Annotated in this window: 35 protein-coding genes and 2 pseudogenes; 24 read left to right on the forward strand and 13 right to left on the reverse strand. The window is 46.4% G+C overall.

Features of this window, described 5'->3' with window-relative positions; genetic code table 11:
• On the reverse strand, positions 1-294 hold a 294-nt coding region (locus QUA38_RS03300; RefSeq protein ID WP_333159163.1), incomplete at its 3' end, for a hypothetical protein.
• Between QUA38_RS03300 and QUA38_RS03305 the strand changes: the two genes are divergently transcribed.
• Together QUA38_RS03305 and QUA38_RS03310 are read left to right on the forward strand one after the other, a co-directional pair.
• Complete coding sequence (locus tag QUA38_RS03305; protein ID WP_333159165.1) at positions 288-1,736, forward strand: CHAT domain-containing protein; 1,449 nt, start codon at positions 288-290, stop codon at positions 1,734-1,736. The two genes, QUA38_RS03300 and QUA38_RS03305, sit on opposite strands and share 7 nt — an antisense overlap.
• Positions 1,737-1,980: 244 nt before the next feature.
• Positions 1,981-6,204 (forward strand): DUF4347 domain-containing protein, encoded by a 4,224-nt coding sequence (locus QUA38_RS03310; RefSeq protein ID WP_333159167.1) that lies wholly within the window; start codon positions 1,981-1,983, stop codon positions 6,202-6,204.
• A gap of 128 nt (positions 6,205-6,332) precedes the next feature.
• Here QUA38_RS03310 and QUA38_RS03315 read toward each other — a convergent pair whose 3' ends face one another.
• The 3 genes from QUA38_RS03315 to yidD all read right to left on the reverse strand — a co-directional run bounded on the left by QUA38_RS03315 (position 6,333) and on the right by yidD (position 13,811).
• Positions 6,333-11,702: an AAA family ATPase gene (locus QUA38_RS03315; RefSeq protein ID WP_333159169.1), complete on the reverse strand. Its 5,370-nt coding sequence runs from the start codon at positions 11,700-11,702 to the stop codon at positions 6,333-6,335.
• A 1,091-nt stretch (positions 11,703-12,793) separates the two neighbouring features.
• Positions 12,794-13,186 carry a hypothetical protein gene (locus QUA38_RS03320; RefSeq protein WP_333159171.1) on the reverse strand — a complete coding sequence of 131 codons (393 nt, stop codon included), beginning with the start codon at positions 13,184-13,186 and terminating at the stop codon, positions 12,794-12,796.
• A gap of 151 nt (positions 13,187-13,337) precedes the next feature.
• Positions 13,338-13,811, reverse strand: coding sequence for a membrane protein insertion efficiency factor YidD (gene yidD, locus QUA38_RS03325; protein ID WP_333159174.1), 474 nt, complete (start codon positions 13,809-13,811; stop codon positions 13,338-13,340).
• A 223-nt stretch (positions 13,812-14,034) separates the two neighbouring features.
• Here yidD and chlP point away from each other — a divergent pair, with 223 nt between their 5' ends.
• Positions 14,035-15,255 carry a geranylgeranyl reductase gene (gene chlP, locus QUA38_RS03330; protein ID WP_172186475.1) on the forward strand — a complete coding sequence of 407 codons (1,221 nt, stop codon included), beginning with the start codon at positions 14,035-14,037 and terminating at the stop codon, positions 15,253-15,255.
• Positions 15,256-15,371: 116 nt separating this feature from the next.
• On the opposite strand, the gene QUA38_RS03335 is transcribed toward chlP, so the two are convergent.
• Positions 15,372-15,914 carry a Dps family protein gene (locus QUA38_RS03335; protein ID WP_333096123.1) on the reverse strand — a complete coding sequence of 181 codons (543 nt, stop codon included), beginning with the start codon at positions 15,912-15,914 and terminating at the stop codon, positions 15,372-15,374.
• 355 nt (positions 15,915-16,269) lie between these two features.
• On the opposite strand from QUA38_RS03335, the gene QUA38_RS03340 reads away from it, so the two are divergent.
• The 3 genes from QUA38_RS03340 to QUA38_RS03350 all read left to right on the forward strand — a co-directional run bounded on the left by QUA38_RS03340 (position 16,270) and on the right by QUA38_RS03350 (position 18,840).
• Positions 16,270-16,515, forward strand: a complete 246-nt coding sequence (locus QUA38_RS03340) for an Asr1405/Asl0597 family protein (protein WP_333066856.1) — start codon at positions 16,270-16,272, stop codon at positions 16,513-16,515.
• A gap of 73 nt (positions 16,516-16,588) precedes the next feature.
• Positions 16,589-17,251: a (2Fe-2S) ferredoxin domain-containing protein gene (locus QUA38_RS03345; protein WP_333096122.1), complete on the forward strand. Its 663-nt coding sequence runs from the start codon at positions 16,589-16,591 to the stop codon at positions 17,249-17,251.
• A gap of 257 nt (positions 17,252-17,508) precedes the next feature.
• Positions 17,509-18,840, forward strand: a complete 1,332-nt coding sequence (locus QUA38_RS03350; protein WP_333096121.1) for a hypothetical protein — start codon at positions 17,509-17,511, stop codon at positions 18,838-18,840.
• 38 nt (positions 18,841-18,878) lie between these two features.
• Here QUA38_RS03350 and QUA38_RS03355 read toward each other — a convergent pair whose 3' ends face one another.
• Complete coding sequence (locus QUA38_RS03355) at positions 18,879-20,999, reverse strand: flavin-dependent dehydrogenase (protein WP_333096120.1); 2,121 nt, start codon at positions 20,997-20,999, stop codon at positions 18,879-18,881.
• 193 nt (positions 21,000-21,192) lie between these two features.
• On the opposite strand from QUA38_RS03355, the gene QUA38_RS03360 reads away from it, so the two are divergent.
• Complete coding sequence (locus tag QUA38_RS03360; protein WP_333159177.1) at positions 21,193-21,426, forward strand: hypothetical protein; 234 nt, start codon at positions 21,193-21,195, stop codon at positions 21,424-21,426.
• A 46-nt stretch (positions 21,427-21,472) separates the two neighbouring features.
• Complete coding sequence (locus QUA38_RS03365; RefSeq protein ID WP_333159179.1) at positions 21,473-22,036, forward strand: Uma2 family endonuclease; 564 nt, start codon at positions 21,473-21,475, stop codon at positions 22,034-22,036.
• A 77-nt stretch (positions 22,037-22,113) separates the two neighbouring features.
• On the opposite strand, the gene QUA38_RS03370 is transcribed toward QUA38_RS03365, so the two are convergent.
• On the reverse strand, positions 22,114-23,193 hold the full coding sequence (locus QUA38_RS03370) for a M23 family metallopeptidase (protein ID WP_333159181.1): 1,080 nt from the start codon (positions 23,191-23,193) through the stop codon (positions 22,114-22,116).
• A gap of 161 nt (positions 23,194-23,354) precedes the next feature.
• Between QUA38_RS03370 and QUA38_RS03375 the strand changes: the two genes are divergently transcribed.
• Positions 23,355-24,056 carry a phosphatase PAP2 family protein gene (locus QUA38_RS03375; protein ID WP_333159183.1) on the forward strand — a complete coding sequence of 234 codons (702 nt, stop codon included), beginning with the start codon at positions 23,355-23,357 and terminating at the stop codon, positions 24,054-24,056.
• 11 nt (positions 24,057-24,067) lie between these two features.
• Here QUA38_RS03375 and QUA38_RS03380 read toward each other — a convergent pair whose 3' ends face one another.
• A complete protein-coding gene (locus QUA38_RS03380) occupies positions 24,068-24,952 on the reverse strand; it encodes an aspartoacylase (RefSeq protein ID WP_333159185.1) in 885 nt (294 codons plus the stop codon).
• 160 nt (positions 24,953-25,112) lie between these two features.
• Between QUA38_RS03380 and QUA38_RS03385 the strand changes: the two genes are divergently transcribed.
• From QUA38_RS03385 to QUA38_RS03400, 4 genes are all read left to right on the forward strand, one after another.
• Complete coding sequence (locus QUA38_RS03385) at positions 25,113-26,003, forward strand: LysR substrate-binding domain-containing protein (RefSeq protein ID WP_333159187.1); 891 nt, start codon at positions 25,113-25,115, stop codon at positions 26,001-26,003.
• A gap of 106 nt (positions 26,004-26,109) precedes the next feature.
• A complete protein-coding gene (locus QUA38_RS03390; RefSeq protein ID WP_333159189.1) occupies positions 26,110-26,622 on the forward strand; it encodes a dihydrofolate reductase family protein in 513 nt (170 codons plus the stop codon).
• Positions 26,623-26,740: 118 nt separating this feature from the next.
• Entirely contained in the window at positions 26,741-27,076 is a 336-nt protein-coding gene (locus QUA38_RS03395) for a XisI protein (RefSeq protein ID WP_333159222.1), read from the forward strand.
• Between the two features lie 18 nt (positions 27,077-27,094).
• Entirely contained in the window at positions 27,095-27,391 is a 297-nt protein-coding gene (locus QUA38_RS03400; RefSeq protein ID WP_333159191.1) for a hypothetical protein, read from the forward strand.
• Between the two features lie 83 nt (positions 27,392-27,474).
• Here the strand turns inward: QUA38_RS03400 and ileS are convergent, their stop codons facing one another.
• The 3 genes from ileS to QUA38_RS03415 all read right to left on the reverse strand — a co-directional run bounded on the left by ileS (position 27,475) and on the right by QUA38_RS03415 (position 31,927).
• On the reverse strand, positions 27,475-31,062 hold the full coding sequence (gene ileS / locus QUA38_RS03405) for an isoleucine--tRNA ligase (RefSeq protein ID WP_333159194.1): 3,588 nt from the start codon (positions 31,060-31,062) through the stop codon (positions 27,475-27,477).
• Between the two features lie 262 nt (positions 31,063-31,324).
• Positions 31,325-31,477, reverse strand: coding sequence for a hypothetical protein (locus QUA38_RS03410; protein WP_333159196.1), 153 nt, complete (start codon positions 31,475-31,477; stop codon positions 31,325-31,327).
• A gap of 39 nt (positions 31,478-31,516) precedes the next feature.
• Positions 31,517-31,927 carry an Npun_F0494 family protein gene (locus QUA38_RS03415; protein WP_333159198.1) on the reverse strand — a complete coding sequence of 137 codons (411 nt, stop codon included), beginning with the start codon at positions 31,925-31,927 and terminating at the stop codon, positions 31,517-31,519.
• Between the two features lie 242 nt (positions 31,928-32,169).
• On the opposite strand from QUA38_RS03415, the gene QUA38_RS03420 reads away from it, so the two are divergent.
• From QUA38_RS03420 to QUA38_RS03435, 4 genes are all read left to right on the forward strand, one after another.
• Positions 32,170-33,813: a tetratricopeptide repeat protein gene (locus QUA38_RS03420; RefSeq protein WP_333159199.1), complete on the forward strand. Its 1,644-nt coding sequence runs from the start codon at positions 32,170-32,172 to the stop codon at positions 33,811-33,813.
• Positions 33,814-34,498: 685 nt separating this feature from the next.
• Positions 34,499-35,989: a catalase gene (locus QUA38_RS03425; protein ID WP_333159202.1), complete on the forward strand. Its 1,491-nt coding sequence runs from the start codon at positions 34,499-34,501 to the stop codon at positions 35,987-35,989.
• 254 nt (positions 35,990-36,243) lie between these two features.
• The gene (locus QUA38_RS03430; protein ID WP_333159204.1) at positions 36,244-36,684 is read left to right on the forward strand and encodes a peroxiredoxin; all 441 of its coding nucleotides are present in this window, start codon (positions 36,244-36,246) and stop codon (positions 36,682-36,684) included.
• Positions 36,685-37,129: 445 nt separating this feature from the next.
• Positions 37,130-39,784 (forward strand): C39 family peptidase, encoded by a 2,655-nt coding sequence (locus tag QUA38_RS03435; protein WP_333159206.1) that lies wholly within the window; start codon positions 37,130-37,132, stop codon positions 39,782-39,784.
• A gap of 96 nt (positions 39,785-39,880) precedes the next feature.
• Here the strand turns inward: QUA38_RS03435 and QUA38_RS03440 are convergent, their stop codons facing one another.
• Entirely contained in the window at positions 39,881-40,768 is an 888-nt protein-coding gene (locus QUA38_RS03440) for a PEP-CTERM sorting domain-containing protein (RefSeq protein WP_333159208.1), read from the reverse strand.
• An 898-nt stretch (positions 40,769-41,666) separates the two neighbouring features.
• Positions 41,667-41,882 carry a hypothetical protein gene (locus QUA38_RS03445; protein ID WP_333159210.1) on the reverse strand — a complete coding sequence of 72 codons (216 nt, stop codon included), beginning with the start codon at positions 41,880-41,882 and terminating at the stop codon, positions 41,667-41,669.
• A 612-nt stretch (positions 41,883-42,494) separates the two neighbouring features.
• Between QUA38_RS03445 and QUA38_RS03450 the strand changes: the two are divergent.
• The 7 genes and pseudogenes from QUA38_RS03450 to QUA38_RS03480 all read left to right on the forward strand — a co-directional run.
• A pseudogene (locus tag QUA38_RS03450) lies at positions 42,495-44,030 on the forward strand (ferredoxin--nitrite reductase); the annotation flags it as partial.
• Positions 44,031-44,132: 102 nt separating this feature from the next.
• Positions 44,133-44,378, forward strand: a complete 246-nt coding sequence (locus QUA38_RS03455; protein ID WP_333159224.1) for a 2Fe-2S iron-sulfur cluster-binding protein — start codon at positions 44,133-44,135, stop codon at positions 44,376-44,378.
• Positions 44,379-44,469: 91 nt separating this feature from the next.
• Positions 44,470-45,792: an ABC transporter substrate-binding protein gene (locus QUA38_RS03460; protein ID WP_333159212.1), complete on the forward strand. Its 1,323-nt coding sequence runs from the start codon at positions 44,470-44,472 to the stop codon at positions 45,790-45,792.
• Between the two features lie 166 nt (positions 45,793-45,958).
• The gene (gene ntrB / locus QUA38_RS03465) at positions 45,959-46,828 is read left to right on the forward strand and encodes a nitrate ABC transporter permease (protein WP_333159214.1); all 870 of its coding nucleotides are present in this window, start codon (positions 45,959-45,961) and stop codon (positions 46,826-46,828) included.
• A gap of 153 nt (positions 46,829-46,981) precedes the next feature.
• Entirely contained in the window at positions 46,982-49,006 is a 2,025-nt protein-coding gene (locus QUA38_RS03470) for a nitrate ABC transporter ATP-binding protein (RefSeq protein ID WP_333159216.1), read from the forward strand.
• Positions 49,007-49,148: 142 nt separating this feature from the next.
• Positions 49,149-49,979, forward strand: a pseudogene (locus QUA38_RS29255) (ABC transporter ATP-binding protein); the annotation flags it as partial.
• A 1,284-nt stretch (positions 49,980-51,263) separates the two neighbouring features.
• On the forward strand, positions 51,264-52,075 hold an 812-nt coding region (locus QUA38_RS03480; RefSeq protein WP_333159220.1), incomplete at its 3' end, for a molybdopterin-dependent oxidoreductase.

Genomic DNA, 52,075 nt, shown 5'->3' on the forward strand with positions numbered 1-52,075 from the left:
CGCCATCTTTAATACCACAACCAACGCCATCACCTGCGCCATCTTTAATACCACAACCAACGCCATCACCTGCGCCATCTTTAATACCACAACCAACGCCATCACCTGCGCCATCTTTAATACCACAACCAACGCCATCACCTGCGCCATCTTTAATACCACAACCAACGCCATCACCTGCGCCATCTTTAATACCACAACCAACGCCATCACCTGCGCCAATTCCACAAGCAATACCGTCTCCGATATTGCTTGTGCCCTCCATTGCGCCTGAAGTGCTAGCCCCGATGCCATTACCTGCTCCGACACCAACTTTATCTCCGTCTCTTGATGCCACCTTCCCTTTACCGGATATTTCAATTACCAATGCGATCGCCCAATCTGGCAACCTGAATAGCATTAATAGAATTGAATCTCTTTTTAACTACAGATCCGATTGGGTAAGCGAAGTTGTCCAAACGGCATCGCCTATAAGTAGAATTAGCCCCAGCGATATCACACGCCTAATCGATAGAGGTGATATCCCACAAGCCAGTTTCTTTATTGATATCTTCTACAGTGAACAAGTTGGATCATACATTAACCAGCAAATCAGGCGGGATTTGCAATCTTTTACGGCCATACAGCAAAGAATTAGAGCGATCGCTAGCCAAACTGGTAAAAAACCAGCCATTATCTACACTTTAGCTCGCCCTGAACAATTAGACCTGATCATCGTTCCCCCTACAGGCATCCCAATTCACAAAAGCATCCCCGCCGCCCGGCGCGAAACTCTGATGCAAGTCGCCACCAATTTCAGATCGGAACTCCTTAATCCCAGAAACATCAATACTGAGAGATATTTGCCAGCATCCCAACAACTTTACCAGTGGATAATTGCTCCCTTGGAAGCTGATTTGAAAGCTGAGGGCATCGACACCCTAGTTTTTAGTATGGATGCGGGGTTGCGATCGCTCCCCTTAGCGGCCCTCAATGACGGTTCTCAATTTCTAGTAGAAAAATACAGCATCGGACTCATTCCCAGTGTCAACTTAACCGATACTAGCTATGAAAGTGTTAAAAATGCTGAAGTTTTAGCAATGGGAGCCTCACAATTTACGAATAACGAACCCTTGCTAGCAGTGCCTGCAGAACTTAATGCTATTGCCTCCGAATGGAAAGGCGAATCTTTCCTCAACCAAACCTTTACTCTCAATAATCTGAGGTCGCAACGCACCGCCCAAGCCTTTCGGATTATTCACCTCGCTACTCACGGATACTTTAAGTCAGGATCACCGAGCAATTCTTACATTCAGTTATCAGATAGCAGGCTAACACTCGATCGCGTGCGCGAACTAGGGTGGAATCAGCCACCTAAAGTTGAGCTATTGGTGTTGAGCGCTTGTAAAACTGCTGTGGGTGATGACGACACCGAATTAGGTTTTGCGGGGTTAGCTGTGCAAGCGGGGGTGAAGTCCGTTTTGGCGAGTCTTTGGTCTGTCAGCGATGAAGGTACTTTAGGGTTAATGGCTGAATTTTACCATCACTTGAAAGTTGCGCCGATTAAAGCTGAAGCTTTGCGACAGGCTCAAATTGCTATGATCAAAGGTCAAGTTCGCATTGAAAATGGTCGTTTAATTTTGTCAAACTCAAATAAGGATTTAGAATTGCCGCCAGAATTAGCTAAACTGGGTAATGAAAATCTCTCCCATCCTTATTATTGGTCGGGATTTACCATGATTGGGAGTCCTTGGTAATGTCATTTTGAGGGAAGCGAAGCAATCCCCACACCTGGCGATTGCTTCCTTCTTCGCAATGACATAAAATTGCTTTCTGCCTCCTAATGACATAGTAGTAAGTGCGTAAAAACTAACAAAGTCATTGCAAGAGAAGCGAAGCAATCGCAATGACTTTAGGCGTGACTCGTAATCAGATTCTAGTAACTGCATAAGTGCTATTTGACTGATACATATAAACTTTGAAAAGTAAAGATGTTGCATAATGATACAGCAAAAATTGGTTTCAAATCTAGTTTTTATTGACCCAAATATTGAAAATTACCAGAGTTTAATTAGCGGTCTTTCTCCAAATGTTGAAGTAATTATCCTAAATGAAACGCGGGATGGCATTGAGCAAATTACCGAAAGGCTATCAATTGAACAAAATATAGAAGCAATACATATTATCTCTCACGGTAGTCCAGGTGCGGTACAACTCTGTGCAAATACACTCAATAGCAGCAATATAGAAAGTTTCGCCCCTCAACTCAAACAGTGGCGCAAAGCATTAACAAATGGTGCTGATATTCTCCTTTATGGGTGTAATGTTGCCGCCGATGTATCGGTGAAAATTGACAGCCCCGACATCTCCCATATTCCCCACATCCGCCAGGGGTTAAAACCCCTGCCTCATAGCTTAAGTTGGTTGAAACCGACTGAAGACAATCAAGACAATTCATTTATTCAGTCCTCGATCGAGGACTTTCGCGATCGGACGTGGGTCTTAACCTCCGGGGAGACTGGTGTTAAACCGACTGGTGTTAAGCCCACAAAACCTAACCAATTCCTCCAACGCCTGAGTGAATTAACTGGTGCTGACATCGCCGCCTCTGCCAACCTTACTGGCAATGCCGCACTGGGTGGAAACTGGGAACTAGAAGTACAAATCGGTAAAATTGACGCGCCTCTAGCCTTCACTGAAGCTGCAAGACTTGATTACGCATCACTCTTGGCGGCGGGTGACTTAGATCCCACATTCGGGACTGGTGGTAAAGTCACGACTGATTTTAACGTAAACGAGGACGTTGGCTATGCCCTATTCATCCAGCCTGACGGCAAATTTGTTTTGGCAGGGCGTACTAACAATGGCAGCAATTATGACTTGGCCCTAGCCCGCTACAATACCAACGGCACACTTGATACCAACTTCAACGGCACTGGCAAAGTCACTACAGATTTTAATAGCAACTCAATAAACGACGAAGGCAAGGCCGTCTTTATCCAGAGTGATGGCAAAATTGTCGTGGCAGGGTCTGCCTATAATGGCAGCAACTTTGACTTTGCTGTAGTCCGCTACAACGCTGACGGCACACTCGATAACACCTTTGATAATGATGGCAAAGTCACTACTGATTTTAACGGAGGTCGTGACGAAGGTCAGGCCGTCTTCATCCAGAGTGACGGCAAAATTGTTGTGGCGGGGAATGCCATTAATGGCACTTATTATGACTTTGCCCTAGTCCGCTACAATGCTGACGGCACACTCGATAACACCTTTGATAATGATGGCAAAATCACTACTGATTTTAACGGCCAAAACGACTATGGGAATGCCGTATTCATCCAGCCTGACAACAAAATTGTCGTAGCAGGGTATGTCTTTAATGGCGTCGCCTATAGTGATTTTGCCCTAGCTCGCTACAACGCTGACGGCACACTCGATAACACCTTTGATAATGATGGCAAAGTCACTACTGATTTTAACGGCAATATCAACGATGGCAATGCCCTCTCGATCCAGAGTGACGGTAAAATTGTTGTGGCGGGGTCGTCTCCCATAGCCCGCTACAACGCTGACGGCACACTCGATATCAGCTTCGGTACTGGCGGCACTGCCACCTTCATCCAAAGCGATGGCAAAATAATCGTGGCCGGCGCCAATTTAGACTTTACCGTAACCCGCTACAATTCTAACGGCAGTTTCGATACGAGCTTCAACGGCACTGGCACAGTTACTACAGATTTTAATGGCTTCAGTGGCATAGGCTATGCCACCTCCATTCAGAGTGACGGCAAAATCGTTGTGGCGGGGGCTGCTTATAATGGCAGTGATTATGACTTTGCCCTAGCCCGCTACGGCGCTCCCGATATTGCCATCACTTCACCTACAATTGCCACCGCTAACATTGCCTCCGGTACTCTCAAGCAGCCGCTATATCAATTAAATTTAGCCGTAACGGGTGTTAATACCCAATTCACCGGTTTAACTGCTACCACTGGTGGTACTTATCAAACTTCTGACATTGCTACCAATGGCTTCAAACTCTGGTATTCCAGTGATAATCTCTTGGATGCCAGCGATACTGTTTTGAAAACTCTGCCACCTGTCGCTACTGGTAGCAACTTAGCTTTTACAGGACTTTCTCAACCTATCAATGCTGGCACAACAGGCTATTTATTCCTAACAGCCGACATAGCAACTGGTGCGACTGATGGAAATACAATTAACATTCTTCCACCCACTTTAGCCAACATTACTTTTACAGAGGGAAACAAAAGTGGAACGCCGACAGCTAGCGGGTTACAGACTATTGTTACTCCTCCTACGGTAACATCCATCGTTCGCGCTAACCCCAATCCCACTAATTTATCTAGCCTGAATTACACCGTAACTTTTAATAAGACTGTAACGGGAGTTGACAGCGGAGATTTTGCTCTTGTAGCTACAGGCATCACTGGTGCAAGCATAGCTGGAGTCACAGGTAGCGGCAATACTTATACTGTCAGCGTCAATGCGGGTACTGGCAGCGGTACTTTAGGGTTAAATTTAGTAGATGATGACAGCATTAATACCTCTGGCATACCGCTGGGCGGTACTGGTACTGCCAATGGCAATTTGACAGGAGAAGTTTACAGCATCGATCAAACATTGCCAACTGCTAGTGTCACTCCTATTGCTGATATTACGACAGCAGGCGGTACAACGCAGACTTTTACTGTTACTTTCAGCGACAATACTGCCATAGATGTTAGCAGTTTGGATAGTTCGGACTTTCTAGTAAATTGGTCAGGTGGTACAATTCCGGCTGCATTTGTCAGCGTCGATACTAACAGTAACGGTACCACTCGCACGGCAACTTATTCGCTGACTCCGCCTGGGGGAAGTTGGGATGATACAGATAATGGCAGTTACGCTGTTAATTTGCAAGCATCGCAAGTAAAAGATACTTTTGGCAATCAAGTTGTAGCTAGCAACTTAGGCAGTTTTACTGTTGACATTGCCACGCCCACGCCCACACCGACTCCAATACCGACTCCGACTCCAATACCAACTCCCACGCCCACACCGACTCCAATACCGACTCCGACTCCAATACCAACTCCAATACCGACTCCGACTCCAATACCGACTCCAATACCGACTCCGACTCCGACTCCAATACCGACTCCGACTCCAATACCGACTCCGACTCCGACTCCAATACCGACTCCGACTCCGACTCCAATACCGACTCCGACTCCAATACCGACTCCGACTCCAGGTACTCCCGCTGTCATTTTCATTCAATCACTTGGCAGTACCGACGTACTCGAAAGCTTGGGCAGCGATATATACAAAGTTCGACTAAATACTCAGCCAACTGCTAATGTCACCGTCGCCATTACCCCTGGAACTCAAGTTACTGTCAGCCTACGGGCCCTTACTTTTACTCCCGCCAATTGGAATGTCGCTCAAACGGTAACGGTGAAGGCTGTTGACGATGCGGTTGTTGAGGGCGATCGTCTAAGTTCAATTAGCCATGCCACTACCAGCCTTGACACACAGTATAATAATCTCGTCGCCCCTCTCACAGTCAATATCAGCGATAACGATAACTTAGGCGATGTCACAACCTTGTTGAAAAAGTCAGTAATCGGTTTGACACAGAAGGACGATCGCATCACAGGATCGGCATTAAACGACATTATCCACGCACGCCCCGGCAATGACTATCTTCATGGCAAAGCAGGAGATGACTTGCTTTACGGACAAAAAGGGGATGACGGTATCAGCGGCGGTGATGGCAATGACATTATTTTTGGCGGCCAAGGGATTGATTTTATTCAGGGTAACGGCGGTACTGACTTGATTTACTCAGGTAAGGAAAACGATCGCATTTACAGCGGCGATGGCGACGATATAGTATTTGGCGATGGGGGCAATGATTACTTATTTGGAGAAATGGGTGCCGACACTCTTACAGGCGGATTAGGTTTTGATGTGTTTGCGATCGCGATCGGCACTGGTGGAACAGACTTAGCCACCGCCGAAGTCATTAATGATTTCACCCTCAATCAAGACAAAATTGATTTAATTAGCCCCCTGGCTTTTAGCCAGTTAAATATTTTTCAAGGAACAGGCGCTTTTGTTAGCGATACTATAATTCAGTATCAGGTAACAGGGGAATATTTAGCTATATTGAAAGGAGTTACTGCCAGCAGTATAGTTGAGGGAGTAACTTTGTAGACTTCGTAGGTTGTTGCGCTTTAGCGCTTTAGCGCAACCACATACCTACCCGATTTCGATCGCCTAGTTTGTAGGGTGTCTCAGCAGTCGATCTTACTTTTACTTTTATTTTCAGGTATAGCAACCGCTTAATTTAAATTATGTAGCCTGTCTTTGATTTTGGTGCGAGTCACCAATGCAGACTCACAGCGTTCCCAGTAAATTTTAGCAACGCGATCGCCCGGATTCTGACGCCAACACTCGGAAAACAGCCGCGCCGCTTCAAATAACTTCCCTTCCGAGTAAAGTGCCCTAGCTTCTGCAAACAATTCCAGCGTAGCTAACTTGGTCTGTTTAATTTCTGGCGGATCTGCATCAAACACCTCATAAATCGTCACAGCTTCGGATTTTCCCTTGACTTTTACCGTATCTAGAGTGCGGATTGTGTACTGAGATGGATTGTTCAGGCGCGCATAAGTTGGCTGAGTAATTAACAGCGAAACCCCGTAATTTTTTGTCAAACTTTCTACGCGAGAAGCTAAATTCACCGCATCGCTAATGACTGTCCCGTCCATGCGATTGGGTCCTCCCACAGTTCCCAGCATCAAAGAACCCGTATTAATCCCAATCCCAATCTGAATCGGCGCACAGCCAGCGTTAGCGCAGTATTCATTGTATTCAGCGAGACGGTGCAGCATAGCAATTCCCGCTTTCACCGCATTATCCGCCTCGCCGCTAAAGAGTGCCATAATCGCATCGCCAATATATTTGTCAATAAACCCCTTATTTTCATTGATAACGGGTTCCATGCGAGAAAGATAGGAATTTATAAATTTGAAATTATCCTCCGGCGTCATAGTTTCCGAAAGCGTGGTGAAGTCGCGAATATCGGAAAATAGTACCGACATTTCTAACTGCACTTGGTCGCCCAATTCCACATCAATGATGCTTGATTTCTCTAGAAACTGGAGAAATTGATGGGGGATGAAGCGCTCGTAAGCTTTGTTGAGTTGAGCCAGCCTGCTTTCATTTTCGCGTACTTCTGTATAAAGCTTAGAATTTTGAATCGAGATCGCCGCTTGTCCAGATAAAACTTTTAATATTTCCACTCTTTCTGGGGTAAAAGCTCCCGCTGTCAAGTTATTTTCTAGGTAAACAATACTGACGATTTGAGATTGATTAATCAGCGGCACACATAAAATTGATTTGGGCTGATGCTTTCGGATGTGGCGGTCGTTGGTAAATTGTCCCGATCGAGCAGCATCATCTAGTACCACGCTTTCTTGAGTGCGGCTCACATAATTGACAATTGCGGAGGAAAGTTCTTGACAGGTTTCAACGGGAATTGACTGTAACACGGTGACGAGTTCGTCATCGATTGTTCCTTCAGCTTCAATGAACAGTTGTCCCTGGCTTAATAAAATCAGATAGCCTCGTTGCGCCCCTGCATTTTCTATCAAAATTTTCATCAAGCTAGACAGTAGCTTATCTAGCATAATTTCTCCAGAAATCGCATGAGAAGCCTTCATAACTGCACTGATATCTAAGTGATTCCCCGAACCAGTCGTTGTCATTGCTACGGTAGTTTGAGTGTTTTTCCTTCCCGGTTGAGTTACCGCGAATAATTGGGGATATCGCGTTTCTAAATCCGTTACTTTAGCCGTAGCTCCCCATTCAACATAACAATAATACGCCTCAAATATGTAGGATTGAGCAACTTTTGTTTTGCCCCATTCCGAGTAGAATTTGGCTGCTAGTTCGTTAGTTAGAGCTTCGTCATTAACATATTTGTTTTCTTTTGCTCCAGAAATTGCGCGATCGTACATTTCAATCGCCTCGGCTTTATTGCCCAACACCCGTTGCCGTTCTGCTTCCACTAAATACCATTTATGCAGATAATTCATGGGAGCATTTTGCGCCCACTGTTGCAGCGTGCTTTGATGGGTTTCCACTAAGGAAATAATTTCAGTTTGCTCAATTGCTGGCTGTGCGGGAAAAAGTGCCAGGTGCGTCAGGGCGGCATAAAAATGAAAAATTGGAACAAAAGCCGATCCAGATACTCCCATCAAATACTGTTTGACTTGGGAAATGTGGTCGAGGGCAGCCTTATAATTGCCATAGCAGTAAGCAAGCAGCAGTTTGAAGATGCAGGCACAGGCGATCGCCGTGAATTCATTATCCTCATAGTGCTTGGGAATCATCAGCGTTTCATCGTAGGCAGAGCCTATTAACAAATCCGGCCGAATACGGGTTTCCCTTAAGTTTTGCACCGTCTGCTGAATCATATCCAAATAAACCCGAGCAGAATATTGTTTCAACTGCGCCATGACAGCCCTGTAACTTGCTATTTCTGGTTCCCAAGTGTCTAGTTCTACCCCAGCGAATAAATAAGTATAAAAGCAAATATATATGTTGTAGCCAGCGTTTACAAAGTCCCCTGTTTCCATGCCCAACCTATAGCCCTCTTTCAGCGTCGGTATCGTTGCCAAAAGAGATTCTTGGCGATGCTGAATCCAGCCACCAAACAAAAGTAGAACTGTGGACTTGAATTCGGGCACATTCAACCGATCGAGCAATGAAAGTGCCAATTGCCCAAAGCCATAGCCCGTTTCCACCTCTTGTAAAAAGGCACAGAAAACCATCCCGTGCATCGCATAACCCACTGTCGAGGCGGGTGCATTCCCAAAGGAGAGCGATAAACTCACCATCGTTGAGCTAAGCAGGGGCAGCAAACCGGGCATTCCCTGGAAAATGGGTGGAAACAACATACCAGACAGTTGCATAGCTGCCTGAGTCTGTGGATTTGTCATCACAGATAGGTCAACCAATTCCTCAATCTTTCTGCCGCTTAGTTGGGCCGCAAGGGCTTGTAGCGCTTTGCCAATCTTTGCTTGATCGGGTTCGGCAGGAAGTTCAATCCCCAATTGTAAGAGTGCGTCTCTTGCTACTGCGATCGTTTCTAACACCTTGCTCTGAGCTGTCTGAGCGGCAATTTTAATTTCGTAAATTTTAACTCGATCTAAAAATGTTTGGGCTTCTTGCAAAACCAGTGCTGCCATCTGTTCCATACCGTCAAAGTCACCATTCAAATAGGCAATTTCAGCAGAAGCAACATAAAGATTTAGCGCCAATTCATATTGAGTTTGCCAGCATTGAGGTGTCAGTAGCTCAATTCCCGTTTGTAGATAGATATTTGCTGCAGCGTAGGCGGTAGAATTTCTGGCCTTACGTCCAGCTTCTAAGTTGAGTTGGGCTAAGGCTGAGCGTTCACTTAATTGATTGATTAACTCAATTCCTTGATTTAAATGCCCCACAATATCAAATATTTTTTCTTCTGTTTCTATCTCGGAAGAACTTTGTAGCAGTAGCTGTCCAATTTTCAGATGAGTGGCTTGTTTTTGGTCGTCGGGAATCAATGAATAAGCCGCTTGCTGGACCCGATCGTGCAGGAACTTATAAGTGGGATTAGCAACAGACTGATTCGGGGATTGACCATCTGCTTGAATGAAGTTATAGCCTTCTGAAATCACTAAAATTAGTCCTTCTTGCAAGGCTTTCCACAGCGCTGATTCCGTTTGTTCTGGTAATTCTTCGCTGACTATTGCCACTGTCTCTAAATCAAATTGCGCCCCAATGCAAGCCGCCAACTTGAGAACATCCTGAGTTTTGGCAGGCAACTTCTGCAATTGCCCCGCCATAAACTCCACCACATCCGAGGCGTCGGCAAATGTAACTTGATTAATATCGCACTGCCACCCCCCTTTACTGCCCCCCTTACTAAGAGGGGATTGAGGGGGGTTAAAAATAATTTGACCATCTTCATGCAACGCCTTGAGGAATTGAGTAGAGAAAAAGGGATTACCTTGGGTTTTTTGATAAACCAATTCTGTCAGGGGCCCGGCTAAAGATAAATCGCAAATCAGCGTATCTGCTACCAACTGATTGAGATCTGCTAAACTCAACGGTTGCAAGGTAATAGTATTCACGACTGCCCCAGACTTCACAATCTCATCCACAGTCAACATAAACGGATGAGCCGGTGATACCTCATTATCCCGATAAGCACCCAATACTAACAGATGCCCCGTATCCTCCATCAACAGTTGTAGCAATTTCAGCGATGCCGAATCTGCCCACTGCAAATCGTCCAAAAACATCACTAAGGGATGTTCTGCTTGGGTAAATACTTGCACAAATTTCTGCATCAGCAGATTGAAGCGATTTTGGGCGGCACTCCCCGACAATTCTAGTGCAGGACTTTGAGGACCAATGATGTGTTCTAATTCAGGAATTACGTCAATCAAAACTTGCCCACTCTCGCCTACTGCGGTGAGAATCAGGGTTTTCCATCTGTGTAACTGAGCGTCACTTTCTGATAATAATTGTCCCATCAATTCCCGAAATGCTTGCACAAATGCACTGAAAGGAATATTGCGTTGAAATTGGTCGTATTTGCCTTTGATGAAATAGCCACGCTGTCGGGCGATCGGCTTATGGACTTCGTTCACTACTGCGGTTTTACCAATTCCAGATAAGCCAGCGACTAGCATCATTTCGGCACTAGCATTACGAACTCTTTCAAAGGCTGCTAATAGATTATAAACTTCAGTTTCTCTGCCGTATAACTTTTCGGGAATCAGGAAATGGTCTGTAAGATCCAGCGTTCCCAAGTCAAATTCTTCTATGCTATCTGTTTCTTGTAATTGAACCAGACACATTTCTAAGTCCTGCTTAATACCCAATGCAGTTTGATAGCGATTTTCGGCATTCTTCGCCATCAATTTACTGACAATTTGCGAGACAACTAGGGGAATTTCTGGCTCGATTTCGTGCGGGGGAACTGGTTGTCTGGCAATGTGGCAGTGAACTAGCTCTAAAGCGTCTTCTGTCTCAAAAGGCAGTTTTCCTGTCAGTAATTCGTAGAAGGTGACGCCAAGGGAGTAAAAGTCAGTGCGGTAGTCGATAGAGCGATTCATCCTACCAGTTTGTTCCGGAGAGATGTAAGCGAGAGTTCCTTCTAAAACGTTGGGATTTTTCAGGGTTGGCATTTCTCGCGTTAGCTGAGTGGAAATGCCAAAGTCGATAATTTTGAGCTGTCCCGTTTCCGGGTTATAAACAATATTTGAGGGGTTAATATCTTTGTGGATGATATTGGCGCTGTGAATTTGTCCTAAAGTTTCAGTGGCAGCGATCGCCAGGAGCAGAAATTCCTTTAGACTAAACTTTCGCTGCTGCATCCATATTTTCAAGGATTCCCCGCCAAAGTCCTCCACAAAAATCACGAGGCTGTTTTGGTATTTTTGCAAGTCATAAACTTGCACGACTCCCGCCTCTTTCAGCTCTCGGGTGATTCGGTATTCGGTGCGGTAGCGCAGCAATTCTTGAGGTGTGGGGTAGCTTTCTTTGAGCAGTTTGAGGATGAGCGGTTGGTGATCCGCTTCCCGAAGAGCCCGGTAAACCAGAGAGTTGGCACTTTCGTAAAGCAGCTTCTGGACGGCAATGCCTGGAATGGACAGCATATTTATTTTTTGGGTAAAAATTAATGCGAAGTCAAAACACACCGGGTTCGTTGTGTCGAGAATAGCGCTTTAGAAAGGAACAAATTATGTTTTTATAACACAATCTTAGTTTTTCGGCAGCGAAGTGGCTTTCAGGTGGTCTGGCAGAGTAAAGGTAAGGAGTTAGAATGCGACGTATTTAAGCCTTGTTAATTCTCAACTCCATGAATTCTCGCCGTTTCGGTTCTCCAAACATCATTAAAAATTTTCTCACCCCCAGCGCTAAGCAAAACTTTAAATGTATATATTGTCACAGGCAGTTTGTTTAAAACCCCGCACATCAAAGGATTTCAGAAGAAACAAAAAAATTGAGAGATCGGCTTTTATTAGAAAAAATATCTTGAGTCGCGATTGTCAAAGTCACGAGGGTGTCCCCCCGCTGGTTCTAATACTATGTGTTTTTCAACAATTAGCATCAGTCCCCCGGAAAGTTCAAGTAAAGTCAAAAAATTAAGGCAAGCTAACGATCCAACACGATCAAATGTAGTCGTTTGTAAGCAATAAGGGGAACAAGCAGTGGAAAGAGCTGCCAATAGATGCCTTAACCAAAGAAATTCTAGCGGTTTATAGCAATCCTACATGAGTTGTAAATTTTTTACCCCAGCCCACCCAACCATCCCCTTACTAAGGGAATGGAGTAAGAAATTCACAAATGATTTAGGATGGCTATATGTAGGAAGTCTAGTTGAAATGGGTGCTAAAGGTTTGTCAGATTCAGTCCCAGTAGTTGAGAGACGATGTGCTGTCTATTATACAGATTTTTTGGTCGCATATAAAAAAGTTTTGCCTCGCCAGCGACACAAATCTGTCGGGAAAGATACGGGCAAAACTTCTGATCTTTAAAGATGCAAGAACTCCCTGATGTACAGGATATCTCGCTATTGTTGTAAGAAAGAGCCTTTCCTAATCTAAAAAGCTCTCAAATCATGTGGGAGCTTTGTGGTATTTTATTCATCAATACAACGCTTCTTTATCCCTAAAAGGATTGAGAATTTTTCCTTGCTATGCAGGACTACCAGACTTTGTTCTCAGGATTTTGGAGAGTCATTTATCTACCTCCGCTTACCCTTCCCCGCTACAAACTCCCGCAGTCGCAGTAAACTAGCGGTTTGCCCCAAATTCAGTGGCAGCAGCGACACCCCCTCCAACCGAGACTGCACCCAACCATCGCCCCAATACCACTCGTGAAATCCGTCAATTCCCTGACTCAATAACAGCCGCAGACAATGGTGCTCAACAATATCAACGTGATGCTGAACTGCCACGGGGCCTAGCCAACTTGTAAAGGTCAAACCTTGAGTAAATTCTTCCGGCAAACCGCTAGACAACTGCTGTGGCCACAGCCACTGCTGCAATTGACTTGGACGCAACAAGCTGTCTCTAATCGCTGTTTCGGAAGCTTCAAGCTCAATCCGCAGGTTGCTTTGTTGAAAATTACCGAGCATAGCAATTTGAAATTTTATATAGGAACTTTACGTAACTTAAATGTAACTTATTGCACCGCGTTCGATCGACAATCGCGATCGCACCCTTTAAAAATTCCCCTACATTTAGTAAAAAAAATTTACCTCTTTGGAGAGCGGTTGGGGAGTAAAACTAGAAACAACTGCCACAATCCCCGCTGCCACAATCGAGTCCTGAACAATCCGCGCCACTACAATCGATCCCCGAAAAACATTCCCAGATTCCACAATCTAGCCCTTCAATACAGTAATTTTCACCCTGAGAGCTTCTGCGAGGAGCTTCCCCCTGAGATTTTGGTCGATCGGATTTTGGTTCATCGTTACCCTCGAAATTGGAGTCTTCACTGCCAGATTCACTGCTAAACCGGGCTTTCAAGATTCGATTCGCGCGCTTGCAAGCTACAAACCGGCGGCGCGATGCTTTGATCGCCCCAAACAAACCCAATTTGGCGATCGCGCCCTTGATATATTGCGAGCAAGACTCCCCCCCGTACAGCACTCGGTGGGCGCAAGAAAACCCTTTTCTCGGCGAGATGTGTTTCTGGTATCCGCTAATAGAAGCTACAGCTAAGTGTTGGAGGGCTGCATCAAAGATAGGCGTTTGCATAGGTTTCCCATACGTTAGATATTTCCTTCCTGCTAAAAACTACAACCAACAGCTCAACAATTCCCTGCGCCCGAACCATCGCCCGAAACCCGATTTTCGTATCGAACTGTTAAGCTCTGTTTCATTTCATTGAAATCTCCCCTGCTTCACGCCACCGAATCCAAAGTCCGTGATACCATCACACCTGAGTAATGCCTATAGAAAAAAACTGGAGAGAAAAGCTTTGACACTAAGGGTTGCAGTAGTAGGTTCAGGCCCTGCGGGTTCTTCCGCCGCCGAAACATTGGTAAAAGCAGGAATCGAAACATACCTATTCGAGCGTAAATTAGACAACGCGAAACCCTGCGGTGGGGCGATTCCCCTGTGCATGGTCAGCGAATTTGACTTGCCACAAAGTATTATTGACCGCCAAGTCAGAAAAATGAAAATGATCTCCCCCTCCAACGTCGAGGTGGACATCAATATTGAAAACGCACACGAATACATCGGTATGTGCCGCCGCGAAGTGCTCGATGGCTTCATGCGCGATCGCGCCGCTTCCTTGGGTGCAAAACTGATTAACGGCACCGTTCACAAATTAGAAATTCCCGGCAACAATACAGACCCCTATACTCTCCACTATGCCGACCACTCCGACGGCAGCGCAATGGGAATTCAGAAAACTCTGAAGGTGGATTTGGTAATCGGGGCTGACGGCGCTAACTCCCGCGTAGCAAAGGCGATCGACGCTGGTGATTACAATTATGCGATCGCCTTCCAAGAACGCATCCGCCTGCCGGAAGATAAAATGGCTTACTACCACGACTTAGCCGAAATGTACGTCGGCGATGACGTATCTACCGACTTCTACGCTTGGGTGTTCCCCAAATACGACCACGTAGCCGTCGGCACAGGCACGATGAAAGTCAATCAAGCCAGTATCAAAAAGCTGCAAGCAGGCATCCGCGCCCGCGCTGCCAAAAAATTGATGGGCGGTGAGATTATTAAAGTGGAAGCTCACCCTATCCCGGAACATCCGCGTCCTCGGCGGGTTGTCGGCCGAGTTGCTCTCGTAGGCGACGCTGCAGGTTACGTTACCAAGTCTTCCGGCGAAGGTATCTATTTTGCTGCCAAGTCTGGCCGGATGTGCGCCGAAACTATTGTGGAGATTTCCAATAAAGGCGCGCGCATTCCGACTGAAGAGGAAATTAAGATTTACCTAAAGCGGTGGGATAAAGCCTACGGCATTACTTACAAAGTTCTCGACATTTTGCAGCGCGTATTTTACCGTTCCGATGCTACTCGCGAAGCTTTTGTGGAAATGTGTGCCGATCGCGATGTGCAAAAGCTCACATTCGATAGCTATTTGTATAAAACCGTGGTACCGGCTAATCCCTTCATCCAGATGAAGATTACCGCCAAAACCATTGGTAGCTTGTTGCGCGGCAATGCTTTAGCGCCTTAATTCCCTCCGGACAAGCACACTTTGTATAAAAAAGCGGGCAGTTTTATGACTGCCCGCTTTTTTTTCGATCTAAGATAACGAACCCCAAATGCGCGAAGGAAGAGGAAGAAGAATTGTTAGTTCAAGTTCAACTGCACTAAGGTATCGGGGGCGAGGAAGTGAGAAATGTGATAAGCCCGTTCCTCGGTTTTCAGCAGGATTTTTTCGTAGAGGTAGCGCGTAGCTCGATCGCCCAAACTTTCTGCTTGTCCTGCTTGACGGCGCAGCAAAACTATAATAGCTTGTTCCGCTGTCAAATCGTGTTCTAGCATTTGGCGGCAGGAATATACGCCGTCGGCTTCCGGCTCAAAACAGCACAGTTCGGCTAACTTGCTAAAGCTAGCTGCCGGTATGCCGCCCAACCCATTTAACCGTTCGCCCAACTCGTGGACGCTATCTTGAGCTTCTCCGTAGCTTTCTTCAAAGAATTTGTGCAAGGAGTAAAATTCTGCCCCTTCCACCACAAAATGATGTTTTTGATATTGCAGGTATAGAGCCTGAAAACTGGCCAGCAGCGCGTTCATCCCTTCACAAATCGGTGCTGTGACTGAATGTTCCAGTAGAACTGGGTTTTCGGCTATGTGGCCAAACGGTCTCAATGCACTCTGAGTCTCAGCCATGTGTGTTCTCCTCTCAATAGGCAGTTTTGTTGCCAATAGAGTCAGTCTAGCACTGTAAATTTACCAGTCAAGCAGCGTCTGCCTCGATAGTGGAAGATTTTATAGAGTAGGAAATTTTTTTTCTAAACCTATTGAGAATTATTAGCAGTTGGGTTATGCTTTAAAAAGATCCTCGTTCTGAACGCTTCCTGAAAGTGGGGCGAACCTTCTGAAGGCAGAAGGCAGAGGGTAAAAGGCAAAATTTTTTAGGAAGGGCTGTTGATAATCCTTGAGGTTCTTCGGAAATCTAGCTTTGAACTTCTGCCCGCTATCAGTCAGGGTAAAAATTAATGCAAATTATTACTGTTGTCAAAAAATGAATCCAGCAGATCCAGAATTAGAAGTTTGTGACATTGTGCAAGTTAGTTGGCTAGATAGGTGGCAAGTTTACAAACGCTTGCAAGAACTAGAAATTCCCTGCTGGTGTGCGGTTGACCAACCTTTGCGGGCAAAAGTCAACACTGTCAAACAAGCTGCTCAGTTAAAGAGCGTGTTGAGGCAAGTCAGTGCCCCGAAGGGCGAACTCGTGCAGTGGCTGGAGTGCTGCTGGCAAAGGGGCTAAAGGAAATAGGAAGTTAGGTCAAGAGCAGCGTACAAGATGTAACGGATGTAACGGATTTAAAGGAGTTATAACAATGTATAAATCTGGCAAGCAAGTTTCCGAATTCAGTTTAGAGGGAGAAATCCTCGGCCTGATTATTGAAGATGGGTGTAAACTTAAATATTTGCGAATTAGTAGCGATCGCGGAGTAGAATATCTTGTTAAACTTTGCAAGGAATTGCGGTCATTTCTGTCACCTATTTTGACACCGGGGTTGAGAGTTCAAGTTGTAGGTGAGAAAGAACTCAATTTGAAAAACGGTAAAATAAAACTTAAAGCTCGCAGCCTCAAGCTGGCTCAGGGTAACAATGATCGATCGCACGAACTCCTTGACTCCACCAATGGGCCTGTTGCGGTATTGACATCCGACGATCGCGCGATCGGCAAAAGCGAATTCACCTCTCCCACAGCAGCTCAAACTGTAAAAGCTCCGGCAAAAACCCAAACCAAAATATTAGTATGTCAAAAATCAGACTGCCTGAAGCGGGGCGCTGGAGGAGTCTGTAAAGCTTTAGAAAATGCTTTGAATGCGCGCGGTTTAGAAGACAAAGTGACAGTACAGGGAACCGGATGTCTCAAACAGTGTAAAGCGGGCCCAAATATAGTTGTGATGCCGGACAAAACTCGCTACAGCCGCATTGCACCGGCAGAAGTTCCAGCAATTATTGACAAACATTGTGCAGTTGTTAAAGCTTAGGCGATCGCCGGGATACCGAAACAGTGCGTGAGAGATCGGGAAAAATTATTTTAATAGGACTCTGGGCGAAAAACTCACAGGCCCATCTTACGCCTTAATTTGAGTTCGGGTTGTAGTTCGATCGCGCCACTCGATTTAGAGGCTATTGTCCGAAAAAACAGAAAAAATGACAACAACTATCACTTAGGGGCTTCCTTCGGGAGAATATCTAAGGATAGACTGTATCTGAGACCCTGTGAGTATTGGGATAAAAAGCCATGTCAGAAGCTGATCTTCGAGCCCATCAGCACCAATCGCACCCTGCTGTTCCATCCGATACCGAACCATTGCAGTCAGATTTTGCTGCTACTGGGGGTTTTGAGCCGATCGCCCCCGATGCGACAGACACTCCGGCAACGGTTCCCCAACAGCCAGAAGAAGACTGGCAAACAGTAGATTTTCCCAACGCCATCAGCGTAGATGCAATTCCCACAAAACCGGAAACGAAAAATTCGCAATCTCCGACACAGCCTACTGAGGCGGGCTCGCCCCCGATTTCAGATAATCTAAAAAATATGCTTGGGAATGCCGAACAGGCCAAGGGCAAAGGATCAACCCCAGTCACCCTCATGCAAGCTCTGCACGAATGCAACCGCGACCTTTTGCAGCGGATCGCCCAGCTAGAAACAGCTCTCGAAGCGTCCCAAAAAACCTTGCAGAATCGCGAAGCTTTGCTAGAACAGCGGACTGCAGAACTCGAAAATACTCAAGAACAATTGACGCGGCTGTTTGGCAAAGTGGAAGTTTCCCATCAAACCCTTCAAAGTCAAGAAATTTTAGTCGAAACTTTAAGAAGTCAGTTGGCAACCAGCCAAGTCAGGCTAGCGACTGTTGAGCGAGAATGTGCGTCTACTGTGCAGCGCTACAACGAACAGTTACACCAGTTAGTAGCCACAGAAAATATTTGCAGGGAATTGCGAGCCCGTTTGCACCGCCAGCAGCGCCACACTCTGCAATTCAAAGCTGCTTTGGAAAGAAGCTTGGACAGGCCGCAGGTAAAGTCGCCGAGGATCGAGCCGCCTGACAATAATCTGGACACCGCCAGCGCACAATTAGAATCTTTGCTCGCGGCGGTCAAAAGCTCTCAGATGCCGGTGCCGCCAGCCTTCAACGCTTCCCCTGTCCAACCTTGGTCGGAACCAGAAGAGCTTCCAGAGGTAGCCGCTGCTGCCGAGGCGATCGAGCCTGAATCCCCAGCCCCTCTAGAACTCAACAAATTAGCCGAAGTATCCGGCATTCAATTGCAGAAGAGCGAAACCTACCAACCTGATGAGCCTGCAACTGACTCGGCCGAACCGGTTGCGGAACCTGAACTGCCGATGGCTGAGTCTGAACCGGAAACTGCTACCAAAGAGGAGGCCCAAGAATTGGCTAGGGCTTTTCAAATTTTGAACTCTGTTGAAACCTTTGGTATTCAAGAAGTGCGATCGAGTGTGGCAAAACCTACAGCAGTCGCCCAACCAGACTGGCTGAGCTTGATTGCCAGTCCGCTGCGGGCTTCTAAAAAACGTCGATCGCTAGCTGAAATTGAATTGCCGAGTTTTCGATAGCGAACTGAAGTTGCTAGTTTTGAGTCAACACTCAAAACTCAACACTCTTTTCTCCCCTTTCCCATGCCGTAGGTGAGAGCATAGCTGGTAGCCAACAGCCACAGCCAAACAGCAGGATACCGGGGTTCCAACCAAGGCTGTACCTTGCGGGCGAAGCTGGGAAGCCATCCGAATAGCAAACTGGCCAAAGCCAGCAGAGTAAAATTCAAGTAACTTCCCAGCCAGCGCCAAATATCCCCCAAGGTGACAAAATCTAAAATCCACAAAAGGAGAGAAGGGTTTTTTCCGGCTGCTTCGATCGCCAGTCGATTGAAAGTTAGCCAGTCAGTTCTGTCTTTAATAAAAGTTTCGGCTACGGCGAGTTTTTGTGCTGCCAAAATACCGAAAAAGGTATTGAGAATTGAATTAATTCTTTGGGGTGGCAAACTGCTCCCGGTAGGAACCATCATCCCTTTAGAAAATAGCCAAGTTACTGACACATTGCTCTGGTAGGCGCGAATTTGGTTTAAGTGATTTGCCGTCAACAAATTGTGCTTTAATGCTGTATCCAACAGGTCTGTTAAGCGAAAAAGATTGCGGACGAGGGAGCCGAAGCCGGTGAAAACAAGGGGAGATTGCAAGGATGCTGCGTCGCCGATCGAGATTAGGCGATCGATCGCCACGGAGCGATCGCCGCTGTTACTGCTAAAATGCCCAGGAATATAACCAAAGGTCGGTTTTTTCCACACTAATTTATCGACATCGCAGCGACGGTATTCCGGCAAAATTGCGAAAAAATCCTCGTACATTTCCAGCAAAGAACCGGGATTATCGGGATGTACTTGGTGGTAGTGAAATAGATAAACTGTTAATTCTGTGCCCGCGCCGGGAAACAACTCCCAAATGAGCTGGCGGCCACGGGAAATGTCCCCGTGAGTGTAGAGTACATCCCCGTAATCGGAATCCCATACTCCCGGCTCAAATCCTCCGTCGATGACTGCCCCCACTGTCGGACAAACGCTGTCAAAAGTCCGCCCTTCGTTCAATTGCCAAGCGATCGGAGAAGCAGAACCCATGGCATCCACCAACAGCCGTCCTAATGCAGTGCGATCGGCTTTGGTCGGCAAGTGGCGGCCTTGAACTACTACTTTTTCTGCTTCAACATCGGCTCTGATAAACTCAGTTTCGTCCCAGATTTCTCCACCAGCTTCTGTTAGCTTAACTCCCGCTAAATTCAGCAATTTCTCCCCGTCCAAAGCTACATTTAGTACCTTTGGTGTGTGCAGGACTGGCGCTTTAGCTACGGGTGGATTGTTAGCATCAAAAAACTTGTTGTAGCCATCTTTGTATTCTCGGGCAATCAAAGTTTCTATTTCTGCTGCAGTAAATAAACCCAAATCAATTAAGCTTTGAATTTCGTCCCGTGAAATATTCCACTCGCGATTCATTCGCCCGAAAGGCATTCGTTCAACTAGCAGCACCCGGTAGCCTAATCTCGCCATGACTGCGGCGTGAATCACTCCCAAGGCCCCGCCAATATAAATTAAGTCGTAAAAAGTATCGCCAGAATCAGACATCAAAATCGTGTCTTCTGCCTTCTTCCCTGTTCCCTGTTCCTTCAAAAACACTACTTGTTTTGGCTTTTGAGGATTGCTAGTGCCTTCACGCCAACGCTGTTCCCACCAGTAGACGCGCTTGAGGTCGTATTCGCCTTGAGGCATTTTTTGGAAGTATTTGACAGTGAGGGGGTAATAGGGGGCAAGAGCCTCAAAAATTGACTGTTTGGAGAGGTCTATGACAGGGGGTTCCCGGTAGCGATCGGGAAACTTGTTTCTCACAGCAAGATTCAGAGCTTCCAGGAACTTTTTTTCTCCCGCAGGCGCCTCTTCTACACGAAAGACTTTTAAATAAGTGGTGCGTTGCAGTGACCAGACAAAGGTGGAAAGTTCTGTCGATCGCCAATTTTGGTTTCCTGAATTGGTGTCAGCCAATGCGGGTTTTGGATTGGCCTTTTGAGTTCCAGACTTGAGAACCTCGGCTGTTGTGGCTGGTGAAAGCAGTCGAAAGCCGTCAGCAGTAATAATTTTTTCTCCGATTCCGGGATCGAATTCGTGCTGCAACCAAGTGCAGACGGCTGCTGTATCCGGTGTCGGGACTTCTAGATAAAGAATTTCTTGCATGATTAGGCTCTCAATTCTGAATAAATTAATAAAGATGGGGGAGTTGACAAGGGAGCAAAGTAGGCTATACTCCCGAATACTTATTGAGTTTTAAATAAGTTTACAATGTTCTCAGATTTTTAGGTTTTCGATTGCTCTTGCTCTCGGTTGGCCAGCAGTGGCTTAATATCTACTCCCTTTGGTATGCACTTCTATGAATTATCCCATTCCTACGAATCCTCAAGAAATGATTGCTTTGCGACAGCAGCCGCTGAATGAAGAATTGGTGGCGTCGGCGATCGCGGGTGTCATTCAAATAGCTCGATCGCGATCTCAGTCTTTGGATGAATTGAAGGCTGAGCTACTCGCCGACGACAATCTGCTGGATTTTGCTCAGAGGCTATGGCTGAGCGACATTGTTGCTCAAGCTTGGAACAATTTGCCTTAGACTAGACTGCTGCTAAAAGATCTACTTCATTAGAGGTGAAGTTAAAATGGTACAAACAAGATTAAAATCCTTAACTTTAGAAGAGTTTCTCCAACTACCCGAAACCAAACCTGCCAGCGAATACATTGACAATCAAATTATTCAGAAGCCAATGCCACAAGGGAAACACAGTGCGACTCAATGTGAACTAATTATTTTCATTAACGCTATATTAAAACCCAAAAAAGTTGCACGAGCATTTCCCGAACTCCGGTGTACCTTTGGCGGAAGGTCAACAGTGCCTGATATTTCAGTATTTGTCTGGAACAGAATTCCCGCCGATGATAACGGCGAAATTGCTAATGTCTTTCCCATAGCTCCTGATTGGACAATTGAGATTTTGTCGCCTGACCAAAGTCAAACTAAAGTTACTAAAAATATTCTGCACTGCTTAAATCATCAAACTCAAATGGGCTGGCTGATCGATCCCGACGAACAATGCGTTTTTGTTTATGTTCCCCAGCAACAGACAGCGGTATTTGATGAACCAGAAATGCTGCTACCGGTGCCGTCCTTCGCTAGCGAACTGCGGTTGAGTGTCGGAGAATTATTTGGGTGGCTGCTGAAATAACTTTCGGAAGAGTGTCCTATTTTTAATATTTTTTACTTTTCCCTACTGACAACAGTCAACAGTCAACAATCAACGGACTAACGCAACTCAACTTCTCGCTTGGCTTCTGCCAAAACTCGATCGCCCCGCATCAACCGATATTCGGCCCGCCAAACTCCGGGAGTCAGAGGAGAGTTTGTACTGTTTTTTTTGCCGACATAACCCAACCAAGTGCGGCTGGGGGCTTTAATTTCATTGGTCTGATCGGCGATGGTGGTGCCGTTGGGGGCTAATAATTTGTATTGTTCGCGATCGCCCTTGAGAACTCCGTAACTTTGCACCCAAAACAACAAAGCTGGACTGTTTGCAGAGAGTTGAGTCTCGGAAAATTGTCCTTCCCAGACAGCGTTGATATCGGGTGGCTTATTGGCAAAACCGGCCCGAATTAAACCTGTGGAAATATAGTCTAGAGGCTTGTCCCAAATGGGATTGCGGGCGATGTTGCAGCCTACCTTCGCGTCGGGCCCGACAAAGGGATCTACGGGTTTGCCTTGATACCGAAAAGTTACGTGTACGTGGGGGAAAGATGCCATCCCAGAGTTTCCCACCATGCCCAAAACTGTTCCTTTTTGTACCTGTGTACCGGGTTTAACGGCAACGCTGCCTTTGCGGAGGTGGCAGTATTGGGCTTCCCAACCACCGCCGTGGTCGATTACCATGCCGTTGCCGCATTCTGTGCCTGCGATGCTGGCTTTGTCTGTATCGTTCTGTAAACGCCGATCCACCACACCATCTCGTGCTCGCAAAACTTTGCCTGCAGCGGAGGCAATAACTGGAACTCCTTTTGCCATTGCTTTGGCGTCGGGAATGGCAAAATCTGTGCCGTCGTGGCCGTCGTAGGTTTGGCGCCCGCAGCCAAAATCGACGGCGGTGGGGCCGGGTTCTCGATCGAAATACAGCAATACAAAACAGTCTTTTCCTAGGGTACAGTCGATCGGCTTGCCGAATTGCGGGTTGTTGGGCTTTTGCGCGACTGCGGTCGAAACTAGACGCTGGGCGATCGTGTGGGCTTCCGCGATCGGGGCACTTACTCCGCTGTCATTAGCACAACTAGAAAGACTTGTCAACCCAAAGGTCAACAAAATTGCAGAAATGTATTTTTTTGATAGTATAGTCATTCGCCGGTTGGATGTACAAGCTGAGGTGGGTAGTGAAAAATCAATTAATGATTCAGAATAAAGTTGCTCAAGAATCTTGACGATCGGTAAGGTGTTTTCGTTTCCGATAGTTGTTGTATTATTTTCAGTTGAAACTTTTAAAAGTTTAAATTACTTAAAAAATGCGCTCTAAAATTCGATCGCTCATTACGATAATTCGGCTAGCCGGGCTTGCTGTTGCTGCTTTGGGGATGTGGGGATTTGCCACTATTGCCGAAGACGTGTTGGAAAAAGAAAGTTACGCTTTCGATAGCTCTATTTTACTAGCTCTGAGGAAATTGCACACTCCGCTGCGCGATCAAATAATGCTGGGATTTACCTTTTTGGGCGAGCCGAAGTTGCTGCTAGTGATTTGTCTGATTTTGGGTATTATTTTGCTAGGGCGCAATCACCGCTCGGAAGCTGCAACTATTGCGTTCGCCGGTGGGGGAGCGATCGGTTTAAATTTACTGTTAAAAAAACTTTTTGCCCGTGATCGACCTCAACTTTGGGAGCACATTGTTAATGTAACATTTTACAGTTTTCCTAGCGGACACGCAATGATTTCAATGGTTATTTACGGTTTGCTAGGATATTTTTTGGGTGCACGCTTTCCCAAGCAGCGCTGGTCGATTTACGGCTTGACAGTTGTATTAATTGCTGCTATTGGTTTGAGCCGGCTTTACCTAGGAGTTCACTGGCCTACCGATGTTATTGCTGGTTATACGGCTGGTTTGGTGTGGCTAATTACCTGTATTATCACTTTGGAAATATGGAAGGAATTGCGTTCTTTGACTACGGCTTCTAAAGAGGAGTTTTTGTCACAGGGCAATCCTAGAGAATAATTTTGAATTTTCTACTCAATACTGACTATTTGCTTTTGTGTAAAACACATGGCAATTCCTTTTTCGTAGTAAGCCGCCTCGTTAATGAAAATTGGATAAATGGTTGATTTACCTTCATACAATACCGACTTACCATCAAAGGTCAAAAACATCGGTTCGCCGGGATTTAGGGCTTGATAATCTCTGGATTGCAGATGAGGATGAATCATTGCCTGAATTTCTCTGTTCTCGTTTCTGGGATAGTCGATCGCCCCAATGGTGTGATAAATAGTCAGGGGATTCTTTGCAGCAGGCATTGTGCCTTGATTGTAGGCTTCTACGCAGTCTAAAATTAGGCTGACAACTTGCTCTGTTTGCTGAAATAAAGACGCATCCAAGACGCCTTGCGGCACTGCACCAACTTCCAGCGTACCGCCTAATTCGGAAAGCGATCGCAGCAAAGGACTATCATGATTCTTGGTTGTAGAAGCGAGTATCTTCAGGTAGGGATATACAGAGGTTAAATAAGCTGCTAGTTGCAGGTTAAATGGATGATGGCTGGCGAGAATAAATGTTAGCCCCATGTTGGATGTGGTGCTGTGCAAATCGATAATTAAGTTGGGCAGATGAGTGTTTTTTGAGGTAAAAATACCGTAAATTTCTTTCGCCCGCTGCGCTTCATAGCTGGAGAGATGGGGATTTTCTAAATCTTCCTGTCGAAAGCAGCGGTTGAGGTCGATATCGATGTAGCGTGTCCCGATTTGGCAAGCTTTGGGATTGGCTAGCAGGGTGATAGTTTCAAAAGTCGATCGCCCAATTAACTCTGGCGCGCGATCGAATTTCTTCACAAGGTAAATTCCTGTGAGTTCGTTTCCGTGGGTTCCTCCCACTATGGCAACACGTTTAATTTGATTCATAAACAAATAACTTCCTATCCCAAGGGCAGCAAGATCTATCGCAGTCTATTGACTTGAGATTAATAAGGTCTTACTATCCAGATTAGCTAAGGTCTTAGTATATGTCCAATATTGGATTAAGTAGTAAGGTATATATAAAAGATATAGTAGTAGCTAATTAATGGAACTTCGACATTTGCGGTATTTCATTGCAGTAGCAGAAGAGTTGAACTTCAGTCGCGCTGCGAAACGTTTGCACATGGCGCAACCTCCTCTCAGCCAGCAAATTCGGGCGCTGGAAGACGAGATTGAGGTGCAGTTGTTCGATCGTACCAAGCAACCCATTCAGTTAACGTGGGCAGGACAGGTTTTTTTAGAAGAAACTCGTTTGGTACTCGCGCAAGTGGACAATGCGGTCAAAACCGCAAAACGCGCCAGTCGGGGAGAAATCGGGCGTTTGATTGTGGGTTTTAACAGTTCTATGGCAAACTGTTTGTTGCCTGATATTTTGCGAGTTTATCGCGATCGCTTTCCCAAAGTGGAACTGACTTGGCGGGAGTTAGCAACATCGCTGCAATTGCAAGCACTGCGCGATCGGCATTTGGATGTTGGGTTTTTCCATTTAATGTCATCAATGGTTGAAGAATCAGATTTATGTTCAGTGACGATTTGGCAAGAACCTTTGATTGCGGCACTACCAGAAAATCATCGGTTAGTTAATGAAATTCAAGTTTCTTTAAAAGAACTTGCACAGGAAGCGTTTATTCTTCCCTCTCGTCAATTCGCCCCCGGTTTGTCAGAACAAATAGAACATTTGTGCCAGCAATTTGGTTTTTATCCTAATGTTATTCAAGAAGGAACAATGATGCTGACCATACTCGGCTTAGTCGCGGGCGACATGGGAATTGCTTTGCTGCCGGCCAATGCTCAAAATATTCAACGGAAGGGCGTTATTTATAAAAGTATTGCGGAATCTACGCCAACTGTTCCGATGGCAGCGGTATGGAGGGCCGACGATAATTCGCCGATTTTGCGGGAGTTTTTGGAAGTGACAAGGGCGATGGCAACATAGGTGGGATACAGCCGATAAATTACAAATTATCAAAATGTACATCTCGACCACTGAAAGCCCCTATAGTATTATAAAGTATCTGTAGAGCATTTATCTAGGTGTTGCCATGCGGAAAATTGTACTATTCATTGCATCTAGTCTGGACGGTTATATCGCTCGCTCGAATGGCGATATTGACTGGCTATTTACAGACCAAAATTACGGTTATACTAAATTCTTAGATAGCACCGATACGGTTCTCATGGGTCGGAAAACTTACGAACAAGTTCTAACTTTTGGCGAGTATCCATACCAGGAAAAAAAGAGTTATGTTTTTACGAATAATCTAGATTTTCAAGCCACTTCTGATGTCGAAGTGGTAACAGGTTTAGAGAGTTTTGTCAATGAATTGCGCTTGCTTGAAGGCAAGAATATTTGGTTGGTGGGAGGTTCTCTGCTGATTCGCGATTTCCTCAATCAAAACTTTGTCAACGAAGTGATTCTGTCGGTACACCCGATTATTTTAGGCGAGGGAATCCCTTTATTTGTTAATCCCATAAATACTACAGCTTTGCAGTTAACTGGATGTCAGACATACAGTTCTGGTATGGTTCAGCTATCTTATGATGTCGCCACTTGAGGGCGATCGCAGCAGCTTGCGCGGTCCAATTGGTATAAGATAAATATAAAAGCTGTATTAGATAGAAATGGCTGCTAGAGTTTTATTTTACGATGCTGTAAAAAAAGGTAATTGGGGAATGGAAAGAGTAGAGCATTACCGCCAGTGTATCCGCAAATTGCTAACTCAACAAGCAACGATAGAAAAGCCTAATTCAGAAGTTGAATGCCAGCTTGTTTTTGATAGGGAACATGACCACTATCAGTTACTAGATGTTGGCTGGGAGGGACTAAAGCGGATATACAAATGTTTCATTCATTTGGATATCCAGGATGGCAAAATTTGGATTCAGCGCAATATGACAGAAGTGGATATTGCACGGGAATTTGTGGAGATGGGAGTGTCTGAGGAGGATATTGTGTTGGGGTTGCATCCACCTTACAAGCGTCCGCATACTGGGTTCGGAGTAGCGTAAAGGAAAAGGCGATCGCAGATGATGAAATGTGTTTGCTACTTTTTGCTATTAATATTTTTTTTCTGGGTCGCGCTTCCTGCTGAGGCATCTGTATGCCGCCACGATCGAGGAAGCGAGATTTGCATTGTCGAGATCAAACGCAGTGCAAAAAATTATTGGGAATACAGGGTAATTCTGAGTGTTGATAGAGTTAAACAGCCTCTGGAAGTCTACAATTGCCGCGATCGCACTACAGTTAAGAAAGATGGAACTGTTTTGGCGTTTGGACAAAACAACCCTGGTGAAATAGTCTGCCGTTTTTTTAAGCAGAAATAAGTAAATGAAGCTATTGTAAGGTGCGCTTCGGAGTGAATGTGGCTAACACAAACTCAAGAATTTTTCCCGAAGCGCAGCCTACGTTAGAATTTGTGGTCTACTGCTGAAACGCAGCGTTCGCAAATTAGCGGATGTTCGATCGACTCCCCAACGTGAGTAGAGTAGTTCCAGCAGCGATCGCACTTTTCCCCGTCTGCTTTCACTACACCAATCGCCAACTCTGGAGACTGATAACTGTACGGCAATTCCTGCAGGATTGCATTCGATTCTACCAGTTCCACTTCCGAAGTGATGAACAAATAGCGCAATTCATCTACACCGTTGCCGGTCATTGTAGAATCGTGCGTTACAGCTATTTCAGCAGGAAGTTCTGGTTTGGGTTCGATCGCCACTAATTCTGCTTGCGGGATGTCGGGTGTTTCTACAAACACTTTTTCGGCTGGGGCTGTTTGTGTGATCGCCTGTGTTTCTACAAGCACAAGCGCTGTATCTAAAGCCGGTGCGAGGACGATCGCCTTTGTTTGTGCAAGTACAAGCGCTGTACTCCGGCCCACCACATCTGCTGTCAAGAAATCAATTTGTTCTGCAATTTTTTGACGGTTGGCGGCAAACAGCAAGTGACGGAAAGCAAACCAGATTGTAAATAAGATGCCGACGACTTCCAATAAGCCTCCCAAAAGCGGAATCTGATTCATCGTATCCAAAATCGCCAGCGTTACTCGGCCCGTTACTAACACAGAGGCTAACAGCCCAAGTGTTACCACAACTTTTTGGTATTCTGTAAAAAAGTTGCCCGCGTAGTCAGGCAAATTAGCTACAAACTGGGCGGCTTGATCTAAGATTGGCTGCGAATTTGAAGCCGACAGTTCAGGAGCGGAATACTGTACGATCTCAGAAACTCGATCGCCCTTTTCTCTCGTTTCCGCCTCAACATAAACTGTGTTTTCTGTCAAGACTTTGGCAACTTTTGCTGCTTGTTCTTCCTGTTTATCTTGTGCTGCTTTTGCTTTCTCCTGGGCCGCTAACTCGATGACGGAATTTTGCGATCGCACATAATCCACTAATTCTTCGCTGCTGGGATTCAAAGCTTGCAATTGCTCTCTTTTCTCAACATCGGGAACGTACACCAAAACCTTAGCTTCCAAAGAAGAACCGATCGCCTTTTCCATCCGGGCTTTTTCCAAAACTTTGTTAACTTCGCCGCGTACTTGTCGCAAATACTGCCAGCGAGTAGCCAATTCTGGATTGTGCCATGAAGCATCAATTTGCACCCAGCCGGCTTCAAAGACAGACTTGTAGGGAGTCGGATAGGGAAGGTACTGCCAAATATCCTCAGCCATGTGACACAACACAGGTGCGATCGCCCTTGCTAAATTCTCCACAGCAATTGCAATCACCGTCTGACAACTGCGGCGGCGAAGGGTATCTGTCGCGCTGATGTAAAGTCTGTCTTTGGCAATATCCAAGTAAAAGTTCGATAGATCTACCGTGCAAAAATTCTGCACAGTTTGGAAGAATCGGGAAAATTGGAAGCTTTCAAAAGCATCTTGGACTTCCGCAAAAACTTCGCCCATTCTGTGGAGCATATAGCGGTCGAGTTCCGGCAATTCCTCGTAAGCAACGGCATCTTTTGCGGGGTCGAAGTCGTGCAAATTGCCCAGCAAAAACTTAGCTGTATTGCGGATTTTGCGGTAAACATCCGACTGCTGTTTGAGAATGTTTTTGCCCAAAGGCACATCGGCAGAGTAGTCTACCGAAGATACCCACAACCGCAAAACATCGGCCCCATATTCCTTAATTACGACTGCCGGATCGACGACATTGCCTTCAGATTTGCTCATCTTGCGGCCTTTTTCATCTAGCACAAAACCGTGAGTCAAAACTGTTTTGTAAGGAGCAACGCCGTTAGTTGCTACACTGGTCAGCAAGCTGGATTGAAACCAGCCACGATGCTGGTCTGAACCTTCCAAATAGATATCAGCCGGATAGTTTAATTCCGATCGACCTTTGGCAACTGCGGCCCAGGAAGAACCGGAGTCAAACCACACATCCATCGTGTCGGTTCCCTTGCGGTAAGTGCGACCGTTATTGCGGTAAGATTCCGGCAGTAATTCGGGGATCGACAATTCCCACCAAGCATCGGAACCCTTCTCGGCAAAGATGGCTTGCACATGGGCGATCGTTTCTTCATTTAACAGCGGTTCGTTGGTTTCTTCGTCGTAGAATACGGGAATGGGAACGCCCCAAGTCCGCTGGCGAGAAATACACCAATCCGATCGATCGCTAACCATTGCAGTAATCCGATTTTCCCCTTGGGCGGGAATCCAATTCACATCGGCGATCGCTTTTAAGGCTTCATCTCGGAACCCTTCAACGGAAGCAAACCACTGTTCCGTCGCCCGAAAAATGGTCGGCTTTTTCGTGCGCCAATCGTAAGGATAAGAGTGAGCGTAACTTTCCTCTTTAATCAAACAATTTGCTTCGGCAAGGGCATCAATGACTGCGGCATTGCCGTTTCCGAGGACATTTAAACCTGCAAACTGTCCGGCTTCTGCGGTGAAATTTCCGTTTTCATCTACGGGCGTTAAAACTGGCAAACCGCAGCGTTTTCCAACGATAAAGTCTTCTTGTCCGTGCCCCGGTGCCGTGTGCACCAATCCCGTACCAGAATCAGCGGTAATGTAGTCACCGCCGGCAACAATTGGACTTTCGCGATCGAACAGTGGGTGTTTGTAGCTGCAACCTTCTAATTCTTTGCCTTTGAAGGTAGCGAGTATTTTTAATTCTGTGTTAAAAGTTGCCGACAGCCGATCGACCGCATCGACAGCTACTAACATAAATTGTTGTGCGATGTGGGAATTTGCCGGCGGTTCCACCACCGCATAAGTCAGTTCGGGATTAACTGCGATCGCCAAGTTTGCCGGAATTGTCCAGGGAGTAGTCGTCCAAATCGCCGCCCAAAGGCTCGGCATATAGCGCTTGAGCTTCGTTTGCAGGGATTTTGACAGTTTTTTCACATGGAAACCCACGTAGATGCTGCGCGACGTGTGGCCTTCGGGATATTCCAATTCGGCTTCGGCGAGGGCTGTTTTCGAGCTCGGGCTCCAGTGAACAGGTTTGAAGCCGCGGTAGATGTAGCCTTTGAGCACCATTTGACCGAAAACGCCGATTTGAGCGGCTTCGTATTCGGGTTTTAGGGTTAAATACGGGTGTTCCCAGTCGCCCCAAACGCCGTAGCGCTGGAAGGATTCGCGCTGCTGTTCCATTGTTTGCTGCGCGAAGGTGGCGGCTTTGCGGCGGAGTTCGATCGGCGTAAGATTTAGCCGATCGTCCGATTTCATGTTTTGCAATACTTTAAGTTCGATCGGCAATCCATGACAATCCCAACCGGGCACGTAGCGGACTTTTTTGCCGCGCAGCATTTGGTAGCGGTTGATAAAGTCTTTAAGGATTTTGTTGAGGGCGTGGCCGATGTGGAGTTGTCCGTTGGCGTAGGGAGGCCCGTCGTGGAGGATGAACAAGTCACCGGGATTATTTTCCGAGAGGCGATCGTAGATTTCTTGATCTGCCCAAAATTGTTGCAATTCTGGTTCGCGCTTGACGGCGTTGGCGCGCATATCAAACTTGGTTTTGGGCAGGTTTACCGTGTCTTTGTAAGATTTAGCTTCCATTTTTGAGAAACGTTTTATGTAGTTAGTTGTTAGTAGTTAGCGGTTATTTGAGAGATGATATCAAGTCCGGTTAAATAATCATAATTAAGTTTGTAGTCAGGAACGCAAGTTCTCTCTCGTCCTTGAAGAGCTGACAACCAGATATTCTAGTATAGGCGATAGACCCACATTTGATCGAAACAAATCCGTAGATAGCTCTCTCTTCTCTTCCTCCCCGCCCTCTGCGCCATCTGCGGTTAATCATTCATAAATCGAGGTGGCGCTACTCAGTCAGCCAACTGAACATTTCACCGACGGTGAGATTGAAGGATTCGGCAAAGGTTGGAACGGGGATGCGATCGCCCGGTTCTTCAAAAACTGCTATGGTGCGATCGCGGTCTAACTCGTTTGACGGCGAGTCCGACAGGGATTTCATTTCCTGTCGGACTGTCGGACTAGGGCAAGTGAAAACCCCTCATAGAAATACTCCCAATCCGCGACTAACGGCATTACCAATACGATCGCACAATGACGCGGCCGGCACTCCCTGTCCTTCCTGTTCCCATTTTTCCACGAGTTGACGACCTAGGGGCGTGAGGCGAAAACTGTCGGTAATCCCTTGTCCGTCTACTTCCCGCCGCAACACGCCGACTTGGATCAGCCAGAGTAGGGAGTTTTCGGCTACGAGTTCGGATACGGGCGATCGAGTGTAGCCGCTTTCTACACCGGAATTTGAGGCGATCGCACTTAGGAAAACACTGTTATCGCGGATGGTCTGAAAGAAGTGTAATTGAAAAGGGCTGCACCGGACGGCGCGATCGGCTCTTTTGACAGTGCGGCTGGGATAACTAATAGATTTAAACGCTTCGGATGGGATAAAAGTCATTGAGATAAACTGGAAATAGGTATTATATTTTATATTGTTACAGATTTATAGTCAAAGTGCAGTTGTGAAAAATCTACTAAAGTTATGGGGTTGAACAAAAATGTTTTTAGGCATAAAATTTTCTGAGTTCATAACTGTCTGAGGCTTGTGCATTTTCCATCACCCGGTTTAGAGAAACCCTGGCTGGTAGCTTGAGAGAAGAAGTAGAATGGACTTAACTGCGCTGGAGAGGAAGAAAGATTATGCCTTTACCGAAAGTGCCTCAAAAATTCTTGCCCAAGTTAACCTCAGTTTTTTTATTTTTATACGTGGCAGCAACACTGCCGTTGCTTGCCAATCGCCTCACTTCTTTTGCTTATATTATTCAAGCGGTTGTGCAGAAAAAGCAAAATGCAGAAAATGAAGCAACAGAGAGTTTGAGGCAGGCGATTCAACCTAATTTTTGGGATGCGAGTATTTACCAAACTCTCGGCTTTCACTTAAGCGATCAGGGAAAACCAGAGGAAGCGATCGCAGCTTACCGCCAAGCCGTCCAAATCGATCCAAACTTTGCCGCAGCTTATGAAAATCTGGGTGGTGCGCTGTTTTTGCAAGGCAAACCAGATGAAGCAATCGCAGCTTACCGCCAAGCAATTCAAATCGCTCCAAACTTTGCCGAAGCTTATAAAAATCTGGGTGGTGCGCTGTTTTTGCAAGGCAAATTAGATGAAGAGATCGCAACTTACCGCCAAGCCATCAAAGTTAAGCCTCAGTGGGTTTGGGCTTACAACAAACTTGGTAATACGCTGTCCTACCAAGGCAAGCAAAAAGAAGCGATCGCAGCTTACCGCCAAGCCATCCAAATAGATTCAAACTATGCCGAAGCTTATAACAATCTTGGTAATGCGCTTTTCAACCAAGGCCAACCACAGGAAGCGATCGCAGCTTACCGCCAAGCCATCCAAATAGATCCAAACGATGCCGAAGCTTACAAAAATTTAGGTTGGATTTTACATAAACAGGGAAGATTAGACGAGGCGATCGCAGCTTACCGCCAAACTATTCAACTCAACCTCAAAAATACCCAAGCGGACAACAATTTAACTGAGAGGATAAGTGCATCCCTCCAAAATATTAGGGTTAATTTATTACTCAAAGAAACGGAGAGGCTCTTAGCTATGCGTAAAAATCCGCAACTTTCCGAAATTCCAGAGCGATTACCCAGTTTAAAAGATGAACCTTTAGTTTCATTAAAGCGGTCTGTTGTTCGAGTTATTATTAAAAATTCTCCCGAGTTACAGTCGGTTACTGGCTGGGTAGTAAAACGGCAGGGAAACAAAGCTTGGATTGTGACCAAGCGCTTGGTGAAAACGACTGACAAAACTAAGCTCCAGAGTGCTCCAGAAATCGAAGTTGAATTTTACAGTAAACCGAAATCTGGCGAATTCCGCAAGCGGAAACCCGCTAAGATTGCTAAAATTACTGCTGCCTCTGACCAGCTAGATTTAGCTTTACTTGAAGTCACGAACATTCCGAAGGATATTAAGCCTTTAGCCAGAGCCTCAGCCTCTGTTCCCCTCCACTCACCTACCCACATTATTGGATATTCTGACGACACCAATGATGATTGGACAGTTGCAACAGGAAAAGTCATCAACAAGAACGATCTAGAGTTACAAATATCTGCAATTTCAGTTATAGTTAATGCTGGGAGTCCCGTATTAGATCGGCAAAATCGCGTTGTTGCCATTGGGCAGGGAAGTCGTTATACCATTGGCATTACTCGATCACAGAATCAAGAGCCAGTTCGACGACCTGCTACTGATACTGCTCTTGCTTGTCCGATCCAATCAGTTACAACACAACTAAAAGATTGGGGTATTGATGAGTCAATTTTTGTCGAGTAAAAATGCTCATTTAATGGCTGACAAATCAAGGCGGACTTAACTAATCATTCCATCAATTTCTGGATCTGTAAACCCAAATTGCCGGAAAATCCGCAACATATAAGTCGGTGACATTTCCCCAGCACCATATCAATCAGAACAATCCTTTTTTTTCTTCCATTTTACGCATATACAAACGATGATCCTCTTTCCACTATCGGTAAAATAGACATCTTTTTTTTTGTTAATTTTAATTAATGCTTGAGGTTTTAAAGAGGGAAGGTTTTTAGGCTTAAGCTTTCCTAAGTCCATAAGTCTCTGAGGCTTCTGTATCTTCTAAAGTCAGAAATTAGTGTAATTTATTAATATAAAGACGGTTGAGATAAAGATCTGACTCTGAGTCATAAGCTTCGCAAAATGACTCAATAGCTTGTTTAATTTTTTCAAAAAATTGTTTGCGAGTATTTCTTTGATCCACGAATATATTCTCTAAATTAAAAATTAATAGTCTGACCTTTTCCTGAGAAGTACAGTGTAGAAATCAATCATATTTTATTTGCAAATTAGTTTTAATTGGCTCAGCAAATTTTGAAAACACACTAATAATTTAACACCCGATCACCAATCTGAGAATTACCTCCGCAGAAACACCTGGGCCCCAGAAAGGTATACAATACTGAGGATGCAGCAATCAATATTACCCACTATGACAGAAGACAAAACATTAACAACCGCTAGCGGAATTCCGGTTGTAGATAACCAGAATTCCTTGACAGCAGGTGAACGCGGGCCTATCCTCATGCAGGATTTTCACCTGATGGAAAAACTGGCTCACTTCAACCGGGAACGCATTCCTGAGCGCGTTGTCCATGCAAAAGGAGCCGCTGCATTTGGCACGTTCACCGTCACCCATGACATTACTCGCTACAGCAAAGCTCAGCTATTCTCAGAAGTTGGCAAAGAAACTCAGGTTCTCCTCCGTTTCTCTACGGTAGGCGGCGAACAAGGTTCAGCGGATGCCGAACGTGACCCCAGAGGTTTTTCGATCAAGTTCTACACCGAAGAAGGAAACTGGGATTTAGTAGGGAACAACACGCCTGTTTTCTTCATCCGCGATCCTCTGAAATTCCCTGATTTGATCCACACCCAAAAGCGCCATCCCCAAACGCATCTCAAAGATGCTGACGCCAAGTGGGATTTCTGGTCGCTGAGTCCAGAAGCTTTGCATCAAATAACTATTCTGTTTTCCGATCGCGGTACGCCGAAAAACCACCGCCACATGGACGGTTTTGGCAGCCATACCTTCAGCCTAATTAATTCTCAAGGAGAACGGGTTTGGTGCAAATTCCACTTCAAAACCATGCAAGGTATTGATAATTTCACCGCCGAAGAAGCGACGCAGATCAAAGGCGAAGACCCCGATCATGCTACTCGCGATTTGTTTGAGGCGATCGAGCAAGGTAATTATCCCAAGTGGCGGTTTTGCATTCAAGTAATGACCGAGGCACAAGCCGCAGAGTATCGCGAAAACCCCTTTGACTTGACTAAAGTGTGGAAGCACTCAGAGTTTCCGTTAATTGACGTGGGAATTCTTGAACTCAATCGCAATCCACAAAACTTTTTTGCTGAGGTGGAACAGGCGGCATTTTCTCCTTCTAATGTCGTTCCAGGTATTAGCTTCTCTCCAGACAAAGTGTTGCAATCTCGCATCATGTCTTATCCAGATGCTCAACGCTACCGTCTCGGTGCAAACTATCAGCAATTGCCCGTCAATCAACCAAAGTGTCCGGTGATGCACTATCAACGGGATGGCGCAATGGCACCGGGTAACAACGGTGGTAGCGGGCCCAACTACGAACCCAACAGCCACGAGGATGCGGCGAAGCAAAACTCTGCCTATGCTGACCCAGCTTGGGACTTAGGAAATGTCAAAGTCGATCGCTACGATCACCGTAAGGGAAATGACGATTACACCCAAGCAGGAGACCTCTATCGCTTGATGAAACCCGACGCACAGCAGCGGCTTGTCGCTAACATTGTGGAAAGTTTGAGTGCAGCAAAATCGGAGATTCAGATGCGCCAATTGTGCCATTTTTTCCGCGCCGATCCGAATTACGGCCGCCAAGTCGCAGCAGGTTTAGGAATTGCGATCGATCCGTCTATGATGCCCGCTGCTGGTCAACCGGTTGGTGTGTAGAACCCGCGAACATTCAATTAGACATCTACTTTTTAGCAGATGTCTATTGAAACTATGCGTGTAACAGGCACTCTTAGCCCCCGTCTTAGGTGTAAATTAAATGCAGTAAAGCTTAACGTCATGGAGTTGGGGGCGATTCCCTGCGGGATAGCTTCGCTTCACGCGATTTTTAGCAATTGTCTCTTGAAAAGGCACAGAACCAAGTAAAATAAATTGAGGAACTGCAATAAAAACCAAACAAGAGAAATCAAACTATGACATTACCAATTGGCTGTGCCGCTCCTCAATTTACCGCCAAAGACACCAACGGCAACACCGTCTCCCTCTCCGAATTCGCCGGTAAAACCGTAATCTTGTATTTCTACCCCAAAGATGACACCCCAGGCTGCACCAGACAAGCCCAAAGCTTCAAAGCAGCTTATGAAGAATACAAGGGCAAAGATCTTGTAATTCTGGGTGTCAGCCGAGACAACGAGGAATCGCACCAAAAGTTTACAGAAAAATACGGTTTGCCTTTCCAGCTATTAGCAGATGTTGATGGCACTATTACCAAAGCTTACGATGTCGAGAAAGGCGATTATGCCAAGCGCGTTACTTTTGTCATCGACGGTAACGGCAAAATTATTCAGGTTTATGAAGGAGAAAATCTGAAAGTTGACTCTCACGCTCAAGATATTCTGGTCACTATAGTTTAATCGCAGTTTAGTCGAAATTTAGCCGATCGCACTAACACTCCTGCACGCACCAAACGGCTAAAAACTCGGTTTCTCCCTAGATGTCTCGTTGCTATAGGCAATATTCTCCTAGGAACCGGGTTTTTTTCGTAAGTCCTGACTCAGGAAGTGAGGGGTCAAGGGCACAGGGGGAAGCAACTTACTCGGACTAAATTCCTTCCCTCAAAACTTGCACCAGAAATCCTCTCAACCAGGCATATATTCGGTTAAGGTGCTCATTGTACGCCGAAAGTTAGATTTATGGCGCTACTCCCGCCAATAATTAAAAACTTATGCTGGAAAAGGCATTAACCGCCCGTAGGGTGAATCTAGGGGCGATTTTGTCCTAGTTCAGGTCATTGTGTTTAATAAAATCAGAAGTTATCCTTGCTTTAGCTGAATAACTAAGTAGGTAGGGGGATATATAATGACAAGCAGCAACATTATTTTGAGTTACTTAGGCCCGCGAGAAATTGAGGTCAATAGAGCCGCTGTCTTAGTTGGCACTTTTGACAAAAATCTAGTGGCAGCGATTTCAGCAGCAGAAGGCTCAAATGCCCTGAATGTCGGGATAAATCTCTCTAGAGGCATTTGGAACATCAGTTTAGAAAAAGGATTCGATAGCGCCGGAACTCGCACAGTGCAGGTGAGGGCAACTGATAAGACCGGCAAAGTTATCGGCCAACAAACAATTAATATCAAAGTTAATCCTGCTTCTCAGTCACCCGCTCAATTTTTCACGTTAATTACTCTCACAGATACCAAATTTAAAGCCGGAACACTGCCCGCGAGCAATCTCAACGAGCTGCAAAAAGCGGACATACCAGCAGGGAAAATTTATCAAATTACTGACTACGAGTTAGAAGACGGACATCTGAATGTTCAACTAAATAATCCAATTAATCCGGTAGGAAAGTCCGGCTTTTTCTACGAAAAACACGTACTCATCACCAAAGGCGCAAAAATTCTCATATTCGATCGCGCTGAGTTGCCGGTTCCGCCGCCTGGAATGCAGTTACTGTGGGTGATAAAAAAGACCTGGTTAAAGTTCACCCCCGTAGATTCTGGAACTTTAGGCTCAACTCAGAAATTACAATTTAACCTGGGAGAAACTTTCAATCTTCTTGGCTACGCTTGCGTGGAAAACCATTTCCGAGTCGCTTTTGATCGGGCAGTTCCTAACCTAGGAAATTCGGGATTTCTGTACTGGCAGCACGTCCAAATTTTGCGAGACGGCAGGGGAATTGAGTATGATAGAAATGCAGTTACGATGACAATCATCAAAACGACTGTGTTTAAAAAGCGGCCGATAAATGCCGCTAGCCTGCCACCCCAAGAAAAAATTACCTTGCCGGCGGGAATGATTTACGGAATTGCCGGATTCTCGATCGAACAAAGCCACATTAAAGTCTCGCTGACCGAGAATTTGCCGCAATTTGGCAATACGGGTTTCATTTATCCCGATTTTGTGCAATTCAGCCGCGGTGGCAAATTTTTTAATCCCGCTGTGAATTTAACTTATCAAGGGCCGTCAGAAGTTTTAGTCAATCAGCCGATCGTCCTTCGGGGTACTTTTGATCGGCAACAAGCAGCAAAAATTGACGTGATAGCTGAGGATACATTTCCCCTAACTGTCACTCTAAACTTAGAGACCAGCACTTGGCAAGTTAATTTGTCTAAAGGATTTAGCGTAGCGGGAGCTCGGTGGCTTAGGTTGCGGGCAACTGACAGCAAAGGCAACGTTACTGGCAGCCAAATAATTTACATTACCGTAACTTCCGATCCGCTAACTGTCGGACAAGATTTGACCTTAAAGATAGTTTCTGACACTTTGTTTAAGGTAGCTCCCCTTGATTCTTCCCGGCTCAACAATCAGCAAAAAGTTTTTGTCAAAGCAGGCCAGACGTTGGCCGTTAGCAAATACGGGTTTATTGACGGGCATCTCAAGGTGGTTCTGGATTCAGCAATTTGGCCGATCGGCACTTTTGGCTATTTTTATGAACCCGACGTTCAGTTAGCCAAAGGTACTAAAATCCTAAAATTTAACCTGGCTGACGTACCCAATAGCAACGTCAGCGCTCAACTATTGGTAACTCAAACAACTCAGATTAAAGCTAAGCCCGAAGATTCATCTAAACTGCCTGCAAATCAAGTTGCTGACCTACTTTTAGGCACTACCTATGCCATCACTGGTTATGCCTGCATTTTGGGGCATTTCCGAGTAACTCTCGCCGAATCAATTCCCGGTTTCGGCAATATCGGATTTATTTATTGGCAGGACGTTAGAATTAAAAAAGACGGCAAAGAAGTTCCCTTTGACCCCGATGCTTTGACGATGACAATCCTGCAAGCAACTGTGTTTAAAAAACGGCCGGTAGATTCTGCTAGCCTGAGCAGTAGCGAGAAAACTACGCTGCCTTTAGGTCGAGTTTACGGCGTGAACAGCTACGGTGCGGAAGGATCTCACCTGAAAGTTTCCCTGACTGAAGAACTGCCGAATTTTGGCAATACAGGTTATGTTTTTCCTAGTTTTGTTCAGTTCAAGCGGGGAGATAAAATTTTCGATCCGGTTCCGAACAATGTGGAATTGAACGTGCCGTATTTTTCGCAGCGGGACAATCCGCGTTTTGACTGGTCTACTTGCAACGTAACTTCGATCGCCATGGTGCTTTATTATTATGGCCTTCGTTCTCAGTGGGGCGGACAGTTGGAGGATGAGTTGTTGCAGTGGTGTTTCGACTATGCCGGCCAGGGTTCTCAAACGGATCACAGCGTGCTTTCGGCGCTGATTCAGGCCTACGGGTTTAAGACGAGTTTTAGTACGACTCGCACGTGGGCAGAGGTGCGATCGGAATTGCTGAATCGGCGGCCAGTAGTTTTAGCCGGAGATTTTACTGCGGCCGGTCACATTCTTACTGTAATTGGCTACAATTCTCAGGGTTATATCGTGCAAGATCCTTGGGGAAATGCACTCACTGGTTACAGCGATACTGAGGGGAGGAAGTTGATGTATCCCTACAGTTACGTCAATCAAGTTGCTGGGCCAGATGGGAATGTTTGGGCGCATTTTATCTATCCATAATCTACTCTACGGTTTGCAATTTGTGAGGCACTACGCCTATTAGTAAGGTGTGCATAACAGCTATTCGTAAGGTACTGAATGCACACCCTACCTAACTTAGGAAATCTTGCGCTTACTTTTGCGTTTGGCAGCGCCAATACCTAAAAAGCTCAATCCTAGTAAAGTACCAAACCAAGTAGAAGGTTCGGGTACAGCCTCAAACGATCCTTGAATAGCGATCGCATCGTTAGCGCACTCGGCAAAAAAGTTAGCAATATAGTTCCCCGAAGGCATTGACGATTTATTGAAACTCAATCCAATTGTTTGAGAACCCACGACATTAAACTGACCGAAATCAAGACCGAGCACGCTCAAAGTTGCTGGGGTTAAAAAATTGACTTCTCCTACTTTTGTACCCGTAGCTATTGAGTTGAGAATAGTCAAGTTTCCTGTTTGTTCAAAGTAGGGGTCTGTGGCAGCTAAATCGCCCATTGATGGGGTTCCGCCTTGAGACTCCACTACCGTATTGAATTGATTTAAATTGCTAAAGCCAGAGTTAGTTTGGGTGACGTTGTTCGCTGTAACATTTGTGTAAACGCCTGTTGTCGCCACGCCGGAGTCATTGCCTTCGGCAAAGCGGATACCAAACAAGCTGCCGTTTGCGTTAGCTGTATTGAAGTTTTGACCGGAAAAATTGAAGAATAAATCGCCGTAGTTGATGTTGCCTCTTTGAGCTAGTGGGTCGGCATATCCTGCTAAACTTAGATTAGAATTGATGGCGATGAAAGCTGTATCTGATGTTTCTTTGACTGCGATGCCGTAAAATTCAAATTCTCCGCCGCCGATTTGGGGCCCGGTCACGCCGTCGTTGAAGGAATCGATCGCATAATTCCAGCCGTTAGATAGCGTTGCTGCTGTAGCTTTTTGTTGCTGTATTGCGAAAATGGCACAGAAAATAGCCACTGAGTAAGTACAGTGGATGGTGTTTTTAGGAATGGATTTCATAAAATGCTCCCTGGGAATCATTGTTAAATTGTCAAGTCTGCTCGCTCGACTGTTTTTAATTTTCAGTCAATCATATATTTCTGCTGAAAATATTAAAATATTGCTAAAAATTTGGTCGGGCGATCGCATTATATCAACTAGATTGGTTAAAAAACTAACCAATCGCAGTAACTAAATACAGGATTTATGCAGGCACAGTATAAAGCATGGCTGCATAAGCCTTGTATAGGTGAAAATAAACCGACTACCAGTTTTAGGCGGTTGAGTACAGCAATAAACTGTCCGCGATTGAAGATCGAGGCTTTACCGGCCCCTACAAGATATTATTGTTTTTTCCTGCCAATCGACTTAATTGACTTTTTATCAATTACCAATAAATGTTGACAAAAAGGGGGATGATGTTGTAGATGCCGATGCCTGCTTCTGTGAATATTTCGATTTTTTGATTAATAATTTTCATAACTTGCCTACCATCTCCAGCCCTGTTCAATAGACCTAGCCAATAATTATTGTGGAACAGGCATCCTGCCTATTCAAGACAGGCTTGTATGGAGATGTCTAATAATTATAATTATGTGGGTTGGGATGACTTCATTCCTCAAACTCCTCAAATGCCGATCGCGCACAGCAGTTTTACTAATTTTAGCATCAGCGTTCCACCCAACAGGCTCTCTATTGAGCCTCAAAACTGTGAATCACCACTTTTTCTGTAAGTGCCGCACAAAGCGAGAATTGGATAATCAAAAAAAATCATACGGCAAGAGCGATCGCAAGTTTTTAGAACACCCAATAAACTTCCGGTCCTACATCCGCTGCCGGCATCGTCGGTTCCTTTTAAGTCGGGCGGTGGTCTCTGCACTTGCAGCGCTGCATAAATCAATCAAATTTTTAAATGCTGTTAATATATCGCCGACAGTTCGTTGACTATCTTGACTCTTCCCTTGATCACAGAACGCAGCAAGCGGTTGATCGAATGTCTGTATTCATCGTCGAGAGAGTCGTCCAAAACAGCGGCCATCAAGCCGTAGCGATCGGCTAAAGTCAAACAACCCGTATCGGTAACAGAAGCAAGCATTTCGGAAATAGCGCCGGGAATAAGTTGAACTAAAAGCATGAGACGTTCCCTGAATTCAATGCTTATATCATCTCTCGTTCTCCGAAAATTAATAGTGACGCTGGCATACCACATAATGTGATGTTTTGAGGCCAACTGTGTGACAGCGACCGCTCTAATGTTGTGACGATCTCGTTTTAAGTCTGCGATCGCACTCACACCATTAATCTTAGATATTCCTATTTCCCCCTCTTGCGTCGTAAATCTAAAGATTTAGAGAGATTTTTCGGTTTTTTGGGTGTCTTTACCCATTTCCCATGTATAAAACGCATCGGCCTTATGCGAAATATTCATAAAACTCAATATTTTGTAAAAATAGCTACGAATATTTACAATCGTGGGCTTTACATTAGCTCATAACAAAGGTGCATCGAAACGCAGTGATCGACCGAATCATCGGTAGCAACTATAACCATAAATAGTTTGGCGACGTTCGAGCCAGCGCCCAGTCAAGCTCAAGTTTACAGAAGACCAACCATGCTTAAAAGAAATTCCATCTAGTAACTAAATATACAGTTTTAAATCCATACAGTCACTAAGGTTAGCAGGAAACACACACTTTATGCTCCAAGTCAATACCTCCCCACACAAGTCAGCAGCGAGGGTAAACCGATGACCCAAACAGTAGAACCCAAAGCCCAAGCGAGCCTGAACAAGTTTGAAAAACTCAAAGCCGAAAAAGATGGCTTAGCATTAAAAGCCGAACTCGACCACTTCGCCACAATCGGCTGGGAAGCAATGGACGAAACCGATCGTGAGCACCGCCTCAAATGGCTCGGCATCTTCTTTCGGCCAGTAACTCCCGGCAAATTCATGATGCGGCTGCGCTTGCCCAACGGCATAATTACTAGCAATCAAACCAGAACGCTAGCAGAAATCGTCCAACGCTACGGCGACGACGGCAGCGCCGACATCACCACCAGACAAAACCTGCAATTGCGCGGAATTCGCATTGAAGACGTACCCGACATCTTCCGCCGCCTCAAAGAAGCTGGCATGACCAGCATCCAGTCTGGCATGGACAACGTACGCAACATCACGGGTTCCCCAGTCGCGGGCCTGGACGCCGACGAACTGATAGATACGCGGGAACTGGTGAACCAAGTCCAAGACATGATTACGAACAGCGGCGAAGGCAACCCCGCGTTTTCAAATTTGCCGAGAAAGTTTAATATTGCGATCGCAGGCTGCCGCGACAACTCAGTCCATGCAGAAATCAACGACATCGCCTTCGTACCCGCTTACAAAGACGGCAACATCGGCTTTAACGTTTTAGTCGGCGGTTTCTTCTCCGCCAAACGCTGCGAAGCTGCAATTCCTCTCAACGCATGGGCAAGTCCCAGCGACGTTGTAGATTTGTGCAAAGCAATTTTAACTGTGTTTCGCGATCGAGGGCCGAGAGCAAACCGCCAAAAATCGCGGCTGATGTGGCTGATTGACGAACTCGGAATTGTTCGATTCCGAGCCGAAGTCGAACAAGAATTAGGTCGCACTTTGCCCGCCGCCGCGCCCAAAGATGAAATCACCTGGGACAAACGCGACCACATCGGCATCTACCCGCAAAAACAATCAGGGCTCAACTATGTAGGGCTGCACGTTCCAGTTGGACGGCTGCAGGCATCGGATTTGTTCGATTTGGCCAGAATCGCCGAGGTTTACGGCAGTGGCGAACTCAGGCTCACCGTCGAAGAAAACGTGATTATTCCCAACGTTCCCGACTCGCGGATTGAATCGCTGGTCAAAGAACCGCTGTTGCAGCGTTTTTCGATCAACCCCGCACCGCTGACGCGAGCCTTGGTTTCCTGCACCGGCGCCAAGTTTTGCAACTTTGCCCTCATCGAAACCAAAAGCCGATCCGTGGCAATGATTGAGGAACTCGAAGCCGAACTGTCAGTTCCCAAACCTGTGAGAATTCACTGGACGGGTTGCCCCAATTCCTGCGGTCAACCCCAAGTAGCAGACATTGGTTTGATGGGAACAAAAGTTCGCAAGAACGGCAAAACCCTCGAAGGTGTAGACATTTACATGGGAGGCACAGTCGGTAAAGACGCTCATTTGGGTACTTGCGTCCAAAAAAGCATCCCTTGCGAAGACCTCAAACCAGTGCTGCGCCAACTGTTAGTCGATAACTTCGGGGCAGTTCCCAATCCATCTCAAGAAAATGTAGTTTCGCTCAATCGGCAACTGCAACTGACGGTTGAGGAAGGCGAAACGGCAGTCCCGGCAGCCAAACCTCAGACATCTACTGTCATTTTCGCTCGATCGGGCAAAGAAGTTGCTTGCAGCGAAGATGAGTTCATTCTCGATGTTGCCGAACGGGCCGGAGTCGAACTTGACAGCAATTGCCGGTCGGGAAGCTGTGGCACTTGCCAGCAGAAACTCCTAGAAGGAAAAACAGTCTACGACAGCCAACCCGACGCGGCCCGAGACTTAGAACCAGGGTTCATTTTAGCTTGCAGCGCGCGGGCGATCGGCAAAGTGTCGATCGACGCCTAATCTCACAATGTGAGATGCGATGCGAAGGTCGCGAATCAATCTCACATCTCACATTTCCACGATCTCAAAGTACAACAACAATTCAAGACAAATGAGCAACCTTTCCAGAAGAAAATTCATCATCACCGCCGGAGCAACAGCAGCCGGCACCCTCCTAGCCCACGGTTGCAGTTCCGGTCCCACCAGATCTAGCGCAACTCCCAGCGGCGCATCACCCAGCGCCGCCCCAGCAGTCAACATCAACCCTGCCGACGCCCCAGAAGTTACCGCAGCCAAACTCGGATTCATCGCCCTCACCGACGCAGCACCCTTAATCATCGCCCTAGAAAAAGGGTTATTTGCCAAGTACGGCATGAAAGACGTACAAGTTACCAAACAAGCATCTTGGCCAGTTACTCGCGACAACTTAGAACTCGGTTCCGACAAAGGCGGCATTGACGGCGCCCACATCTTATCCCCGTTACCTTACCAAATGACATTAGGCACTGTTACCAAAGGCAATCAGCCAGTGCCGATGTACATTCTCGCCCGGTTAAATACTAACGGTCAGGCAATTTCGCTCAGCAAAAAATACCTAGATTTAAAAGTAGGTACAGACAGCGCACCCCTGAAAGCAGCTTTTGGCAACCAAAACCTTCCTGTTGCTATGACTTTTCCCGGCGGCACCCACGACTTGTGGCTGCGCTACTGGCTAGCAGCCGGCGGTATTAATCCAGATACAGATGTTTCCGTGATTCCCATACCGCCGCCCCAAATGGTAGCGAACATGAAATCTGGCAGCATGGAAGCCTTTTGCGTAGGCGAGCCTTGGAATGCTCAGCTAGTTACTCAAAAGGTAGGATACACGGCATTAGTAACCGGAGAACTTTGGAAAGATCATCCTGAAAAAGCTTTAGGTTTAAGAGCAGATTGGGTTGACAAAAACCCCAAAGCTGCAAAAGCAATTACAATGGCCGTACTGGAAGCCCAGCAGTGGTGCGGAAAGCTAGAAAATCGCGATGAGATGTGCCAAATCATCTCTCAAGATAAGTGGTTAAAAGTTCCAGTAGCAGATATTATCGGTCGCTCTAAAGCTCAAATTGACTACGGTACCGGCCGCATTGAAGCTGCCAGCCCTGTGGCGATGAAATTCTGGGCTGATAATGCTTCTTATCCCTACAAGAGTCACGATGCTTGGTTCTTAGCTGAAAATATTCGCTGGGGTTATATGCCGGCAACTACCGACATCAAAGCAACCGTTGATAAAGTTAACCGCGAAGATATTTGGAAAGCAGCAGCGACAGCACTTGGCGTTCCCGCCGCCCAAATTCCTACTACCACTTCTCGCGGTGTCGAAACCTTCTTTGACGGCGTGAAGTTTGACCCAGAAAAACCAGAAGAATATCTTAAGGGTCTGGCAATCAAAAAAGCATAATTAGTTGGTTAACAGTTGACAGTTGACTGTTAACAGTTGACAAACCCCTAAAAGTGATGGTGTTGGACAGAGTGAAACGGAGGGTGCGTTCGACGGGTCCAGTCTGCTGAACTCTGTTCAAAGTATCTACAAATAATCGATTATTCACAATACTGCAAAAAGAAAAATGGCAACAAACCTCGCTGTTACTAAAAGCAAAAATCCAGTAAATTTCGTTCTGGAGCACGTTCAAAAAAACCGCCGAAAAATCATCCGCCCGCTGGTAGCAATTACAGTTCTGCTCATAATCTGGCAAATCCTCTGCCACAGTCCAGAGTCCAGCTTGCCGGGGCCAATCAAAGCTGTCCAAGAAAGCTGGAATCTGATTATCAACCCTTTCTTCGACAACGGCGGTACAGACAAAGGCTTGTTCTGGCAAATTTTGGCTAGCTTGCAGCGGGTGGCGATCGGCTTTACTTTGGCAGCAGTTCTCGGCATCAGTTTAGGTATCCTGATCGGCACAAACTCCTTAATGTTCGATGCTTTAGACCCGCTGTTTCAAGTATTCAGAACTATCCCGCCCCTGGCTTGGCTGCCGATCGCCCTGGCTGTATTTCAACAGTTCAATCCCTTTGAAGGCATGGGGGTGAAAGCTAACGAAGTTTCAGCACTATTCGTAATCTTAATTACAGCAATTTGGCCGATTCTCATTAACACCACAGTAGGCGTTCAACAAATACCCCAAGACTACAGAAACGTCGCCCGCGTCTTGCGTCTCCCTAACCAAAAATACTTCTGGAAAATCCTGCTTCCCTCTTCAGTTCCTTACATTTTCACTGGCTTGAGAATTGGTATCGGTTTGTCTTGGCTGGCGATCGTAGCTGCGGAAATGTTAGTCGGCGGCGTCGGCATCGGCTTCTTCATCTGGGACGCTTACAACAGTTCTCGACTCAGTGCAGTGATTCTAGCAGTGCTTTATGTAGGAATTGTTGGTTTAATTTTAGACAGAATCGTTGGTTTTATCGCTTCCAAAGTTGTTCCGGAAGAACAGAAATAGAATTTGGGCATCGGGCGTGGCGAATAGGGAATGGGGCATGGTTGCCAACTACAAACTGGTAGAAATTAGTTGTAAATTAATGCCCAATGCCTAATGCCCAAGGCCCAATTAATAATCAGCATCATACAAATTACAAACTAACCTAAAATTACCATGTCAGTATTTGTTGAAGTAGACCACGTTGACCGCGTATTTAACTTGCCCAATGGAGAGCAATACATCGCTCTTAAAAATATCGAGCTGAAAATTAAAAAAGGAGAATTCATCACCTTAATTGGGCACTCTGGCTGCGGCAAATCTACGCTACTAAATATCATCGCGGGCCTTGACAAAGCAAGTCAGGGCGGGATTACTTTAGAAGGGCGTGAAGTCCGCGATCCAGGCCCGGACAGAATGGTGGTGTTTCAAAATTACTCGCTGCTACCTTGGCTGACGGTGCGCGAAAATATTGCCCTAGCAGTAAATGAAATTTACAGCGGTAACTCTAAAGAAGATCGCGAGTTGGTGATCGAACACCACATTAAATTGGTCGGACTCGGACACGCCGCCGACAAACGCCCCAGCGAAATTTCTGGGGGGATGAAACAAAGAGTTGCGATCGCCCGTGCCCTGGCGATTCGCCCGAAATTGCTGCTGCTAGACGAACCCTTCGGAGCCCTCGATGCTTTAACTCGCGGCGGTTTGCAAGACCAGTTGATGAAAATTTGCGAGGAAAGCAAAGTCACCAGCGTGATGGTAACTCACGACGTGGATGAGGCTTTATTGCTGAGCGATCGCATTGTGATGCTCACCAACGGCCCGGAAGCCCAAATCGGGCAAATCCTCGAAGTGAACATTCCCCGCCCCCGCAAGCGCATGGAAGTTGTCAACCATCCGAGTTACTACGCGCTGCGTAACGAAATGGTTTACTTCCTCAACCAGCAAAAGCGGGTCAAACAGCGCCGGGCCAAACAACAGCCGCCTGTCATCGCCCGCAACGGCCTGGAAAAAATCAACCTCGACATCGGCTTTATTCCCCTCACCGACTGCGCCCCCTTAGTAGTAGCTAAAGAAAAAGGATTTTTCAAAGCCCACGGCTTGGAAGAAGTTTCTCTCAGCCGCGAACCTAGCTGGAAAGCGATCGCCAAAGGAGTCGCCGAAGGACGGCTGGACGCGGCGCAAATGGTCGCAGGAATGCCGATCGGTATGCTGTTGGGGCTCGACGGTGAAGCCCCTGTACCCGTCTGTAGCGCCCTCACGCTGTCTCGCAACGGCAATTCGATTATTTTCAGCAAAGACCTTTACAGACAAGGCATTCGGACATTAGAGGATTTCAAAGCTGCGATCGCCAAGAGTCCCGATAAAGTTCACACCTTGGGAACGGTACACTCGGCCTCCATGCACAATCTGCTGTTCCGCTACTGGCTGGCCGCCGGCGACATCGACCCCGACCTCGACGTGGGCTTGACCGTGATTCCGCCCCCGCAGATGGTATCGAATTTAAAAGCAGGCAACATTGACGGCTACTGCTCAGGCGACCCCTGGAACTCCCACGCAGTCAACAGCGGTACGGGTTTTGTCATGGCTCGTTCCCTCGATCTTCTGCCCGGACACATCGAAAAAGTTCTCGGTGTTACCGAAGATTGGGCTCAGAAATATCCTCAAACCCACCTCGCCCTCGTTAAAGCGCTTTTGGAAGCCTGCGACTACTGCGACGACCGCCGCAACCGCGAAGAAGTCCTAGAATTGATCAGCCAAGAACAATACATCGGCGCCGATCCCAAAGACATCCGTCCGGGGTTCCTCGACCCGTACAACTCCGGTACGGAGGCAGAACCCGAAATGCTCTACAACTTCAACCAGTTCTACGTTGACAAAACCAATGCTCCAGACCGCCTAGAAATGGTGTGGGTGATGGCGCAGATGGCTCGCTGGGGACTGATCCCGTTCCCGAAAAACTGGGTTGAAGTGGTCGATCGAGTTTTGCGTCCCGATGTTTTTGGTCAAGCAGTGCGCGAATTGGGTTTGCCGGATATTGCCAGAGATCGCCGGACGATTGAGCTATTTGACGGCACTGTGTTTAATCTCGACGACCCGATCCAGTATCTTCAGAATGTCAAAATTAAGCGCGCCGTCCGCATTGAAGAAATTTTAATTGAACAAATAGGCAGTCAATGTTCCATCAAACTGCCAGCATAACCAGCAAATAGGAAGAGGGAATGAGGAGCAAGAAATCAGGAAACAAGACTCCACATTTCCGCTTCCTAACTCCGTAATTTCAAATTCTCAATCGAAAGTTGTCATGTCTAATTCCCCGACCCAAAATCCAAATCCTGAAAGTATGCAAATTCTCACAACCCCCCAAACAACCCAAATTCAAACGCCCAAGCCAGGCTTTCTTACTATTAAAGACGTATCGAAAGTCTACGAAACTCCTAAAGGCCCTTACGTCGTTCTCGACGGTGTAAACCTGACTATAAATGAAGGCGAATTTATTTGTTTGATCGGTCACTCGGGCTGCGGCAAATCAACTTTGCTGAATATGATTGCGGGATTCAACGGGCCAACAAACGGAGAAGTGGCTCTGGAAGGTTCGCAGATTACTGAACCAGGTCCCGATCGCATGGTGGTATTTCAAAACTACTCTTTGCTACCGTGGCTGACTGCTACTGAAAATATTCACCTCGGCGTTGAAAATGTTTACCCGGAAAAGTCCGCAGACGAACACAATACGATCGTCAAGGAACACTTGGAATTAGTGGGGCTGACCGAAGCTTGTAACAAAAGACCGGGCCAATTGTCCGGGGGGATGAAACAGCGGGTGGCGATCGCCAGAGCTCTGGCAACTCGTCCCAAACTGTTGATTTTGGACGAACCTTTCGGAGCTCTAGACCCGATTACCAGAGAAGAGTTGCAGGAAGAATTGCTGAAAATTTGGCGGAAGGAAAAAATTACCGTCATTATGATTACTCACGATATTGATGAGGCTTTGTTTTTGGCCGATCGCATCGTGATGATGACCAACGGGCCTGCTGCTTCCATCGGCGAAGATATGCACGTTCCCTTCAGCCGTCCCCGCAACCGGGCGCGGATTATGGAAGACCCGAAATACTACGAACTGCGTAACTTTGCTTTGGAGTTCCTGTTTTCTCGCTACGCGCACCACGAAGAAGGTGAAGCAACGGACTCGGAGACAGAAGCCGTCGCGCTACCGATGCCATTACCTGCTAGCAAAAAGCCTGCGCTTGCGGAGACTGCTAACAAGCCGATCGCCACTGCGCCTTTTGTGCATCACGCTGCCGAAGCCCCAGAAGCCTCGCCAAAAAAACGCGGTATCCTGGCTGCGGCGTGGTTGTTAGGAATGGCTACTTTAGCCGCAGTCAATATGTCTGCTGTTTCCAGCCAGCTAAAGCAAGCGAAACTAGCAGAAACTGCACCTCCGGCGGCGACTGCGGCGGCGGTTGTGAGTTCTCCCCCCAGCCCGCAAATCGCAGCAAGTTCGATCGCCCCGAATGCTAGCCCTGCACCCATCGCTGCTGAGAGCCCTGCACCCATCGCTGCTGCAAGTCCTGCACCCATCGTTGCTGCCAGCCCTGCACCCATCGCTGCTGCAAGTCCTGCGCCCATCGCTGCTGAAAGTCCTGCACCCATCGCTGCTGAAAGTCCTGCACCCATCGCTGCTGGAAGCCCTGCACCCATCGCTGCTGAAAGTCCTGCACCCATTGATGCTGCCGCTAACAGCGTCGCGCCCAATGCAGCAACCACGGCCACATCAGAGATTTCTGACCAAGCCGAACTCGATGCGATCGGAAAGCAGTTGTATGCACAAATCGACCAAACCTGGAGAACAACTCCGACATTTACCGAAAGCTTGACTTATCGGGTCAAAGTAAAACAAAACGGCGATATCCTACAGTTCGATCCCACAAATAAAGCAGCTAAAGATTTCGTCAAAGAAACTCCTCTGCCTGTTTTGCAAACTCCTGCCGGTGCAGCAGCAGGCGCTGAAAAAACTGCTGAGTTCCAAGTAACTTTTAGCCCCACCAACGGTGGCGTATTTGAAGTTAAATCAGGGAAGTAGGCGACATAATAGTCCCGCACTAAATCTCACATTGCTATCAACAACTAGGTCAAAAGTAGTACCGACGCGCTGTTTGAACTCTGAAAAAATTTATCCTAGCTCCCCCTAGCTGGGGGTGACAAGATGTATGTCTGGAGTACCTCTATTTGAGAGGGAGTGAGGAGCAGCGAGCCACGGGCTAAAAGGGATATCAATCGCGAGCTTTAGTAAGAGAGCGGGTAATTTTAAATCAGGGTATTGTCGGTTTCTGGGAAGCATATATGCGGAAATTTAGTAATTATTCTCACGTTATTTGCAGGAGCCCTCAGTTCCGACTATAATAACGAATTACGAATTACCCATTAGCTTTCAAAAATTAGCATCTAAAATCACCAGATGGAAACTATAAAAACTCTTTGCCCATACTGCGGTGTAGGTTGCGGTCTAGAAGTTGTTCCCGACAAAAAACAAAGTTGGAAAGTCCGGGGCGATCGCAATCACCCATCGAGTCAGGGCATGGTTTGTATTAAGGGAGCAACCGTAGCAGAGTCCATTCGGAGCGATCGGCTACTGTATCCGATGATGCGAGATACTCTCGACCAACCGTTCCGCCGCGCTAGCTGGGACGAAGCTCTCGATGCAATTGTTAACCGCATCCAAACAATTCGCAGCACCAGCGGCCCCGATGCTTTGTGCATTTATGGTTCGGGTCAATTCGTTACAGAAGATTATTATGTTGCCCAGAAACTAATGAAAGGTTGTCTGGGTAGTAATAATTTTGATGCTAATTCTCGCTTGTGTATGTCTTCAGCAGTCTCTGGATACGTTCAAAGTTTTGGCTCGGACGGGCCACCTTGCTGTTACGACGATTTAGAACTAACAGATTGCGCTTTTATTATCGGTAGCAATGCAGCGGAATGCCATCCGATTGTATTCAATCGATTAGCAAAATACCACAAAAAAAATCCAAATGTCAAGATGATTGTGGTAGATCCAAGGCGGACTCCGACTGCTGAAGCGGCGGATTTGCACTTAGCAATTAAACCGGGTACGGATATAGATTTGCTTAACGGAATTGCATACTTGCTGTTAGGCAGGGAAGCAATAGATCCTGAGTTTATTCAAGAATGTACGGCGAATTTTTCAGCTTTTGCTGAGGTTATTAGCAGCTACACGCCGGAGTTTGTAGCCTCGCGCTGCGGCATTAC

It is taken from the genome of Microcoleus sp. Pol12B4 (assembly GCF_036701385.1).
Lineage (GTDB): Bacteria > Cyanobacteriota > Cyanobacteriia > Cyanobacteriales > Microcoleaceae > Microcoleus.

Coding starts and splice junctions, on each gene's coding strand:
- QUA38_RS03415 (WP_333159198.1), bottom strand. CDS start 31,927: ATGACTTTTATCCCATCCGAAGCGTTTAAATCTATTAGTTATCCCAGC.
- QUA38_RS03370 (WP_333159181.1), bottom strand. CDS start 23,193: ATGACTATACTATCAAAAAAATACATTTCTGCAATTTTGTTGACCTTT.
- QUA38_RS03410 (WP_333159196.1), bottom strand. CDS start 31,477: ATGAAATCCCTGTCGGACTCGCCGTCAAACGAGTTAGACCGCGATCGC.
- ntrB (WP_333159214.1), top strand. CDS start 45,959: ATGGCAACAAACCTCGCTGTTACTAAAAGCAAAAATCCAGTAAATTTC.
- QUA38_RS03400 (WP_333159191.1), top strand. CDS start 27,095: ATGATGAAATGTGTTTGCTACTTTTTGCTATTAATATTTTTTTTCTGG.
- QUA38_RS03440 (WP_333159208.1), bottom strand. CDS start 40,768: ATGAAATCCATTCCTAAAAACACCATCCACTGTACTTACTCAGTGGCT.
- QUA38_RS03340 (WP_333066856.1), top strand. CDS start 16,270: ATGAATCCAGCAGATCCAGAATTAGAAGTTTGTGACATTGTGCAAGTT.
- QUA38_RS03305 (WP_333159165.1), top strand. CDS start 288: ATGCCATTACCTGCTCCGACACCAACTTTATCTCCGTCTCTTGATGCC.
- QUA38_RS03460 (WP_333159212.1), top strand. CDS start 44,470: ATGAGCAACCTTTCCAGAAGAAAATTCATCATCACCGCCGGAGCAACA.
- QUA38_RS03470 (WP_333159216.1), top strand. CDS start 46,982: ATGTCAGTATTTGTTGAAGTAGACCACGTTGACCGCGTATTTAACTTG.
- QUA38_RS03335 (WP_333096123.1), bottom strand. CDS start 15,914: ATGGCTGAGACTCAGAGTGCATTGAGACCGTTTGGCCACATAGCCGAA.
- QUA38_RS03425 (WP_333159202.1), top strand. CDS start 34,499: ATGACAGAAGACAAAACATTAACAACCGCTAGCGGAATTCCGGTTGTA.
- QUA38_RS03420 (WP_333159199.1), top strand. CDS start 32,170: ATGCCTTTACCGAAAGTGCCTCAAAAATTCTTGCCCAAGTTAACCTCA.
- QUA38_RS03435 (WP_333159206.1), top strand. CDS start 37,130: ATGACAAGCAGCAACATTATTTTGAGTTACTTAGGCCCGCGAGAAATT.
- QUA38_RS03395 (WP_333159222.1), top strand. CDS start 26,741: ATGGAAAGAGTAGAGCATTACCGCCAGTGTATCCGCAAATTGCTAACT.
- QUA38_RS03355 (WP_333096120.1), bottom strand. CDS start 20,999: ATGCAAGAAATTCTTTATCTAGAAGTCCCGACACCGGATACAGCAGCC.
- QUA38_RS03430 (WP_333159204.1), top strand. CDS start 36,244: ATGACATTACCAATTGGCTGTGCCGCTCCTCAATTTACCGCCAAAGAC.
- ileS (WP_333159194.1), bottom strand. CDS start 31,062: ATGGAAGCTAAATCTTACAAAGACACGGTAAACCTGCCCAAAACCAAG.
- yidD (WP_333159174.1), bottom strand. CDS start 13,811: ATGCAAACGCCTATCTTTGATGCAGCCCTCCAACACTTAGCTGTAGCT.
- QUA38_RS03360 (WP_333159177.1), top strand. CDS start 21,193: ATGAATTATCCCATTCCTACGAATCCTCAAGAAATGATTGCTTTGCGA.
- QUA38_RS03365 (WP_333159179.1), top strand. CDS start 21,473: ATGGTACAAACAAGATTAAAATCCTTAACTTTAGAAGAGTTTCTCCAA.
- QUA38_RS03375 (WP_333159183.1), top strand. CDS start 23,355: ATGCGCTCTAAAATTCGATCGCTCATTACGATAATTCGGCTAGCCGGG.
- QUA38_RS03445 (WP_333159210.1), bottom strand. CDS start 41,882: ATGCTTTTAGTTCAACTTATTCCCGGCGCTATTTCCGAAATGCTTGCT.
- QUA38_RS03315 (WP_333159169.1), bottom strand. CDS start 11,702: ATGCTGTCCATTCCAGGCATTGCCGTCCAGAAGCTGCTTTACGAAAGT.
- QUA38_RS03385 (WP_333159187.1), top strand. CDS start 25,113: ATGGAACTTCGACATTTGCGGTATTTCATTGCAGTAGCAGAAGAGTTG.
- QUA38_RS03320 (WP_333159171.1), bottom strand. CDS start 13,186: ATGCTCGGTAATTTTCAACAAAGCAACCTGCGGATTGAGCTTGAAGCT.
- QUA38_RS03350 (WP_333096121.1), top strand. CDS start 17,509: ATGTCAGAAGCTGATCTTCGAGCCCATCAGCACCAATCGCACCCTGCT.
- QUA38_RS03345 (WP_333096122.1), top strand. CDS start 16,589: ATGTATAAATCTGGCAAGCAAGTTTCCGAATTCAGTTTAGAGGGAGAA.
- QUA38_RS03380 (WP_333159185.1), bottom strand. CDS start 24,952: ATGAATCAAATTAAACGTGTTGCCATAGTGGGAGGAACCCACGGAAAC.
- QUA38_RS03310 (WP_333159167.1), top strand. CDS start 1,981: ATGATACAGCAAAAATTGGTTTCAAATCTAGTTTTTATTGACCCAAAT.
- QUA38_RS03390 (WP_333159189.1), top strand. CDS start 26,110: ATGCGGAAAATTGTACTATTCATTGCATCTAGTCTGGACGGTTATATC.